General features: G+C 74.0%; 52 protein-coding genes (2 of these 52 cut by a window edge). 33 read left to right on the top strand and 19 right to left on the bottom strand.

Annotation, left to right across the window (positions count from 1 at the left end):
• Positions 1-509: the 5' portion of a dihydrofolate reductase family protein gene (locus ACF1ED_RS26415; RefSeq protein ID WP_391764475.1), read on the bottom strand. 64 nt of this gene lie to the left of the window's left edge; only the first 509 of its 573 coding nucleotides appear in the window; the start codon lies at positions 507-509; its stop codon lies off the left edge, out of view.
• Positions 510-687: 178 nt separating this feature from the next.
• On the opposite strand from ACF1ED_RS26415, the gene ACF1ED_RS26410 reads away from it, so the two are divergent.
• From ACF1ED_RS26410 to ACF1ED_RS26370, 9 genes are all read left to right on the top strand, one after another.
• Positions 688-1482, top strand: coding sequence for a TIGR03084 family metal-binding protein (locus ACF1ED_RS26410; protein WP_391764473.1), 795 nt, complete (start codon positions 688-690; stop codon positions 1480-1482).
• Between the two features lie 23 nt (positions 1483-1505).
• On the top strand, positions 1506-3197 hold the full coding sequence (locus ACF1ED_RS26405) for an acyclic terpene utilization AtuA family protein (protein WP_391764506.1): 1692 nt from the start codon (positions 1506-1508) through the stop codon (positions 3195-3197).
• A gap of 66 nt (positions 3198-3263) precedes the next feature.
• Positions 3264-4868, top strand: a complete 1605-nt coding sequence (locus ACF1ED_RS26400; protein ID WP_391764471.1) for an acyl-CoA carboxylase subunit beta — start codon at positions 3264-3266, stop codon at positions 4866-4868.
• A gap of 7 nt (positions 4869-4875) precedes the next feature.
• Positions 4876-6777: an acetyl/propionyl/methylcrotonyl-CoA carboxylase subunit alpha gene (locus ACF1ED_RS26395; RefSeq protein WP_391764469.1), complete on the top strand. Its 1902-nt coding sequence runs from the start codon at positions 4876-4878 to the stop codon at positions 6775-6777.
• Positions 6774-7907 carry an acyl-CoA dehydrogenase family protein gene (locus ACF1ED_RS26390; protein WP_391764467.1) on the top strand — a complete coding sequence of 378 codons (1134 nt, stop codon included), beginning with the start codon at positions 6774-6776 and terminating at the stop codon, positions 7905-7907. Before ACF1ED_RS26395 ends, ACF1ED_RS26390 begins: the two co-directional genes overlap by 4 nt.
• Before the next feature lie 148 nt (positions 7908-8055).
• Positions 8056-8694: an excalibur calcium-binding domain-containing protein gene (locus ACF1ED_RS26385; RefSeq protein WP_391764465.1), complete on the top strand. Its 639-nt coding sequence runs from the start codon at positions 8056-8058 to the stop codon at positions 8692-8694.
• A 141-nt stretch (positions 8695-8835) separates the two neighbouring features.
• Positions 8836-10410, top strand: a complete 1575-nt coding sequence (locus ACF1ED_RS26380; protein WP_391764463.1) for an AMP-binding protein — start codon at positions 8836-8838, stop codon at positions 10408-10410.
• A gap of 79 nt (positions 10411-10489) precedes the next feature.
• Positions 10490-11218: an enoyl-CoA hydratase family protein gene (locus ACF1ED_RS26375; protein ID WP_391764461.1), complete on the top strand. Its 729-nt coding sequence runs from the start codon at positions 10490-10492 to the stop codon at positions 11216-11218.
• The gene (locus tag ACF1ED_RS26370; RefSeq protein ID WP_391764459.1) at positions 11206-11823 is read left to right on the top strand and encodes a TetR/AcrR family transcriptional regulator; all 618 of its coding nucleotides are present in this window, start codon (positions 11206-11208) and stop codon (positions 11821-11823) included. Before ACF1ED_RS26375 ends, ACF1ED_RS26370 begins: the two co-directional genes overlap by 13 nt.
• Positions 11824-11941: 118 nt before the next feature.
• On the opposite strand, the gene ACF1ED_RS26365 is transcribed toward ACF1ED_RS26370, so the two are convergent.
• Together ACF1ED_RS26365 and ACF1ED_RS26360 are read right to left on the bottom strand one after the other, a co-directional pair.
• Positions 11942-12904, bottom strand: a complete 963-nt coding sequence (locus ACF1ED_RS26365; RefSeq protein ID WP_391764504.1) for a threonine/serine dehydratase — start codon at positions 12902-12904, stop codon at positions 11942-11944.
• A gap of 178 nt (positions 12905-13082) precedes the next feature.
• Positions 13083-14132, bottom strand: coding sequence for a M4 family metallopeptidase (locus ACF1ED_RS26360; RefSeq protein ID WP_391764457.1), 1050 nt, complete (start codon positions 14130-14132; stop codon positions 13083-13085).
• Between the two features lie 363 nt (positions 14133-14495).
• On the opposite strand from ACF1ED_RS26360, the gene ACF1ED_RS26355 reads away from it, so the two are divergent.
• Positions 14496-15572 (top strand): isopenicillin N synthase family dioxygenase, encoded by a 1077-nt coding sequence (locus tag ACF1ED_RS26355; RefSeq protein WP_391764455.1) that lies wholly within the window; start codon positions 14496-14498, stop codon positions 15570-15572.
• Here ACF1ED_RS26355 and ACF1ED_RS26350 read toward each other — a convergent pair.
• Positions 15551-16651, bottom strand: a complete 1101-nt coding sequence (locus tag ACF1ED_RS26350) for a citrate synthase 2 (RefSeq protein WP_351855148.1) — start codon at positions 16649-16651, stop codon at positions 15551-15553. The two genes, ACF1ED_RS26355 and ACF1ED_RS26350, sit on opposite strands and share 22 nt — an antisense overlap.
• 223 nt (positions 16652-16874) lie before the next feature.
• On the opposite strand from ACF1ED_RS26350, the gene pdxH reads away from it, so the two are divergent.
• Positions 16875-17501 carry a pyridoxamine 5'-phosphate oxidase gene (pdxH, locus tag ACF1ED_RS26345; RefSeq protein WP_391764502.1) on the top strand — a complete coding sequence of 209 codons (627 nt, stop codon included), beginning with the start codon at positions 16875-16877 and terminating at the stop codon, positions 17499-17501.
• Between the two features lie 318 nt (positions 17502-17819).
• Here the strand turns inward: pdxH and ACF1ED_RS26340 are convergent, their stop codons facing one another.
• Positions 17820-18581 (bottom strand): ABC transporter permease, encoded by a 762-nt coding sequence (locus ACF1ED_RS26340; protein ID WP_391764453.1) that lies wholly within the window; start codon positions 18579-18581, stop codon positions 17820-17822.
• Position 18582: 1 nt separating this feature from the next.
• Positions 18583-19521 carry an ATP-binding cassette domain-containing protein gene (locus ACF1ED_RS26335; protein ID WP_391764451.1) on the bottom strand — a complete coding sequence of 313 codons (939 nt, stop codon included), beginning with the start codon at positions 19519-19521 and terminating at the stop codon, positions 18583-18585.
• A 106-nt stretch (positions 19522-19627) separates the two neighbouring features.
• Here ACF1ED_RS26335 and ACF1ED_RS26330 point away from each other — a divergent pair, with 106 nt between their 5' ends.
• The 3 genes from ACF1ED_RS26330 to ACF1ED_RS26320 all read left to right on the top strand — a co-directional run bounded on the left by ACF1ED_RS26330 (position 19628) and on the right by ACF1ED_RS26320 (position 23079).
• Entirely contained in the window at positions 19628-20962 is a 1335-nt protein-coding gene (locus ACF1ED_RS26330; RefSeq protein WP_391764449.1) for a sensor histidine kinase, read from the top strand.
• A gap of 21 nt (positions 20963-20983) precedes the next feature.
• Positions 20984-21646 (top strand): response regulator, encoded by a 663-nt coding sequence (locus ACF1ED_RS26325; protein ID WP_391764447.1) that lies wholly within the window; start codon positions 20984-20986, stop codon positions 21644-21646.
• Between the two features lie 95 nt (positions 21647-21741).
• Positions 21742-23079: a PAS domain-containing protein gene (locus ACF1ED_RS26320; protein ID WP_391764445.1), complete on the top strand. Its 1338-nt coding sequence runs from the start codon at positions 21742-21744 to the stop codon at positions 23077-23079.
• Positions 23080-23158: 79 nt separating this feature from the next.
• On the opposite strand, the gene ACF1ED_RS26315 is transcribed toward ACF1ED_RS26320, so the two are convergent.
• Positions 23159-23914, bottom strand: coding sequence for an SIS domain-containing protein (locus ACF1ED_RS26315; RefSeq protein WP_391764443.1), 756 nt, complete (start codon positions 23912-23914; stop codon positions 23159-23161).
• A 184-nt stretch (positions 23915-24098) separates the two neighbouring features.
• On the opposite strand from ACF1ED_RS26315, the gene ACF1ED_RS26310 reads away from it, so the two are divergent.
• The gene (locus ACF1ED_RS26310; protein WP_030749462.1) at positions 24099-24788 is read left to right on the top strand and encodes a metal-dependent transcriptional regulator; all 690 of its coding nucleotides are present in this window, start codon (positions 24099-24101) and stop codon (positions 24786-24788) included.
• 167 nt (positions 24789-24955) lie between these two features.
• On the opposite strand, the gene ACF1ED_RS26305 is transcribed toward ACF1ED_RS26310, so the two are convergent.
• Positions 24956-25729 carry a hypothetical protein gene (locus tag ACF1ED_RS26305; protein WP_391764441.1) on the bottom strand — a complete coding sequence of 258 codons (774 nt, stop codon included), beginning with the start codon at positions 25727-25729 and terminating at the stop codon, positions 24956-24958.
• A gap of 510 nt (positions 25730-26239) precedes the next feature.
• Between ACF1ED_RS26305 and ACF1ED_RS26300 the strand changes: the two genes are divergently transcribed.
• The 3 genes from ACF1ED_RS26300 (at position 26240) to ACF1ED_RS26290 (ending at position 30126) form a co-directional block, all read left to right on the top strand.
• Positions 26240-27223 (top strand): alpha/beta fold hydrolase, encoded by a 984-nt coding sequence (locus tag ACF1ED_RS26300; RefSeq protein ID WP_391764439.1) that lies wholly within the window; start codon positions 26240-26242, stop codon positions 27221-27223.
• Between the two features lie 373 nt (positions 27224-27596).
• The gene (locus tag ACF1ED_RS26295; protein WP_391764437.1) at positions 27597-28817 is read left to right on the top strand and encodes an FG-GAP-like repeat-containing protein; all 1221 of its coding nucleotides are present in this window, start codon (positions 27597-27599) and stop codon (positions 28815-28817) included.
• A 76-nt stretch (positions 28818-28893) separates the two neighbouring features.
• Entirely contained in the window at positions 28894-30126 is a 1233-nt protein-coding gene (locus ACF1ED_RS26290; protein ID WP_391764435.1) for an FG-GAP-like repeat-containing protein, read from the top strand.
• 66 nt (positions 30127-30192) lie between these two features.
• On the opposite strand, the gene ACF1ED_RS26285 is transcribed toward ACF1ED_RS26290, so the two are convergent.
• Together ACF1ED_RS26285 and ACF1ED_RS26280 are read right to left on the bottom strand one after the other, a co-directional pair.
• Positions 30193-30369, bottom strand: coding sequence for a DUF397 domain-containing protein (locus ACF1ED_RS26285; protein ID WP_391764433.1), 177 nt, complete (start codon positions 30367-30369; stop codon positions 30193-30195).
• Entirely contained in the window at positions 30366-31184 is an 819-nt protein-coding gene (locus tag ACF1ED_RS26280) for a helix-turn-helix domain-containing protein (protein WP_391764431.1), read from the bottom strand. Before ACF1ED_RS26280 ends, ACF1ED_RS26285 begins: the two co-directional genes overlap by 4 nt.
• 82 nt (positions 31185-31266) lie before the next feature.
• Between ACF1ED_RS26280 and ACF1ED_RS26275 the strand changes: the two genes are divergently transcribed.
• From ACF1ED_RS26275 to ACF1ED_RS26265, 3 genes are all read left to right on the top strand, one after another.
• On the top strand, positions 31267-31677 hold the full coding sequence (locus tag ACF1ED_RS26275; protein WP_391764429.1) for a hypothetical protein: 411 nt from the start codon (positions 31267-31269) through the stop codon (positions 31675-31677).
• Positions 31678-31799: 122 nt separating this feature from the next.
• Complete coding sequence (locus ACF1ED_RS26270) at positions 31800-32960, top strand: hypothetical protein (RefSeq protein WP_391764427.1); 1161 nt, start codon at positions 31800-31802, stop codon at positions 32958-32960.
• A 41-nt stretch (positions 32961-33001) separates the two neighbouring features.
• A complete protein-coding gene (locus ACF1ED_RS26265; protein WP_391764425.1) occupies positions 33002-33436 on the top strand; it encodes a glutaredoxin domain-containing protein in 435 nt (144 codons plus the stop codon).
• Between the two features lie 36 nt (positions 33437-33472).
• Here the strand turns inward: ACF1ED_RS26265 and ACF1ED_RS26260 are convergent, their stop codons facing one another.
• Positions 33473-34915, bottom strand: a complete 1443-nt coding sequence (locus ACF1ED_RS26260; RefSeq protein ID WP_391764423.1) for a hypothetical protein — start codon at positions 34913-34915, stop codon at positions 33473-33475.
• Positions 34916-35048: 133 nt separating this feature from the next.
• Between ACF1ED_RS26260 and ACF1ED_RS26255 the strand changes: the two genes are divergently transcribed.
• Positions 35049-35426 (top strand): ADP-ribosylation/crystallin J1, encoded by a 378-nt coding sequence (locus ACF1ED_RS26255; RefSeq protein WP_391764421.1) that lies wholly within the window; start codon positions 35049-35051, stop codon positions 35424-35426.
• Positions 35427-35475: 49 nt separating this feature from the next.
• Here ACF1ED_RS26255 and ACF1ED_RS26250 read toward each other — a convergent pair whose 3' ends face one another.
• The 3 genes from ACF1ED_RS26250 to ACF1ED_RS26240 form a co-directional block, all read right to left on the bottom strand.
• Positions 35476-37023 carry a transporter gene (locus tag ACF1ED_RS26250; RefSeq protein ID WP_391764500.1) on the bottom strand — a complete coding sequence of 516 codons (1548 nt, stop codon included), beginning with the start codon at positions 37021-37023 and terminating at the stop codon, positions 35476-35478.
• Between the two features lie 74 nt (positions 37024-37097).
• Entirely contained in the window at positions 37098-37949 is an 852-nt protein-coding gene (locus ACF1ED_RS26245) for an ABC transporter ATP-binding protein (protein WP_391764419.1), read from the bottom strand.
• Positions 37950-38035: 86 nt separating this feature from the next.
• Positions 38036-38716: a bifunctional DNA primase/polymerase gene (locus tag ACF1ED_RS26240; protein ID WP_391764417.1), complete on the bottom strand. Its 681-nt coding sequence runs from the start codon at positions 38714-38716 to the stop codon at positions 38036-38038.
• Positions 38717-39016: 300 nt separating this feature from the next.
• On the opposite strand from ACF1ED_RS26240, the gene ACF1ED_RS26235 reads away from it, so the two are divergent.
• Positions 39017-40399, top strand: a complete 1383-nt coding sequence (locus tag ACF1ED_RS26235; protein WP_391764415.1) for a transcriptional regulator — start codon at positions 39017-39019, stop codon at positions 40397-40399.
• A 128-nt stretch (positions 40400-40527) separates the two neighbouring features.
• On the top strand, positions 40528-41970 hold the full coding sequence (locus tag ACF1ED_RS26230) for a hypothetical protein (protein WP_391764413.1): 1443 nt from the start codon (positions 40528-40530) through the stop codon (positions 41968-41970).
• A gap of 27 nt (positions 41971-41997) precedes the next feature.
• Here the strand turns inward: ACF1ED_RS26230 and ACF1ED_RS26225 are convergent, their stop codons facing one another.
• The gene (locus tag ACF1ED_RS26225) at positions 41998-43281 is read right to left on the bottom strand and encodes an ABC transporter substrate-binding protein (RefSeq protein ID WP_391764411.1); all 1284 of its coding nucleotides are present in this window, start codon (positions 43279-43281) and stop codon (positions 41998-42000) included.
• A gap of 143 nt (positions 43282-43424) precedes the next feature.
• Here ACF1ED_RS26225 and ACF1ED_RS26220 point away from each other — a divergent pair, with 143 nt between their 5' ends.
• Positions 43425-43928, top strand: a complete 504-nt coding sequence (locus ACF1ED_RS26220; protein WP_391764409.1) for a hypothetical protein — start codon at positions 43425-43427, stop codon at positions 43926-43928.
• A 70-nt stretch (positions 43929-43998) separates the two neighbouring features.
• A complete protein-coding gene (purU, locus tag ACF1ED_RS26215) occupies positions 43999-44850 on the top strand; it encodes a formyltetrahydrofolate deformylase (RefSeq protein WP_391764407.1) in 852 nt (283 codons plus the stop codon).
• Between the two features lie 33 nt (positions 44851-44883).
• Here the strand turns inward: purU and ACF1ED_RS26210 are convergent, their stop codons facing one another.
• Positions 44884-46095, bottom strand: a complete 1212-nt coding sequence (locus tag ACF1ED_RS26210; RefSeq protein WP_391764405.1) for a maleylpyruvate isomerase N-terminal domain-containing protein — start codon at positions 46093-46095, stop codon at positions 44884-44886.
• Positions 46092-46670: a sigma-70 family RNA polymerase sigma factor gene (locus tag ACF1ED_RS26205; RefSeq protein WP_391764403.1), complete on the bottom strand. Its 579-nt coding sequence runs from the start codon at positions 46668-46670 to the stop codon at positions 46092-46094. Before ACF1ED_RS26205 ends, ACF1ED_RS26210 begins: the two co-directional genes overlap by 4 nt.
• A 238-nt stretch (positions 46671-46908) precedes the next feature.
• Here ACF1ED_RS26205 and ACF1ED_RS26200 point away from each other — a divergent pair, with 238 nt between their 5' ends.
• On the top strand, positions 46909-47358 hold the full coding sequence (locus ACF1ED_RS26200; RefSeq protein WP_391764401.1) for an STAS domain-containing protein: 450 nt from the start codon (positions 46909-46911) through the stop codon (positions 47356-47358).
• On the opposite strand, the gene ACF1ED_RS26195 is transcribed toward ACF1ED_RS26200, so the two are convergent.
• Positions 47303-48856, bottom strand: coding sequence for a class I adenylate-forming enzyme family protein (locus tag ACF1ED_RS26195; protein ID WP_391764399.1), 1554 nt, complete (start codon positions 48854-48856; stop codon positions 47303-47305). The two genes, ACF1ED_RS26200 and ACF1ED_RS26195, sit on opposite strands and share 56 nt — an antisense overlap.
• Before the next feature lie 157 nt (positions 48857-49013).
• On the opposite strand from ACF1ED_RS26195, the gene ACF1ED_RS26190 reads away from it, so the two are divergent.
• The 4 genes from ACF1ED_RS26190 to ACF1ED_RS26175 all read left to right on the top strand — a co-directional run bounded on the left by ACF1ED_RS26190 (position 49014) and on the right by ACF1ED_RS26175 (position 53031).
• Complete coding sequence (locus ACF1ED_RS26190; RefSeq protein WP_391764397.1) at positions 49014-50204, top strand: amidohydrolase family protein; 1191 nt, start codon at positions 49014-49016, stop codon at positions 50202-50204.
• Positions 50204-51337 carry an acyl-CoA dehydrogenase family protein gene (locus tag ACF1ED_RS26185; protein ID WP_391764395.1) on the top strand — a complete coding sequence of 378 codons (1134 nt, stop codon included), beginning with the start codon at positions 50204-50206 and terminating at the stop codon, positions 51335-51337. The genes ACF1ED_RS26190 and ACF1ED_RS26185 overlap by 1 nt, the downstream gene beginning before the upstream one ends.
• 7 nt (positions 51338-51344) lie before the next feature.
• On the top strand, positions 51345-52223 hold the full coding sequence (locus ACF1ED_RS26180) for an acyl-CoA dehydrogenase family protein (protein ID WP_391764393.1): 879 nt from the start codon (positions 51345-51347) through the stop codon (positions 52221-52223).
• A gap of 370 nt (positions 52224-52593) precedes the next feature.
• The gene (locus ACF1ED_RS26175) at positions 52594-53031 is read left to right on the top strand and encodes an ATP-binding protein (protein ID WP_391764391.1); all 438 of its coding nucleotides are present in this window, start codon (positions 52594-52596) and stop codon (positions 53029-53031) included.
• Between the two features lie 166 nt (positions 53032-53197).
• Here the strand turns inward: ACF1ED_RS26175 and ACF1ED_RS26170 are convergent, their stop codons facing one another.
• Positions 53198-54124 carry a cyclase family protein gene (locus ACF1ED_RS26170; RefSeq protein ID WP_391764498.1) on the bottom strand — a complete coding sequence of 309 codons (927 nt, stop codon included), beginning with the start codon at positions 54122-54124 and terminating at the stop codon, positions 53198-53200.
• Between the two features lie 84 nt (positions 54125-54208).
• Between ACF1ED_RS26170 and ACF1ED_RS26165 the strand changes: the two genes are divergently transcribed.
• Both ACF1ED_RS26165 and ACF1ED_RS26160 read left to right on the top strand, forming a co-directional pair.
• Positions 54209-55123: an SDR family oxidoreductase gene (locus ACF1ED_RS26165; RefSeq protein ID WP_391764389.1), complete on the top strand. Its 915-nt coding sequence runs from the start codon at positions 54209-54211 to the stop codon at positions 55121-55123.
• Between the two features lie 30 nt (positions 55124-55153).
• Positions 55154-55537, top strand: partial view of a Zn-dependent alcohol dehydrogenase gene (locus ACF1ED_RS26160; RefSeq protein ID WP_391764387.1) — the 5' portion only. It continues 666 nt past the right edge of the window; only the first 384 of its 1050 coding nucleotides appear in the window; the start codon lies at positions 55154-55156; its stop codon lies off the right edge, out of view.

Here is a 55537-nt window from a genome sequence, read left to right as displayed (position 1 = left end):
TCCAGCTTCCGGGCGTCCTTGTCGGCGGTGCTGAAGAGGCGCTTGCCCGCGCCGAGGAGGAGCGGGAAGACCAGCAGGTGGTAGCGGTCGATCAGGCCCGCGTCGGAGAGGGCGCGGTTCAGGGTCGCGCTGCCGTGCACGATGATCGGGCCGCCCTCGGTCTCCTTGAGGGCGGCGACCCCGTCGAGGGTGCGCAGGATCGTGGTCGGGCCCCAGTCGGAGACCAGGTCGTCCTCGGTGAGCGTGGTGGAGACGACGTACTTCGGCATCTCCTTGTAGTCGGCGAAGTCCGCCATGCCGGGCCAGACGGGGCTGAACGCCTGGTAGCTGGTGCGGCCGAGGAGCATCGCGGTGGCCTCCCGCTGCTCGCGGCCCTTGATCTCGTACGCCTCGGGCAGGAACTCGATGTCCTTGAAGGTCCAGCCGGCGTTCCGGTAGCCCTCCTCGCCGCCGGGGGCCTCGACGACACCGTCGAGGGAGACGAAGGCGGAGCTGATGAGAGTGCGCATGTCGGTCCCTGGTTCCTCTGTGGCACGGGTGGTGTCGCTTTCATGATCTGAGACCGGGTCTCCGGCGCCAACTCATCGGTCCCGCCGAAGGTGCTTTTCAAGCAAGCGCGCTTGATTGTTTCTGCGATCGCTGCCATGCTCCGACTCCTCAGGCCCGTCCTCCCGAGGGGAGCGCACCGTGTCCGACCCCGCAGACGTCCTCGCCGACCTGCGTGCCGAAAGCGACGAACTCGACGCCCTGGTCGATGAGTTGAGCGAGGCGCAGTGGCGTCGGGGGACGCCCGCCGCAGGCTGGAGCGTCGCCCACCAGATCGCGCATCTCGCCTGGACCGACCGGGCCGCGCTGCTCGCGGTCACCGACGTGGACGCGTTCGCCACGGAGGTGGAGAAGGCGCTGGCCGCGCCCGATCGGTTCGTGGACGACGGGGCCGGGGAGGGGGCGGCGCTGCCGCCCGGCGAGCTGCTGGCCCGCTGGCGGGAGGGGCGGCAGCGGCTGGACGCGGCCCTGCGGCGGGTGCCGCCGGGCGGGAGGTTCCCCTGGTACGGGCCGCCGATGAGCGCCCCGGCGATGGCGACCGCCCGGCTGATGGAGACCTGGGCGCACGGGCAGGACGTGGCCGACGCCCTCGGGGTCGTACGGGAGCCGACCGCCCGGCTGCGGCACGTGGCCTGGATCGGGCACCGGGCCCGCGACTACGCCTACCTGGTGCGCGGCGAGCAGCCGCCGGCCGAGCCCTTCCGGGTGGAACTCGTCGCTCCCGGAGGCGAGTTGTGGGCGTACGGGCCCGAGGGCGCCGCCCAGCGGGTCACCGGGACCGCGCTCGACTTCTGCCTGCTCGTCACCCAGCGGGTCCACCGGGACGACACCGCGCTGCGGGCCGAGGGCGCGGACGCGGAGCGCTGGCTCGGCATCGCCCAGGCCTTCGCCGGGCCGGCCGGGGCGGGGCGCGCGCCGAAGGAGGGGACGCGGTGACGCCGCCCGGGACGGAGGACGCGGTGGCGCCGCTGCGGATCGGCAATGCCTCCGGCTTCTACGGGGACCGGTTCTCCGCCGTCCGCGAGATGCTGACGGACGGTCACGTCGACGTCCTCACCGGGGACTACCTCGCCGAGCTGACCATGCTGATCCTCGGCCGCGACCTCCTCAAGGACCCCTCCGGCGGATACGCGAAGACCTTCCTGCGGCAGATGGAGGAGGGGCTGGGGCTCGCCCACGAGCGCGGCACCCGGATCGTCGCCAACGCCGGCGGGCTCAACCCCGCGGGGCTCGCCGACGCCCTGCGGGCGCTGGCCGCGAAGCTCGGGCTGCCGACCCGGGTCGCGCACGTGGAGGGCGACGCGCTGCCGCCCGAGCCCGGCGTCCTGACGGCCAACGCCTACCTCGGCGGCGCCGGGATCGCCGCCTGCCTGGCCGCCGGCGCCGACGTCGTCGTCACCGGGCGGGTCACCGACGCGGCGCTCGTCACCGGACCCGCGCAGTGGCACTTCGGCTGGGGCCCGGAGGAGTACGACCGGCTGGCCGGGGCCGTCGTCGCCGGGCACGTCCTGGAGTGCGGCACCCAGGCCACCGGCGGCAACTACGCCTTCTTCCGGGAGCACGCCGAACGCGACCCGAAGGCCCTGCTGCGGCCCGGCTTCCCGCTCGCCGAGCTGTACGGGGACGGGTCGGCCGTCATCACCAAGCACCCCGGCACCGGCGGGTTCGTCGACGTCGGCACCGTCACCGCCCAGCTGCTGTACGAGACCTCCGGCGCCCGCTACGCCGGGCCCGACGCGACCGCCCGGCTCGACTCCGTGCGCCTCGCGCAGGACGGGCCGGACCGGGTGCGGATCGACGGGGTGCGGGGCGAGGCGCCGCCGCCCACGCTCAAGGCGGGCCGCTGCCGGCTCGGCGGCCACCGCAACGAGGTCGTCTTCGTCCTCACCGGTCTCGACGTCGACGCCAAGGCCGCGCTCGTCCGGGAGCAGGTCGGCGCCGCCCTCGCCGCCGCGCCGCCCGCCGAGGTCCGCTGGGAGCTGGCCCGCACCGACCGGGAGGACGCCGCCACCGAGGAGACCGCGAGCGCCCTGCTCCGGCTGGTCGTGCGCGACCAGGACCCCGAGCGGGTCGGCCGGACCCTGACGGGGGCGGCGATCGAGCTGGCCCTCGCCAGCTACCCCGGCTTCCACGTCACGGCCCCGCCCGGCAGGGGCGCCCCCTACGGGGTCTTCGAGACCGCGTACGTGCCCGTCGCCGACGTGCCGCACACGGCGGTGCTCCCCGACGGGGCCCGCGTCGCCGTTCCCGTACCGCCGGCGACCCGCGTCCTGGAACCCGTACCAGCGCCGGAGCTTCCGGCGCCGCCGCCCGCCGGTCCGGTGCGGCGCGTCCCCCTCGGACGGATCGCGGGCGCCCGCAGCGGGGACAAGGGCGGGGACGCCAACGTGGGGGTGTGGGTGCGGACGGACGCGGAGTGGCGGTGGCTCGCGCACGCGCTGACCGTCGGCGCCTTCCGCGAACTCCTGCCGGAGACCGCCGGTCTGGAGGTCACCCGGCACGTACTGCCCAACCTGCGGGCGCTGAACTTCACGATCGCCGGGATCCTCGGCGAGGGCGTCGCCTCCCAGGCGCGCTTCGATCCCCAGGCCAAGGCCCTCGGCGAATGGCTCCGCTCCCGGCACGTCGACGTACCGGAGGAGCTGCTGTGACCGTCCGCCCCGACCTCGCGGAGGAGCTGCCGTGACCGTCCGCCCCGACCTCCCGGAGGAACCGTCGTGACCGTCCTCGCCTCCGCCCTCGACACCGGCGGAACCGATTACGAGGCCCACCGGGCCGCCATGCTGGAGAAGCTCGCCGCCCTCGACGCCGAGCACGCCAAGGCCCTCGCGGGCGGCGGCGAGAAGTACACCGCCCGGCACCGCGCGCGCGGCAAGCTGCTGGCCCGGGAGCGGATCGAGCTGCTGGTCGACCCGGACTCGCCGTTCCTGGAGCTGTCGCCGCTCGCCGCCTGGGGGAGCTCGTACCCCGTAGGGGCGTCCCTGGTGACCGGCATCGGGGTCGTCGAGGGCGTCGAGTGCCTGATCACCGCCAACGACCCGACCGTGCGCGGCGGCGCCTCCAACCCGTGGACGCTGAAGAAGGCGCTGCGGGCCAACGAGATCGCGCACGCCAACCGGCTCCCGGTGATCTCGCTGGTCGAGTCCGGCGGTGCCGACCTGCCCTCCCAGAAGGAGATCTTCATCCCGGGCGGGGCGCTCTTCCGCGACCTCACCCGGCTCTCCGCCGCCGGGATCCCGACGGTCGCGGTCGTCTTCGGCAACTCGACGGCCGGCGGGGCGTACGTGCCCGGCATGTCCGACCACACGGTGATGATCGAGGACCGTTCGAAGGTCTTCCTGGGCGGCCCGCCGCTGGTGAAGATGGCGACGGGCGAGGAGAGCGACGACGAGTCGCTGGGCGGGGCGGCCATGCACGCCCGGGTGTCCGGGCTCGCCGACCACTACGCGGTGGACGAGGCGGACGCGATCCGGCAGGCCCGCCGGATCGTGGCGCGCCTCAACCACCGCAAGGCGCACCCGGATCCGGACCCGGTGACGGTCGAGCCGCCGAAGTACGACGCCGAGGAGCTGTTGGGGATCGTGCCCGGCGACCTCAAGACGCCGTTCGACCCGCGCGAGGTGATCGCCCGGCTCGTGGACGGCTCCGACTTCGACGAGTTCAAGCCGCTGTACGGCTCCTCGCTGGCGACCGGCTGGGCGCGGCTGCACGGCTATCCGGTGGGGATCCTCGCGAACGCGCAGGGGGTGCTGTTCTCCGCCGAGTCGCAGAAGGCCGCGCAGTTCATCCAGCTGGCGAACCAGCGGGACATCCCGCTGCTGTTCCTCCACAACACCACCGGCTACATGGTCGGGAAGGAGTACGAGCAGGGCGGCATCATCAAGCACGGCGCGATGATGATCAACGCGGTGTCGAACTCGAAGGTCCCGCACCTGTCCGTCCTCATGGGCGCGAGCTACGGCGCCGGCCACTACGGCATGTGCGGCCGGGCCTACGACCCGCGCTTCCTCTTCGCCTGGCCGAGCGCCAAGTCGGCCGTCATGGGGCCGCAGCAGCTCGCGGGCGTGCTGTCGATCGTGGCGCGGGCCTCGGCGGCGGCGAAGGGGCAGCCGTACGACGACGAGGCGGACGCCGGTCTGCGGGCGATGGTCGAGGCGCAGATCGAGTCCGAGTCGCTGCCCGCGTTCCTCTCCGGCCTGCTCTACGACGACGGGGTCATCGACCCCCGCGACACCCGCACGGTCCTCGGACTGTGCCTGTCCGCGATCCACACGGCACCGGTCGAGGGCGCGCGCGGCGGCTTCGGCGTCTTCCGAATGTGAGGCCCTGATGATTTCGACCGTACTGGTCGCGAACCGTGGTGAGATCGCCTGCCGCGTCTTCCGCACCTGCCGCGAGCTGGGCGTCTCCACCGTCGCCGTGTACGCCGACGCCGACGCGGACGCCCTGCACGTGCGGGAGGCGGACGCGGCGGTACGGCTGCCGGGGGCGGCGCCCTCGGAGACGTACCTGCGCGGGGACCTGATCGTCGCCGCCGCGCTCGCGGCGGGCGCGGACGCCGTGCACCCCGGCTACGGCTTCCTCTCCGAGAACGCGGACTTCGCGCGGGCGGTGACCGGGGCGGGGCTGCGGTGGATCGGCCCGCCGCCGGAGGCCATCGAGGCGATGGCGTCCAAGACCCGCGCCAAGGAGCTCCTGGGCATCGCCCCGCTCGACGGCGTCACCGCGGCCGACCTGCCGGTGCTGGTGAAGGCGGCGGCGGGCGGCGGCGGGCGCGGCATGCGGATCGTCCGCGAACTGGGCGAGCTGGAGGCGGCGCTGAAGGCGGCGTCCGCCGAGGCGGAGAGCGCCTTCGGGGACGGCGAGGTGTTCGTCGAGCCGTACGTGGAGGACGGACGGCACGTGGAGGTGCAGGTCCTCGCCGACGCGCACGGCACGGTGTGGGCGCTCGGCACCCGCGACTGCTCGCTCCAACGGCGGCACCAGAAGGTGATCGAGGAGGCCCCCGCGCCCGGGCTGCCGGCCGCGCTCGTCGAGGAGCTGTACGCGGCCTCGGTGGCGGCCTCGAAGGCCGTCGGCTACGTCGGGGCGGGCACGGTCGAGTTCCTGGTCGCCGGCGGGCGGGCGCACTTCCTGGAGATGAACACCCGGCTCCAGGTCGAGCACCCGGTGACCGAGGAGGTCCACGGCGTCGACCTCGTCGCCCTCCAGCTCGCCGTCGCCGAGGGCGCCCCGCTGCCCGCGCTCCGGCCGGAGGGGAGCGGCCACGCGGTCGAGGCCCGGCTCTACGCCGAGGACCCGGCCACGGGCTGGACCCCGCAGACGGGCGTGCTGCACCGCCTGGAGTTCCCCGAGGTGCCGGGCGTCCGCGTCGACACCGGCTACGCCTCCGGGGACACGGTGCCGGTGCACTACGACGCCATGCTCGCCAAGGTGGTCGCGCACGCGCCGACCCGCGCCGGGGCCGTCCGCAAGCTCGCCCGCGTCCTGGAGCGGGCCGTGATCCACGGGCCCGCCACCAACCGGGACCTCCTCGTCGCCTCGCTGCGGCACGAGGACTTCCAGGACGTGCGGCGGCTCGACACCGGCTTCTACGGGCGGCACCTCGACGCCCTCGCCCGCAGGCCGGCCGGCGGGGAGCACGCGGCCGTCGCCGCCGCCCTCGCCGACGCCTCCCGCAACTCGGGCCGCTTCGGCGGCGGTTGGCGCAACGTCCGCTCGCAGGACGAGACCCGGACGTACGAGGACGGCACCGAGGTCCGCTACCGGCCCCGGCGGGACGGCGGCTTCGAGGTCCTCGCCCCGGAGGGGGTGCGGGCGGTGGCCGCCGCGCCGGGCCGCGTACGGCTCGAAGCGGGCGGAGTCGTACGGGACTTCGAGGTCGCGGCGTACGGCGACGGCACCGTCCACGTCGGTCCCCACCGGCTCGTCCCCCGCCCCCGCTTCACCGACCCGCGCGAGCGGACCCTCCCCGGCTCCCTGCTCGCGCCCATGCCCGGCACCGTCGTCCGGCTCGCGGACGGCCTCGCCGTCGGCGACCGGGTCGAGGCCGGGCAGCCCCTGCTCTGGCTGGAGGCGATGAAGATGGAGCACCGCGTCACCGCTCCCGCCTCCGGCACGCTCACCGCGCTCCACGCCGCCCCCGGCCGCCAGGTCGAGGTCGGCGCCCTGCTCGCCGTCGTACAGACCGAAGACGTACAGGCCGAAGACCAGGAGGAAGACCCCGTATGAGCACCGACATCGAGCCCCAGGAGCACACCGAGCTCCGCGCCGCCGTCTCCGCGCTCGGCCGCCGCCACGGCCCCGGCTTCGACCGGGCCGCCCTGTGGGCGGAGGCGGGCAAGCTCGGCTACCTGGGCGTGAACCTGCCGGAGGAGTACGGCGGCGGGGGCGGCGGCATGGCCGAGCTGTCCATCGTCCTGGAGGAGGCCGGTGCCGCCGGGGCCCCGCTCCTGATGATGGTCGTCTCGCCCGCGATCTGCGGCACGGTCATCTCCCGCTTCGGCACGCAGGAGCAGAAGGCGGCCTGGCTGCCGGGGCTCGCCGACGGGTCGCGGACGATGGCCTTCGGCATCACCGAGCCCGACGCCGGGTCCAACTCCCACCGCATCACCACCACCGCCACCCGCACCGAGGACGGCTGGGTCCTCAACGGCCGGAAGGTCTTCGTCTCCGGCGTCGACATCGCCGACGCGACCCTGATCGTCGGCCGCACCTCCGACGCCCGCACCGGCAGTCTCAAGGCGTGCCTCTTCATCGTCCCGCGCGACACCCCCGGCTTCGGCCGCCGCCACATCGAGATGGAACTCGACGCGGACGAGAAGCAGTTCGAGCTGACCCTCGACGACGTCCACCTGCCGGCCGACGCCCTCGTCGGCGACGAGGACGCCGGTCTGCTCCAGCTCTTCGCGGGCCTCAACCCCGAGCGGATCATGACGGCGGCCTTCGCGATCGGCATGGGCCGCTTCGCCCTCGACCGCGCGGTCGCCTACGCCAAGGAGCGGCAGGTCTGGAAGGCGCCCATCGGCGCCCACCAGGCCATCGCCCACCCCCTCGCGCAGGCCCACGTCGAGCTCGAACTCGCCCGCCTGATGATGCGGAAGGCGGCGGCGCTGTACGACGCGGGCGACGACCTCGGCGCGGGCGAGGCCGCCAACATGGCGAAGTACGCGGCGGCGGAGGCGTGCGTGAAGGCGGTCGACACCGCCGTCCACACCCTCGGCGGCAACGGCCTCACCAAGGAGTTCGGCCTCGCCCGGCTGGTCACGGCCTCCCGGGTGGCCAGGATCGCGCCGGTCAGCCGGGAGATGATCCTGAACTTCGTGGCCACCCACACGCTCGGCCTGCCCAAGTCGTACTGAGCCGGGAGGAGCGGGCCGCCGGCGCGACGCGCGCCCCGGCGGCCCGTCTTCCGGATACCCGCCCCCGGTTGTGAAGGTCCTGTGTACGATCCACGGCCACGGCACCCCGCTCGGTGCCGTCGTCCCCTTCACGCCCTTGGAGCCGCGCGTGCACCCCCAGTCGAACCCCTACCAGTCCGCCCCGGCGTGGCAGCCCCCGCGCCGCTGGTGGCAGCACCCGGCCCTGATCATCGTGCTGCTCGTCCTCTTCCCGCCGGCCGGCATAGTCCTGGCCTGGCTGGGGCGGTGGACCAACCGCACCAAGACCGTGGCGACGGTCCTGTCCGCGCTCTGGTTCCTCCTCATCCTGGTGAGCGACCCGCAGGAGGACCCGGCGAAGGGCGACGACCCCAAGCCGGCGGTGACGGCGACCGCGACGACGCCCCCCGCCCCGGAGCCCACCACCGAGTCCCCGAGCCCGGCCCCCACCACCGAGTCCCCGACGCCGGAGCCGACCACCCAGGCGCCGACCACCGAGGCCCCCACCCCGACCCCGACGCCCACCCCCGAGCCGACGACCCGGGCACCGAAGCCGACCACCCAGGCGCCGAAGCCGAAGCCCGTCCAGACGACGCAGCCCCCGGAGACCGCCGAGCCGGACCCGGAGCCGACCGAGGACGCCGGTTCGAGCGTCTACTACGCCAACTGCACCGCCGTCCGCGCCGCCGGCGCCGCCCCCATCCACGCCGGCGACCCCGGCTACAGCCGCAAGCTCGACCGCGACGGCGACGGCGTCGCCTGCGAGTGAGCGCGCTCGGGATCGGCGCGCACCTCCGATAAACCAAGCACGCACGCTTGATTGTTTTACGGGGTGCTGACAGGGTCTCCCCAAGCAGTGCCCGCGACCGCGATCCTGGCGGCCACCTTCCACCTCTCCAGGGGGCCACGCATGGTGTTCCACAGCGCGTACGAGCCGGTTTCCACCCTGTCCCTCCCCATTCACGAGGCCGTGCTCGGGGGCGCCGCCGCCTTCGGGGACGCGCCCGCGCTGGTCGACGGGGCGGGGGAGCTGTCGCTGTCGTACGCGCAGGTGGACGCCTTTCACCGGCGGGTGGCGGCGGGCCTCGTGGAGGCGGGGGTGCGGAAGGGCGACGTGCTGGCGCTGCACAGCCCCAACACGGTGCTGTTCCCGGTCGCGTTCTACGCCGCCACCCGCGCGGGCGCCTCCGTCACGACCGTCCATCCGCTCGCCACGCCCGAGGAGTTCGCCAAGCAGCTGCGGGACTCGGCGGCGCGCTGGATCGTCACCGTCTCGCCGCTGCTGCCGGCCGCCCGGGCGGCCGCCGAACTCGCGGGCGGGATCGAGGAGATATTCGTCTGCGACGCGGCTCCCGAGGGGTCCGGGGCGCGCTCGCTCCAGGGCTTCCTCGGGTGCACGGCCCCCGAGCCCGCGCTCGACTTCGCGCCCGGCGAGGACATCGCCGCCCTCCCGTACTCCTCCGGCACGACCGGCGTCCCCAAGGGCGTGATGCTCACCCACGCCTCCATCGCCACCAACCTGGCGCAGCTGGACCCGTTCATCCCGATGGGGCCGGGTGACCGGATCCTCGCCGTCCTGCCCTTCTTCCACATCTACGGGCTCACCGCCCTCATGAACGCGCCGCTGCGCAAGGGCGCCACCGTCGTCGTGCTGCCGCGCTTCGAGCTGGACACCTTCCTCGGCGCGATCCAGAAGCACCGCATCAACGGCCTGTACGTGGCTCCGCCGATCGTCCTCGCGCTCGCGAAGCACCCGGCGGTCGCGGCGTACGACCTGTCCTCGCTGGAGTACATCGTCAGCGCCGCCGCCCCGCTCGACGCGGCGCTCGCCGAGGCGTGTTCGGCGCGGCTCGGGCTGCCGCCGGTGCGGCAGGCGTACGGCATGACCGAGCTGTCCCCGGGCACCCACGTCACCCCGCTCTCCGCCGCGAACCCGCCGCCCGGCACGGTCGGCAGGCTGCTGCCCTCCACCGAGATGCGGATCCTCTCCCTCGACGACCCGTCGAAGGACGCGGCCCCGGGGGAGGACGGCGAGATCGCCATCCGCGGACCGCAGGTGATGAAGGGGTACCTGGGGCGGCCGGACGCCACCGCCGCGATGATCGACGCCGACGGGTGGGTGCACACCGGTGACGTCGGGCGGGTCGACGAGGATGGCTGGCTGTACGTCGTCGACCGGGTGAAGGAGCTGATCAAGTACAAGGGCTTCCAGGTCGCCCCGGCCGAGCTGGAGGCGCTGCTCCTCACCCACGAGGGCGTCGCCGACGCCGCCGTCATCGGCGTGACGGACGCGGACGGGACGGAGGTGCCGAAGGCGTACGTGGTGCGCCAGCCGTCCGCGCCCGGCCTCACCGCCGAGGAGGTCATGGCCCACGTGGCCGCCCTGGTCTCCCCGTACAAGAAGGTCCGGGCCGTCGAGTTCATCGACGCGGTGCCCCGGGCCGCCTCCGGGAAGATCCTCCGCCGCGAGCTGCGCGGGAGCTGAGGGCGCGGCGCGGGCCGAAAGCCGGGAGCCGAAAGCCGGGAGCCGAGAGCCGAGACCAGAGAGAGTCGAGGGAACGCACATGAGCCTGATCGCCGTCACCGAGGAGCGGGGGGTCGTCACCCTCGCCCTCGACTCCCCGGACACCCGCAACGCCCTCTCGGCCGCGCTCGTCGGCGAACTCGCCGAGGCGCTGGCCGGGGCCGGGAAGGACCCGGCCGTGCGGGCGGTGGTGCTCACGCACACCGGGTCGACGTTCAGCGCGGGCGCGGACCTCAAGGCGCCGCCGAGTCCGTACGTCTTCGTCGACCTGCTCCGGCAGGTCGTGGAGCTGCCGAAGCCGGTCGTCGGGCACGTGGCGGCCGGCGGCCGGGTCCGCGCGGGCGGGCTCGGGCTGCTGGGGGCGTGCGACGTCGTGGTGGCGGGGGAGGGGGCGGACTTCGCGCTCACCGAGGTGCGGATCGGGGTGGCGCCGGCGGTGATCTCGCTGACCCTGCTGCCGAGGCTGGAGCCGCGCGCGGCGGCCCGGTACTACCTGACGGGTGAGCGGTTCGGCGTGCCGCAGGCGCGGGCGATGGGTCTCGTCACGGCCGGCGAGGAGGAGCTGGAGGCGGTCCTGGACGGGCTGCGGGCGGCCTCGCCGCAGGGGCTGCGGGAGTCGAAGAGGCTGGTCACCGCTAGAGTCCTGGAGACCTTCGAGCGCGACGCGGAGGAGCTGGTGCGGCGTTCGGCGACGCTCTTCGCCTCCGCCGAGGCGCGCGAGGGCATGACGGCCTTCCTCGAACGACGGGACCCCGAATGGCGGCTGTGACCGCGCACCGGCAGGACGGACCTCCGGTGCCCGACCGAGCCCCGAAGCAGGACCGGAGCCGGGTGACCCGGCAGCGGCTCCTGGAGGCCGCCGTGGCCTGTCTGGCCGAGTACGGCTGGGCGGGGTCCACGGTGGCGGTGGTCGCCGAGCGGGCGGGGGTGTCGCGGGGCGCCGCCCAGCACCACTTCCCGACCCGCGAGGACCTGTTCACGGCGGCGGTCGAGTACGTCGCGGAGGAGCGTTCGCAGGCGCTGCGGTCGCTGCCGACGGACGACCGGGCGCAGACGGTCGCCGCGCTCGTCGGCCTCTTCACCGGCCCTTTGTTCCGGGCCGCCCTCCAGCTGTGGGTGGCGGCCTCGAACGAGGACCAGCTCCGTGACCGGGTCGCCGAGCTGGAGGCCCGGGTGGGCCGGGAGTCGCACCGGATCGCCGTCGAACTGCTCGGTGCCGACGAGTCGCGCCCCGGCGTCCGCGAGACGGTCCAGGGCCTCCTGGACATGGCCCGCGGCCTCGGCCTGGCGACCCTGCTGTCGGACGACACGGCCCGCCGCGACCGCGTGGTCGCCCAGTGGGCCCGCCTGATCGACGAGGCCCTGACCTCCTGAGCCCCTGGTCCTCTGAGCCCCTGGCCTCCTGACCCCTTGGCCTCCTGAGCCCCTGACCCCGTAGGCCCCGACGGCCCAGGCCCCGACGCCCCAGGCCCAGCCCCCAGCCCTCGGCCCCCTAGGGCCGCAGGCCGAAGCGGTCGGCCCAGGCGGTGACGTCGGCGACCGTCGCGTTGCCTCCGCAGACGACGAGGCCGAGACGGGCGTCGGGGCCGACCCGGTCGAGGATCCGGCGGGCGGCGGGCAGGAGGCAGCCGGCGGCGGGCTCGGCCCAGACCTTGGCGTGTTCGGCCAGGTCGAGGGTGCCCTGGACGGCCTCCGCGTCGGTGACGGTGAGCACGTCCTCGACCAGGGCGGCGACGTGCGCGTGGGTGAGCGCCGAGACGGTGGGGGCGCTCAGCGTGGACACGACCGAGGAGAGCTCGACCGGCACCGGGCCGCCGGCGGCCAGGGCGGCCGTCATGGCGTGGGCGCCCTCGGTCTCGACGCCCCAGACCCGGACGCCGGGGCGGCGGGCGCGCAGGGCGGTGGCGACGCCGGCGATCAGACCGCCGCCGCCGATGCTGACGAGCACGTCGGTGAGCTCGCCCGCGTCCTCGGCGAGCTCCAGGCCGACGGTGCCCTGGGCGGCGACGACGAGCGGGTCGTCGAAGGGGTGGACGGCGGTGAGCCCGCCGGCCCGCAGCTCCTCCATGAGGGCGAACGCGCCGGGCATGGTGTCGGCGAGGCGGACCTCCGCGCCGGCGGCCTTCGCGGTGTCCACGGCGCGGGCCGGGGCGGAGCGGGGCATGACGACGGTCGCCCGCACCCCGAGGACCCCGGCCATGACGGCGAGCCCGATGCCGTGGTTGCCGCCGCTGACGGCGACGACCCCGGCGGCCCGCTCGGCCTCGTCGAGGGAGAGCAGCTTGGCGGCCGCTCCCCGGGCCTTGAACGAACCGGTGCGCTGGAGGAGTTCCAGCTTGACGGTGACGTCGGCGCCGAGGAGGGCGGTCAGTCCGGGACTGGGCAGGGTGGGGGTGCGGACGACGTGTCCGGTGAGGCTTGCGGCTGCGGCTTCGACGTCCGCGACGGTGATCAGCACGCCTTCCACTGTGCCGTACGCCTCCCCGGGAGGAACAGGTCCTCCGGGGAGGGACAGATCCTCCGGGGAGGAACAGGCGCTCCCCGGGGCAGGTCCTCCCGGGAAGGGGGCAAGTCCTCCCGGGAAGGGGCAGGTCCTCCCGGGGAGGAACAGGCGCTCCCCGGGGAGGGACGGGTCAGACGCCGGGGATCTCCCGGGCCCGGAAGGCGTCCCGTACGGCCGCCTCGGCGCCGGCGCCGTACATCCGGCGGGCGGTCTCGACGGTGGTGCGGGCGGCGGCCTCGAAGGAGGTGTCGGGGGCGAAGCCGAACTGGGCGTTGACGATGATCCGGTCGGCGGTGCGGGCGCCGAGGGCCCGTCGGACGTCGAAGAGGGCGCGGGACCAGATCTCGCCGTCGGCGTGGACCTCGCCCTCGCGGTCGGCGTAGGTCTTGGTGCCGTCGAGGCGGCGCAGGCAGTGCGGGGCGGCGCTGTAGCCGGTGGCGTCCCAGTCGGCGACGCACGCCTGGTCGGCCTTCATGGGCCAGCCGTACTTCTGGACGGCGTGGGTGCCGACGGCGACGGCGAGGTAGTCGCCGAAGGCCTCGCCGATGGAGCCGGCCTCGGTGGAGGTGCCGAAGCCGGGGACCTGGGCGTGGTGCACGGCGTGGCCGTACTCGTGGAGGATCACCTCGGCGTCCTCGGCGTCGTCCACGCCGCCCTTGCCGAAGCGGATCTCGGCCTTCTTGTCGGTGAAGAAGGAGTTGTCGGCGCCCCACTGGTTGAGGCGGACGGGCTGGACGCGGTCGTTGGCGCCGGGCAGTTCGGTGCCGAAGCCGAGGCCCTGGAGGTACTCCTGGCCCTCGTTGACCCAGAAGTACGCCATGACCTGCTCGAACTCGTCGTCGGAGCGGTCGTACGAGGCGGCCTGGGCGAGCTTCGCGGGGTTGCCGGTCTCGGAGCGGACGCTGACCCACTTGCCGGAGAGGCCGCCGCTCGCGTCGAGGTTGCGGAGGGTCGCGAGGGCGTAGGCGGAGGCGGGGACGTCGCCGGCCGCGTCCTTGTGGTCGGCGAGGGTCTGGTCGCCGGTGGCCTGGACCGGGTTGACCATGAAGACCCGGGCCTGGGGCGCGGTGGTGGTGGCGGTGGCGGCGGTGGCTCCGGGGGACGGGAGGAGCGCTCCGGCGGCGGCCAGGGTGAGGGCTGCGGCGGCCAGGAGGCGGCGGGGCGTGCGGCGGGCGGTCATGGACATCCTCCTGCGCGGGGACGCGGCGACGAGATGATTGGCATGCGCGTGACATGTGAGGCGGCGATCTTCGCGTACCGGACGCCCCGGCGGCCAGACCCCGGCCCCCGCGATCCGCTGTGACGCGGACCACAGGCGAACCGCGCCGCCCGCAGTACGCTGGTCCCATGCCTACGCTCGTTCGCCGCCGTCACGTGGACTTCGTCCGCGTCACGAGCATGAGCTGTCGCCGCGCCGCCTGACCCCAGGGGCACCACCTCTCCGCCCCGCGGGGTCCCTCCACCGACCCCTGTCGACCGGCACCCGCGGCCCCCGCCCCACCCCGGCGGCCGCCCCGGGACCCGTACACCCGCGGACGCATCCATGAGCCTCAGCGCACCCACCACCGCCCCCTCCGCCCCCTCCCTCTCGTACGCCTCGCAGCTCCCGATCGTCGACCTCTCCGCCGCGGACCGCGGCCCCGACGCCCGCCGGCTGCTCCACGCCCAGCTGCACTCCGCCGCCCACGACGTCGGCTTCTTCCAGCTCGTCGGGCACGGCGTGACCGAGGCCGAGACCCGGGCCCTCACCGACGCGACGCGCGCCTTCTTCGCCCTGCCCGAGGCGGACCGGCGCGCCGTCGACAACCTCAACTCCCCGCACTTCCGCGGCTACACCCGGGTCGGCGACGAGCGCACCCGGGGTGCCCGCGACTGGCGCGACCAGCTCGACATCGGCGCCGAGCGGCCCGCCCGCGTCCCCGCGCCCTGGGAGCCCCCGTACTGGTGGCTGGAGGGCCCCAACCAGTGGCCCGCGGCGCTGCCGCAGCTGAGGACGGCGGCCCTGCACTGGATCGACCGGCTGAGCGGGGTCGCGGAGCGCCTGCTCCACGAGCTGCTGGCCTCCATCGGCGCGCCCGCGGACTTCTACGACGACATCTTCGGCCCCCGCGCCCATCCGCAGCTCAAGCTGGTCCGCTACCCGGGCAGCAGCGGCGAGGGCGACGACCAGGGCGTGGGCGCCCACAAGGACTACGGCTTCCTCACCCTGCTCCTCCAGGACCAGGTGGGCGGGCTCCAGGTGCAGCGCGAGGACGGGAACTTCCACGACGTGCCGCCGCTGCCCGGGGCCTTCGTCGTCAACCTCGGTGAACTCCTCGAAGTCGCGACGAACGGCTATCTGCTCGCCACCAACCACCGGGTGGTCTCCCCGCCCGGCGCGACGGAGCGCTTCTCCGTCCCGTTCTTCTACAACCCGCGGCTCGACGCCCGGATCGCCCCGCTGGACTTCCCGTACGCCTCCGCGGCCCCCGGCATCACCACCGACCCGGCGAACCCGCTGTTCGCCGAGTACGGGAGGAACGCCCTGAAGGGCAAGCTCCGCGCCCACCCGTCGGTGGCGGCCCGCCACCACGCGGAGCTCCTGCCGCGACCGGAGGGTCAGCCGGCGATGTCGGCGTAGCCCTCGATCTCGCGCGGGTCCCGGCGGCCGGGACCCGTGTAGCGGGCCGAGGGGCGCACGAGGCGGCCGGTGCGCTTCTGCTCCAGGATGTGCGCCGACCAGCCGGCCGTGCGGGCGCAGCTGAACATCGACGTGAACATGTGCGCCGGGACCTCGGCGAAGTCCAGGACGATGGCGGCCCAGAACTCGACGTTCGTCGCGAGGATGCGGTCCGGACGGCGGTTGTGCAGCTCCTCCAGGGCGGCCTTCTCCAGCGCGGCGGCGACCTCGTAGCGCGGGGCGTCCAGCTCCTTCGCGGTGCGGCGGAGCACCCGGGCGCGCGGGTCCTCGGCGCGGTAGACGCGGTGGCCGAAGCCCATCAGGCGCTCGCCCTTGTCGAGGGCCTGCTTCACGTAGGCGGTGGCGTCGCCGGTCCGCTCGATCTCCTCGATCATGCCGAGGACGCGGGAGGGCGCGCCGCCGTGCAGCGGGCCGGACATGGCGCCGACGGCGCCGGAGAGGGCGGCGGCCACGTCGGCTCCGGTGGAGGCGATGACGCGGGCGGTGAAGGTGGAGGCGTTCATGCCGTGCTCGGCGGCCGAGGTCCAGTAGGCGTCGACGGCCTTGACGTGCTTCGGGTCCGGCTCGCCGCGCCAGCGGATCATGAAGCGCTCGACGACGGACTCGGCCTTGTCGATCTCGCTCTGCGGCACCATCGGCAGCCCCTGGCCGCGGGCCGACTGGGCGACGTAGGACAGGGCCATGACGGCGGCGCGGGCGAGGTCGTCGCGGGCCTGCTCGGCGGAGATGTCGAGGAGCGGTTTGAGGCCCCAGACCGGCGCGAGCATGGCGAGGGCGGACTGGACGTCGACCCGGATGTCGCCGGAGTGGACCGGGATCGGGAAGGGCTCGGCGGCCGGCAGGCCGGGGTTGAAGGCGCCGTCGACGAGCAGACCCCACACGTTGCCGAAGGAGACGTGGCCGACGAGGTCCTCGATGTCGACCCCGCGGTAGCGCAGCGCGCCGCCTTCCTTGTCGGGCTCGGCGATCTCGGTCTCGAACGCGACGACTCCTTCGAGGCCCGGTACGAAGTCGGACATCAGGCGGCTCCTTCTATCGATGATCGATCAACCGTCGGCGATGGCTGGAGGGACTCAACAGTCATCCAGCCGTTGAGTCTGTACGGTTCCGATGATGCGGGGAAGCGTGACATCCGGCACAGTGCGCCGAACCGGGGACGAAGGATTGGCGCCCCGCCGTGGCGGGCAGACTGGGGTGCTGCGGCAGGATGGCCCCGTGACCGACGCCCTGGACCCCGCCGACATGCGCGAGCAGTACCGCACCAAGGAACTGACCCCGGCCGACCTCGCCCCCGATCCGATCGGGCAGTTCGCGTCCTGGTTCAAGGAGACCGCCGCGAGCCCGGCGATCCACGAGCCCAACGCGATGGTCGTCTCCACCGCCACGCCCGACGGCCACCCCTCCGTCCGCACGGTCCTGCTCAAGCACTACGACGACGCGGGCTTCGTCTTCTTCACCAACTACGGATCCCGCAAGGGCACCGAGCTGACGGCCAACCCGCGGGTCGCGCTGCTCTTCCCCTGGCACCCGCTGGCCCGCCAGGTCATCGTCACCGGCCGGGCCGTCCGCACCGGGCGCGACGAGACCGCCGCCTACTTCCGCACCCGCCCGCACGGCTCCCAGCTGGGCGCCTGGGCCAGCGAGCAGTCCTCGGTGATCGCCTCGCGGGAGGAGCTGCTGGCCCGCTACGAGGAGCTGGCCGCCCGCTATCCCGGCTCCGAGCAGGTCCCGGTGCCGCCGGAGTGGGGCGGCTTCCGGGTCGTCCCGGAGACCGTCGAGTTCTGGCAGGGCCACGAGAACCGGCTCCACGACCGGCTGCGGTACGTCCGCGAGGGCGGGTCCTGGCGGGTGGAGCGCCTGGCGCCGTAGGCGCCGCCCGTGCTCCGGAAGGCCCGGAAAACGCAGACGACCCGTGGGCCTTTGGTCCCGTCCGCCTAGGTTCGGACGGGAGCCGGCCGGACTTGCCGGCGGCCCACGGGTCGGGTGACTGCTTGGGTTTCGGCAGCTGGCCTGCCGAGGTGCACATCGTGCGACGGCAGGCCTTAGCCCGCAGTCACCTCACGAGTCCGAAAAGAAATCATTTTTCCGGATCACCTCCTTTCGCGTGTGCCCACACCCTACGAACCTCCCGGGAGGGCCACAAGCGATTTAATCCGGAGGTTTTCACGGCGGTTCCTCCGCCGCTCCTCAGGCGTCCCGCCGCCGCAGCGACCACCACCCGGCGAGCAGCGTCGCCCCGGTCCACAGCGCGGTCACCCCGATCCCCGTCCAGGCGCCCAGCGCCCCCAGGGGCTCCTGGAAGAGGATCTGCTGGCCGGCGCGGTCCGGGAGCCAGGTCGCGGCGCCCTCGGAGACCCCGCCGACGACGAAGGACACGATGAGGATGAACGGGATCAGGATGCTCAGCACCGCCGTGGCGCTGCGCAGCAGGAAGGTCAGCCCCATCGAGAACAGCGTGATCAGCGCGAGGTAGAGCCCGGCGCCGAAGCAGGACCGCAGCGCACCCGGCTCGCCGATCCCGACGGCGTACTCGCCGAGGAAGGCGTTGGCGGTGAAGAACATGACGAACCCGGCCACCACGCCCACCGCGAGCGCACCCGCCCCCACCACCGCCGTCTTCGCCCCGTAGAGGAGGTTCCGGCGCGGCACGGCCGCCAGGGAGTTCCGCAGCGCCCCGTTCAGGAACTCGGAGGAGGCGGCGGTCGCGCCGAAGGAGATCGCGGCGATCTGCACGAAGTTCACCGGGTAGTAGAGCCAGAAGAGGCGGTCGATCTCGCCGGTCGCCGCCTCCGGCTGCCCGATGGCGGGGAAGACCGCCAGGGAGATCGCGAGCGCGGAGCCGAGGACGGTGAGCAGCGAGCCGAAGCTCGACCGGACCGACCGGACCTTGATCCACTCGGAGCGGAGCACGGCGGCGGGGGAGAGCGCGGCGGGGGAGAGCGCGGACACGTCAGACCTCCTGGGGGGTACGGGCGGTGAACTCGGCGGCGTCCGCCGTGAGGGCCAGGTACGCCTGCTCCAGCGAGGCGCGCTCGTCGGCCAGTTCGAAGACGGGGATGCCCTCGCGGGCGGTGACCGCGCCGATCTCCTCGGCGGAGGCGCCCTCCACCAGCCACCGGCCGTCCCGGTCGGCGGTGTCCCCGACCGTCCACCCCTTCGCGAGGAGCGTGGCCCGCAGCCGCAGCGGGTCACCGGTCCGCACCCGCACGCGCGCGTGGCTGTGGGCGTCGATGAACTCCCGCATCGGCACGTCCGCGAGGAGCCGCCCCCGGCCCAGCACCACCAGGTGGTCGGCGAAGGTCGCGGTCTCGTTCATGAGGTGGCTGGAGACCAGGACCGTGCGGCCCTCGGCGGCGAGCCGGCGCAGCAGCTCGCGGATCCAGACGATGCCCTCCGGGTCCAGGCCGTTGGCCGGCTCGTCCAGCATCAGCACCCCGGGGTCGCCCAGCAGCGCGGCGGCGATGCCGAGCCGCTGCCGCATGCCCAGCGAGTAGCCCTTGATCCGGCGGCGGGCGGCGGACTCCAGGCCCGTCTCCGCCAGCACCTCGTCGACCCGGCGGGCCGGCAGGCCGTTGCTCGCCGCGAGGAGGCGGAGGTGGTCGCGGGCGGTCCGGGACGGGTGCGCGGCCTGCGCGTCGAGGAGCGCGCCGACCGTGCGCAGCGGCTCGTCGAGCGTCACGTACGGGCGGCCGCCGATGGTGGCGGTGCCCGAGGTCGGCCGGTCGAGGCCGAGGACGAGCCGCATCGTGGTGGACTTCCCGGCCCCGTTCGGGCCCAGGAAGCCGGTGACGCGCCCCGGCTCGACACGGAACGTCAGCCCGTCCACGGCCCGGGCCGCGCGCCTGCCGCCGTACTCCTTGGTGAGGTTCTGGATGTCGATGCTGGTCATGGCTCCAGCCTGGCGAAGCGGCGCCGCCGGGCCATCCCCCGCGCGTGGAGACCGTCTCCCCCGTGCGGGGGAGCCGCGCGGGACCGCCCCTTGAGAGGATCGCCGAATGCCCGCACCGCCCCCGCCCCCGGCCCCCTCCCCGTCCCCGTCCCCCGCAGCGTCGTCCCCCTCCCCGTCCCCCCTCTCCTTCCTCCGGGCGCTCCCGCGCCCCCTGGTCCGGGCGGTCACGTACACCCGCTGGCTGCACCTGGTGATCGGCGCGGTCGTGCCGCTCGCCGGGGGGCTGGTCTACCCGGGCCTGTCCGACCCGGGCCCGCTGGACTGGCTGATCGCCGCCGTCCTCCCGGTCCCGCTGGTCGCGGCGGCCGCGCTGCTCCCGTCGGCCCGCCGCGCCGAGGGCCTCCAGGCGCGCCTGATGCTGTTTCCGGGGAAGCACGCGCGCGTGCGGGGCGGGGCCGGCGGCGACGGGGCCGGTGGCGGTGACGCGGCCGACGCCGGCGACGCGGCCGGCGGCATCTCGGCGAGCCCGTCGGCCTCCTGGACGGACCGGGGCAGGACGGCCCTGTGGCTGGTGTTCCGGATGGAGGCCGGTCTCGGGGTCTGGCTGCTGTCGGTCTGGCTGCTCCAGTGCGCGCTGGTGCTGTCGGGCGTCTCCGTCGAGGAGCCGGTGATGGGGTCGCTCACCCCGTCCGGGGGCGCGCGGGCGCTGGCCCCGCTGCCCCTCCTGGCGCTCCTCGCGCTGGCCGTCGCCGCCGGGCGGCTGGACACCCGGGTCGCCCGGCTCCTCCTCGGCCCGTCCGTGAAGGAGCGCATGGCGGCCCTGGAGGACCGCACGGAACGGCTCCTGGAGCGCAACAGGATCGCCCGCGAGCTGCACGACTCCCTGGGGCACGCCCTCACCCTGGCCGTCGTCCAGGCGGGCGCCGCGCGGGCGGCCGGCGACCCGGAGTTCACCGACCGGGCGCTCGCGACCATCGAGGAGACCGGCCGGGCCGCCCTGGAGGACCTGGAGCGGGTCCTGCTGCTGCTCCGCGAGACGGGCCGCCGCCCGGCCGGCGCGAGCCCCGGCCTCGACGAGGCGGCCCGCCTCCTCGACTCCGCCCGCTCCTCCGGCGCGCGCGTGGACGCCGAGATCACCGGCACCCTGGAGGACCTGCCGGGCCCCGTCTCCCGGGAGGCGTACCGCATGCTCCAGGAGGCCCTGACGAACGCGCTGCGGCACGCGGGCCCGGTCCCCGTCGGCGTCCGCGTCACGGCGGGGGACGCCCGCCTGCGCCTCCTCGTCACCAACCCCCTCCCCGAAGGCCGGCCCCCCGCCGTCCCCGGCTCGGGCAGCGGCCTGCGCGGCATCCGGGAACGGGCCGCGCTGCTCGGCGGCAGGGCCGAGTCAGGCGTGGAGGACGGCACTTGGCGGGTCGACGTGACCCTGCCCCTGCGCTGACCGGGCCTCTACGCTGACCGGATGCCGATCAAGATCCTCCTCGTGGACGACGAACCCCTCGTACGGGCCGGCCTGCGCGCCGTCCTGGAGGCCCAGCCGGACATCGAGGTGGTCGGCGAGGCCGCGGACGGCGCGGCCGTCGTCCCCCTCGTGCGCGGCCTCAGGCCCGACGTCGTGGCGATGGACGTCCGCATGCCCCTCATGGACGGCATCGAGGCGACCTCGGCGGTCCTCCGCACGGTCGACTCCCCGCCCAAGATCCTCGTCGTCACCACCTTCGAGAACGACGAGTACGTCTACGGCGCCCTGCGCGCCGGCGCCGACGGCTTCCTCCTCAAGCGCGCCCGCCCGGCCGAGATCGTCCACGCCGTCCGCCTCGTCGCGGAGGGCGACTCCCTCCTCTTCCCGGCGGCCGTACGCGAGCTGGCCGCGTCCTACGGCGCCGAACGCGGCGACACCGCGGCCCGCGAGGCCCTGAACCGCGCCGGCCTCACCGAACGCGAGGAGGACGTGCTGCGCCTGATGGCCCGCGGCCTGTCCAACGCCGAGATCGCGAACCGCCTCGTCGTGGGCACGGAGACCGTGAAGTCCCACGTCAGCGCGATCCTCGCGAAACTGGGCGCCAGGGACCGCACCCAGGCCGTGATCGCCGCCTACGAATCCGGCTTCGTCTCGCCCGCGTAGATTCCGGCGAAATCCGTTTCGCCGAACCCGGTGTGTTCTGGGTCACGTTCCAGTTGAATGGCCTGCATCAGGGGGGTTACCGGGGGGAGTACCAGGTGAGTGCCTTCACGGGGTCCGCGCGGGACACCGCTTCCGTGCCGGGGGAGGGCGGCGATCTGCTGGCCGCCCTGCTCGACGGCATGGACGCGGCGCTGTGCGCGCTGGACGCGGACGGGACGGTGACGCACTGGAACCGCGAGGCCGAGCGGATCCTTGGCTGGCCGGCGGCGGAGGCCGTCGGCCGGCGCGGGTTCGACGGCTGGGCGGCGCGCAGCGCCGACGCGGAGGAGACGCTCGCCCGCCTCATGGGGGCGATGCGGACGCCGGGCCGGCAGGTCCACGAGCTGGCGCTGCTCCGCAAGGACGGCGGCCGGGTGCTGGTGCGCAGCCAGTCGGCGGGGGTGCGGGGCGCCGACGGGCGGCCGGCGGGCGTGTACTGCGCCTTCAGCGAGGTGCACGTGCAGATAGACCTGGAGCGGTCGATCGCGCTCAGCGAGGCGCTGTTCGACGACGCCCCCTGGGGGGTCGTCCTGATCGACGCCGACCTGCGCCCGGCGGTCGTCAACGGCTACGCGGCCAAGGCGATCGGCACGGGCCGGACGACCCCGCTGGGCCGGCCCCTGGGCGACGTCGTCGCGGGGGGCGTGGAGGAGCTGGAGGGCGCGCTCCAGCACGTGCTGGCGGAGGGCGGCCCGCCCGCTCCGGCGGACCTGTGGGTGACGCTCGCGGCGGCCTCCGGGACGGGGGAGCGGCGGCGGTGCTGGCGCAGCGGTTTCGTGCGGCTGTCCTCGCCGATGACGGAGGAGCCGGTGCCGCTGGGCGTGGCCTGGCTGTTCCAGGACGTGACGGCGGAGCGGCTCGCGGCGCGGGAGGCGGACCGGACCCGTTTCCGCTGGAGCCAGCTGCACCGGGCGGGCGTGGCGGCGGCCGAGTACGCGGACCCGGCGGAGGCGGTGGCCGTGCTCCTGGACTTCGCGCTGGCGGGCTTCGCCGACCACGGGCTCGTGGACCGGGTGGCGGGCGACCGGCGGCTGACCCGCGCGGTGGCGTCCCCGGCGGGCACCCCGGACACGGACGGCCTCGGCGGCGGCTTCGACGGCGGTTTCCCGCAGCGGTACGGCCCCGAGCACCCGGCCCTCCAGGCGTGGGACCGGGCGGGCTCGGTGCGGGTGGACGCGGGCCGCGACGCGGCCTCCTGGGCGGCGGACCGGCACTGGCCCGCGGACACCGCGCACGCCCTGTGCACGGCCCTGCGCTCCCGGGGCCGTACCGTCGGCGTCCTCACCTTCCTCCGCACCGCCGCCCGGGGCGGCTTCGACCGCCAGGACGCGCTCTACGCGGAGACGGTCGCGGCCCGTGTGGCGGCGGCCCTGGACGCCCCGCCACTCGGCTGAGCACCGGCCCCGGGGCCGTACGGCGCCGGCACGCGTACTCGGTACGGGGGCGCGTGCCCGGAGCCGTACGCGCGCGTGCTCAGTGCTTGTAGAAGATCCGGTCCGCGTACTCGCCCATCACGCGGCCGTTCCACTCGTGCCCGCCGTCGACGTTCCCGGAGCGCAGCAGCGGCGGTTCGATGCCGCGCCGGACGAGCTCCTCGGCGGCGGCGGCCATGGTGGCCTGCATCAGGGCGCTGGTGACGACGGTGGAGGCGGGGGCGAAGGGCGCCTCGATGCCCTCGTGGGTCAGTTCCGCGTCGCCGACCGCGATCTTCGAGTCGAGGACGATGTCGCAGTGGTCCTTCAGGTACGTCCCCGAGACGTGCCGCGACTTCGTCTCGGTGCCGTACGCCACCGAGGTGACGCCGATGACGGTGAGGCCCAGCGCGCGGGCGTTCATGGCCATCTCGACCGGCAGGGCGTTGCGGCCGGAGAGGGAGATGATGAAGAGCACGTCGCCGGCGGTGGCGGGGGAGGAGTCGAGGACGGCCCCGGCGAGCCCGTCGACGCGCTCCAGGGCGGAGCCGAGCGTCGCCGGCATGACGTCGACGCCGACGACGCCGGGGACGACCAGCAGGTTCATCAGGGCGAGGCCGCCGGCCCGGTAGACGACGTCCTGGGCGGGCAGCGAGGAGTGCCCGGCGCCGAAGGCGAAGAGGCGGTTGCCGTTCGCGACGGCTTCGGCGACCGCCGTTCCGGCGGCGGCGATCTCGGCGGAGTCCCCGTCGCGCACCTCCTGCAGCAGACCGATCGCGGCGTCGAAGAACTGTCCGGCCAGCTTGCTCTCGCCCATGTGAGGAGGCTCCTTCTCGTCGAGGTCGCCGATCACGGTGCGGTCTGGACCATTGCTCTGTCAATACTGCCTCCGCCGTCCCGGTGTCCTCACTTCTCCCGGTCCGGGGCGGGGGCCGCCCGCTTGTCGGCCCGATGCGCAAGAATTGGCGCAGGGCCAGCGCACGACTCATCGAGGGGCACGAATGTCCGGACTGATCGACACCACGGAGATGTATCTCCGCACCATCCTGGAGCTCGAAGAGGAAGGTGTGGTCCCCATGCGCGCCCGGATCGCGGAGCGGCTCGACCAGAGCGGCCCGACGGTGAGCCAGACGGTCGCCCGCATGGAGCGGGACGGTCTGGTCGCCGTGGCGAGCGACCGCCACCTGGAGCTGACCGAGGAGGGCCGCCGTCTCGCGACGCGCGTGATGCGCAAGCACCGCCTCGCCGAGTGCCTGCTCGTCGACGTGATCGGCCTGGAGTGGGAGCAGGTCCACGCCGAGGCGTGCCGCTGGGAGCACGTGATGAGCGAGGCCGTGGAGCGCCGCGTCCTGGAGCTGCTGCGCCACCCGACGGAGTCGCCGTACGGCAACCCGATCCCGGGTCTGGAGGAGCTGGGCGAGAAGGCCGAGGCCGAGTCCTTCCTCGACGACTCGATGGTGTCGCTGGCGGACCTGGACGCGAGCGAGGGCAAGACGGTGGTCGTCCGCCGCATCGGCGAGCCGATCCAGACGGACGCCCAGCTCATGTACACGCTGCGGCGGGCCGGCGTGCAGCCCGGCTCGGTCGTCTCCGTGTCGGAGTCGGCCGGCGGCGTGCTCGTCGGCAGCAGCGGCGAGGCGGCGGAGCTGGACGCGGAGGTCGCGGCGCACGTCTTCGTCGCGAAGCGCTGACGTCGGGCGGAGCAGGGGCGGGGCCGGGCACGCGAGAGCGGCCCGGCCCCGCCCCGTGCGGGGCGGCTTCCCGTGCGGGGCGGCTTCCCGTGCGGGGCGGCTTCCCGTGCGGGGCGGCTTCCCGTGCGGGGCGGCTTCCCGTGCGGGGCGGCTTCCCCTACGGGCCGCTACACGTAGGGCGCGAGCGCGCCCCACAGGCCGAGTGCGAGGACGGTGGCGGCGGTCAGCAGGCCGAGGGCGTGCTTGACGACGGTCGCGTAGGCCGGCTCGGAGGCGGCGTGGCGCCGTGAGGGGGCCTCGGGGTCGTACACGACGTGGATCTCGTTCGTGGGCCGGCCGGAGCCGTAGGTGGTGTTCAGCTCGTTGCCGCTCGCGTCGGTGAACCTGTAGTAGCTCGCCCTCCTGCCGTTGGGGTGGTACACCCGCGTGGCCACGACGGTGATGCCCCGGCGGGCGAGCAGCACCCGGTCCCGGGCGCTGCTCACGGCGCCGAGCAGGCCGAAGCCGCCGAGGAACAGGCCGAGGACCGCGCCGAAGGCGGCCATGCCCATCTCCGGGCCGTGCGCGGCGCCGGTCCACCAGACGTACGCCACGTAGGCGCCCAGGAAGCCGAGGACGCCCAGCCAGACCGCCCACACGGGGATCGCGCCCCGGCCCTCCTCGGTGGTGAGGAGGGCGCTGCCGGCGGGGTCGCGGCTTTCGGGCAGGGCCTCGGTCACGGCGGCGCGGAACGCGGGCGCCGAGTACGCGTTGCCCTCGGGGAGCGGGCGGGTGACGCCGTCGGTCAGGACGAGGACGAGCGAGGCCGCGCCGCTCTGACGCACCTCTTCGACGGCGGCGAGCGGCACGGTCGTGATGACCCGGTCCTGCTCGATCGTGAGGTGACCCTCCCTCAGGATCGCGATGTGGTCGCCTTTGGCGAGGACTTGAGGACTGCGCATGACAGGGTCGACCGCCGGGACCCGGGAGGGGTTGTGGGAACGGCGGTCACGAATGGGCCACGGCTGGGCGACGGATCCGTCGCGCGCCCCGTTTTACGCCGGAATGGCCCCGCGCGTGCCCTCGGCGTGCCACGCTGGGACGAGCCGGGTGCGTCGTGTGACGCGCGGAAGGGTGGGGGCCGTGGGAGCGACAGGGGCCGTACGCCGACTGCCGCGCGTTCCGGGGGCGGTTCCTGACGGAGCGTCCGGGACGACAGAGGGCCCCGGCGCCTCGCGGCGCCGGGGCCTGTCCTCCCCTGTTCCGACCTGGAGCCCCGAGCTCCCTAGGTCGGTCCCGCCGGACCGTTTTCCCCGAGCGGTCCGCCTCCCGTTGAAGATCTCCCCTCGGCGGCGCGCGCCAATCCTTGAGGCCCGTCACTCGAACGAGGGGTGTTGGGTGGCAGAAGCGCATTTTCGAATGTGGGTTCGATAGTCTGGTGTGGTTCGACGGGAAAGAGGGGGTGCCAGACCATGGCGCGACGACTCGACGTCACCGGAGCCGACGGCATCCGGCTGGCGGCCTGGGACTTCACGGTGCGGGGCGCGGCCCCCGACGGGCCCGCGCCCGGGGCCCGCACGTCCCCGCGCCCGCCCGCCGTGAGCATCGCCCGCCAGCCCGCCGCGCCGGAGGACCGGGCCAGGCCCGCCGCCGCCCCCGCCCCGCCGTCGCCCGCCCCCGCGCGCTCGGACGCCCCGGTCTTACTGCTCCACGGCCTGATGGGCCACGCGGCCCACTGGGCCCCCGCCGCGCGCCTCCTCGCCACAGGCCGCCGCACGCTCGCGCTCGACCAGCGCGGCCACGGCGCGAGCGAGAAGCCGCCCGCCGGACCCTTCACCCGCGAGGCGTACGTGGCGGACGCGGCGGCCGTCATCGAGCGGCTCGGGCTCGCCCCCGTCACCCTCGTCGGCCACTCCATGGGCGCGCTGACCGCCTGGCAGCTGGCCGCCGAGCGCCCGGACCTGGTCCGCGCCCTCGTCATCTGCGACATGCGGGCCTCCGCGCTCGGCGCCGCCTCCCAGCGCGCCTGGCAGGACTGGTTCCGCAGCTGGCCGGCGCCCTTCCCGACGCTGGAGGCCGTGCACCGCTGGTTCGGCGCGGACGACGCGTGGGTGGAGACGCCCAACCCGGCGCGGGCCGCCTTCTTCGCCGAGGTGATGACCGAGCGCCCCGACGGCTGGCACCCGGTCTTCGACCCGGCCCAGATGCTCACCTCCCGCGAGACCTGGGTCCACGACGCCCACTGGGACTCCCTCGCCCAGGTCCGCTGCCCCACCCTCGTCGTCCGCGGCCTCGACGGCGAACTGGGCCGGGCCGAGGCCCAGGAGATGGTCCGCGTCCTCCCCCACGGGGTCTACGCGGAGATCCCCGACGCCGGGCACCTCCTCCACTACACCCACCCGGAAGCCTGGGCCGAGGCCGTGGACCCCTTCCTGACGGGCGTCCTGACCACCTGACACACCGGCCGCCGACGGCCACCCGGTCATCGACGGCCACCCGGCCATCGACCGGGACGAGACGGAGAGGCACTACGGCCTCCCCGGCAAGCGCGCCCCCTGAGCCCCGCCGGGCCCCCGACAGGCCCCCGACAGGCCCCCGTCGGGCCCCGTCTGGCCCGGCCGGTCCCCGCCGGCCCTCCGGCCAAGGCCCGCCCCTGCCGCGGGCTCCTGCCGGGTCCCGACAGCTCCCGCCGAGCCCCGCAGGGACCCCGCCCCGGCAACCTCCTCGCGCGCCCGCCGCCGGACGCGGTAGCGTCCCTCCCACGGCGCGTCGAGCGGTACGTCTCCGCGCCGCCCATCACGAGGGAACACAAGGGACACAAGGGAACGCATGCGCATATCTCTGCGCCGGCGCCTGGCCACCGCGGCCACGGCGCTCGGTCTCACCACGCTCGGCGTCCTCGGCGCGGGCGCGGCCCCCGCCCAGGCGGCACCCGCGGACTGCCCCGCGGGCTACTTCTGCGCCTGGAAGACGGACGACGCCACCGGCACCATGTACAAGACGAACGTGGACGCCCCCACGCTCGGCACCTGGGACAACCAGTTCCGCTCGGTCTCCAACCGCACCGGCAAGTTCGCCTGCCTCCACGACGAGCCGAACCACGGCTACGTCGGCGACGTCTGGTCCATCGCCCCCAACCCCTCGGGCACCGAGTGGGGCGGCCCCGGCAGCACCAGCGTCAGCTCCGTCCGCCTGGTCACCACCGAGCGCGAGTGCGGCGGCTACGAGCCGTACCCCTACTGGTACGCCAACCCGCAGGCCACCGCGCCCGCGTTCGGCGACCTGAACGGCGACAAGGCGGCCGACGTCCTGGTCCGCGACAAGGTCGGCCGCCTGTGGTTCCTCCCCGGCGACGGCAGCGGCACGCTCGTCGGCTCGGGCGGCTGGAACGCGATGAACGCCCTGACCCGTCACGGTGACTTCTCCGGTGACGGCAAGGAGGACGTGATCGCCCGCGAGGCGTCCACCGGCAAGCTGTGGCTGTACAAGGGCGCCGGCACCGGTTACGTCGGTTCGCGCGTGCTGATCGGTTCGGGTGGCTGGAACTCCATGAACCACCTCACCGCCTTCGGCGACCTGTCCGGCGACGGCCGCTCGGACCTCCTGGCGGTGGAGAAGTCCACCGGCAAGCTGTGGCTGTACCCCGGTACGGGCAGCGGCCTCGGCGCCCGCAAGCTCATCGGCTCCAGCGGCTGGAACTCGATGAACGCCCTCATCGGCTTCGGCGACATGACCAAGGACGGCAAGGCCGACCTCCTCACCCGCGAGCCCTCCACCGGCAAGCTGTGGCTGTACCCGGGCAAGACCGGCGGCCTCGCCACCCGCGTCCTCATCGGCGGCGGCTGGAACGTCATGGCCGGCTTCCTCGCGGTCGGTGACCACAGCGGCGACGGCTACACCGACATGGCCGCCATCACGAACAGCTCCTACTCGTCGAACCTGGGCCAGGGCCCGGGCAACCTGGTCCTCTACGACGGCCGCTCCACCAACGGCTTCCAGACGGGCGCCCTGGAGAGCGAGTCCTGGCACGGCCTGAACGGCCAGTTCTGACACGCCGCGTGAACGGAGTACCCGTGGGCGAGGGGCGGCAGCCGTCCCTCGCCCACGGGTGTGGGGAGGGGAAGAAATGCGCAAGACGATGAGACGTGCCCTGGCGTCCCTGCTGGGCCTGGCCACCCTGGGAGCCCTCGGCGTGGCGACGGCCGCACCCGCCCAAGCGGAGCCGAGCGACTGCCCGAAGGGCTACTTCTGTGCCTGGACGACGGCGCACGCCACGGGCACGATGCTGAAGACCACCAAGAGCATGCCGACGCTCGGCACGTGGGACAACAAGATCCAGTCGGTTTCCAACCGCACGAACCTGTACGCGTGCGGGTACGACGAGCCCGCCTACACGACGTCGTACTGGAGCGTCGGCACCGTGGCGCCCGACCCGGGCGGCACGGAGTGGGGCGGCTTCGGCTTGGGCTCGGTGAGCTCGATCAAGCTCGTCCCCACGTACCGCGAGTGCGACGGCCCCGCGTACCCGAGCTGGTACGCCTTCTCCGAGGCGTCGTCCCGGTCCGCCTTCGCCAACCTGGACGGCGACCTCCGGGCGGACCTCCTGGTCCGCGACATGGCCGGCCGCATGTGGTTCCTCCCCGGCGACGGCAGCGGCAAGCTGGTGGGCCCGGGCTGGAACGCGATGAACGCGCTGACCCGTCACGGTGACTTCTCCGGCGACGGCAAGGAGGACGTGATCGCCCGCGAGGCGTCCACCGGCAAGCTGTGGCTGTACAAGGGTTCCGGTACCGGTTACGTCGGTTCGCGCGTGCTGATCGGTTCGGGTGGCTGGAACTCCATGAACCACCTCACGGCCTTCGGCGACCTGTCCGGCGACGGCCGTACGGACCTCCTGGCGGTGGAGAAGTCCACGGGCAAGCTGTGGCTGTACCCCGGTACGGGCAGCGGCCTCGGCGCCCGCAAGCTCATCGGCTCCGGCGGCTGGAACGGCATGAACGCGCTGGTCGCCCCCGGTGACCTGAACGGCGACGGCAAGGCCGACCTCCTCGCCCGCGAGGCGTCGACCGGCAAGCTCTGGCGCTACCCGACCAAGCCCGGCGCCCTCGGCTCCCGGGTCCTCGTCGGCAGCGGCTGGAACGTGATGAAGGCGTTCGTCGGCATCGGCAACGTCGAGTACAGCGACCCCAACGACCTGCTGGCCATCACCGGCAGCGGCGCCTCGACGTCCCTCACGGACAGCAACTGCGAGGGAGCCGGCTGCATGATGGTCTACACGGGCAGGGGCACCGGCGGCCTGAACGCGGGCTTCCACCACGACAGCGACTACAACTGGGACGACATGAACGCCGTCTTCTAACGGCTCGCCCCACACCGCAGGGCCTCCGCCCCCACCGGGACGGAGGCCCTTTCGCATGCGCCGCGCCTACTTCACCCGGGCGATGAACTCGCCCCAGGCGGCGGGGGAGACGGAGAGGGAGGGGAGGGCGGTGTCCTTGGAGTCCCGCACGTGCACAAAGTGCACACAGGAGGCGACCTCGACGCAGTCACCGCCCTGTTCGCTGCTGTAGCTGCTCTTGAACCACTTGAGGTCGGTGCTCACAGTTCCCGTGCCATCTTCTCGATGAGTCGTGCGGTGTCCTCCGGGCTGAGCGCCTGGGCCCTCAGCTCGCTATAGCGAGCGGCAACGATTGCCACGTCCGGCTGTTCGGTCAGAAAGTACCGTCCGACCTGGCCTTCCACATAGATCAACCGACCACGGTTCTCGTTGGTCTCCAGCAGAGTGAAAGAGCCGCTCAGGCCGGCGTGGGTCCATCGGCCCTCAGGCATGACCTGGATGGTCACGTTACGGAGATTCGCCTGCTCACACACGTGCAGCAGATTCTTCCGAAGCACCTCAGGGCCCCCGAGGGGCTTGGCGAGAGCAGACTGCTCCAGTACGAAGGTCACCAAGGGAGCGGGCTTCCGGAAGAACAACTCCTGTCGCTTGATCCGGGCTGCGACGTGCACCTCTATGTCGTCGTCCTCCATGGGCGGGACTGCGCTGTGGAAGACGGCCCGCGCGTATTCATGGGTCTGGAGCAGCCCAGGGATCAAGTGGCAGTCGTACTTGTGAATGCCGACCGCCTTCTTCTCCTCCTCCAGGTAGTCCTCGAACCAGGCCGCGACGCCACTCGTGACGATTTCCTCCGCCAGCTTCAGCAGTGCACCTTGTGCACCCAGCAGCGGATCCACGATCGACACGAAGTCGCCCTTCGGATGGCGCAGCCCCCGCTCGATCATGGCCACCTGGGACTTGGAATACCCGGTTTCCTTGCCCACGGATTCCTGCGAGTACTTGGCCCGCTCGCGGTAGAACCGCAGCATCATCCCGAAGGTCTTCGCGGCTCCGGCGCCCTGCTTGTCGTCCTTGTTCACACCCCACCTCCCCGAGTGCACAGTCCTGCACAACACCACTGTGTCCGTGGCGACAGCAGACCACGCCCGCAAAGCTGGTCGCATGAATCTGAGCAAGTCGCTTGACATGACCCCCTCTTGGGTTCCGGGTGCCGGTCACGCCCTTCGTCTCGCGGGGGTGCACTTCGACGCGGTACGGATCGGCGGGTACCTCGGGGAGGAGGTCGCGTACGACCTCATGGCGTTCACGGGGTTCCAGGCGGGCCCGATCGTCCGGGAGGCGACGCGGGAGCGGAACGTCTACTTCTTGCTGGCGCCGGGGACGGCGTCCCGGTTCGCGTGGCCGGCGCCGACGCGGGCGCTGCACGGCGGCGGGCGGAGCGAGTCGTACGTCGGGATCCCCGCGTTCGGGGGGACGACGTGGCCGCTGGGCTGGAGGTCGCTCCCGACGGTCGAAGATCCGTTCGTGGAGGGAGAGTTGCTGCACCGGGCGGTGGAGTCTGCGCTACGGTGACGGGATCGTCACGCTCCGTAAAAGGAGCGGCCCCCGGCCGGTGCTCGAACACCCCCGGGGGCCTTCACTCCTAGTGGATACGAAGAGGTCCACCAGAAATGCTTCGGCATGCTATCGCGCCCTTGTCGGCGTACACGAAGGTCTCGCACAGTGTCGTCCGGAATCCGCGCCTGACCAGCGACGCGAAAATCCTCATCGTCTACCTCCAGGGTCTCCCGGAGAACGCGGCCACGGCGAAGCCGCTCGGCGAGCACGCCGTCGACCTGGGCATGAAGCCCCGGGCGTACCAGCGGGCGAAGAAATTGCTCATGGCGTGCGGGTATCTGCACGAATGGCGGTGGCAGGGCGGCCGGGGCCGCTGGATCACCGAGCAGCTCATCGCGAACGTCACCCTCACGGGTGACGAGGCGGGGGAGGTGCGGGAGGGCGGCCGGCCACCGACTGTGCCCTTTCCGACGGTCGGTGGACCGGGAACCCCGAGGATCGGCGGCTCCTCCAAAGATGAAGACCGGGAGAAGAACACCCCCCACCCACCCACCCAAGAGCCCCCGCGAAGCGAGCACCCGGCCGCGACCGAAGTCCCGGACGTGAGTGGGACATTGGCTCCGGCTCCGGCTCCGGCCCAGGCTCCGGCTCTGGCCCAGGACCAGGACCCGGCTCTGGCCCAGGCTCCGGCCCCGGCTCCGGGCCCCTCCCCCGCCCCCTCCCCCTCCACCCTCTCCCCCTCCACCCCCTCTCCGGCCCCCGCCCCGGGCTCCCAAGTAGCCCAGGCGGAACGGCTCCTGCTCTCGCTCCGTCACGAGCACCGGGACCTGCTGCTCGGTGTCCGGGAGGCGCGGAAGCTCGCCGTCCTGGCCGCGGAATGGCTCTGCCGTGGCGTCTCGCTCGGGGACCTCCGGCACGCCCTGACCTCTCATCTGCCCCGGCCCGGTGTCCGCTCGGCGGCCGGCTTCCTGCGGCACCGGCTGGTGGAGAAGCTTCCGCCGGAGCAGGGGGAGGCGTGGGCGTGGGAGGCCCCGGCGCCCGGGCCGCTCCTGGAGTGCGAGGGGCCGGGCGAGGCCCATGTCTTCCGGCCGGTCGCGGACGAGACCCGCTGCGGCCCCTGCCGCCGCGAGGCCGCCCGCGGGGCCGCCCGGGGAGACGGCCCGCGTGCCCGGGGTCCGGAGGACCGGCCCGCCCCCGCGGACTGGCGGGAGCGCGTGGCCGAGGCGTTCGCCGAACGTCCCGGGCTCGCGTGGGACGCGCTCGACCGCGCGGCGGAGCCCGGCCCGTCCGGTGGCTGAGGCGCCGGGCCCGGCACGGGGCGGCCCGCTAGCCTGGCAGGGTGATACGTGCCTGGCTGACGCCGATCCTGCTGGCCCTCGCGGGACTGCTCGTCGCGGGGAGTCGCGTGGCGGGCGGGAACCCGGTCACCGGCCTCGCCCTCCTGGCGCTCTTCCTCGTCCTGGCGGGGGCCAACTCCCCGCTGATCTTCCCGCGCTCGCTCACCTCGGCCGAGGCCCTGCGCCGCAGCGGGGCCGACGGGAGGCCGGTCGTCTACTGGCGGCCGGGCTGTACGTACTGCATGCGGCTCCGCGCCCGCCTCGGCGGCCGGGCCCGGGAGGCGTACTGGGTGAACATCTGGCGCGACCCGGAGGGCGCGGCGGCCGTCCGCGCCGTGAACGACGGCAACGAGACCGTGCCCACCGTCCTCCTGGCCGGCCGCCACCACACCAACCCGGACCCGGCCTGGCTCAGGTCCCGCCTCGGAGGCCCCTGACCCCGGCCGGGCGCCCCGGGCCCGCGCCGACGCCCGTCATCCCTCCCGGAGCGGCTCCCCGGGCTGCTGTCCCGGCTTCTCCCCGAGCGTCGCGCTCAGCTCCGCCGAGGCCGCCGCCACGTCCTCCACGAAGGAGTCCCGGCCCCCGGCGACCGCCGCCCGCGAGGCCACCTCCAGGGCGTCGCGCCACGGCCCGGCGAGCCCCGGCAGCAGGCCCGCCGCCGCGTCGCCCGCGCGGCGGACGATCGAGTCGCATATGAGGTGGGTCTCCAGCGCGACCCGCCACGCCTGCGCGACCCGCCCCTCCCGCAGCAGGAGCCCCGCCACGGCCGCCAGCAGCGCCGCCTTCGGGGCGAACGCGGAGCCCATCCGGACCCGCACCGACGACGAGTACGACTCGTGCGCCGTCAGCTCCACCCGCAGCCGCACCATCTCGCCCAGCGGCAGCGGCACGTCCCGCCCGTCCCGCAGCAGCTCCTCGCCCGCCGCGAGCGCCTCCGCCAGGGACGGCGGCAGCGGCTGCGCGGCCAGCTCCTCCTCCCGGGCCACCGATCCCGGTGCCAGCGCCTCGGCCCGGGCCAGCACCGGCCCGGCCTGCCGCTCCCGGCCGGCCAGCCGCAGGTGCAGCCCCTCGCGCGCCAGCGCCTGCCCGAGGCCGCCGAGCCCCGCCTCGGCCGCCTCCCGCACCACCAGGTCCACCGCGAGCGCCGTGTCCCAATTGCCGCGCGCGGCCTCCAGCAGGGACGCGGTCTCCCCGGCCGCGTCCGCCATGTACCCGGTCTCCTCCAGGTCGAGCCCGCCCCGCTGCCGCGTCAGGTCCTGGTAGCGGGCCAGCGACTGCCGGGCGCAGGCCAGCGCCTGGTCCGTGTCGCCGACCTTCAGCTGCACCGCCGCCGCCAGCGCCAGGACCCGCGCGAAGTCGGGGAGCAACGGATGCGGCGAGTCGTGGGCCCCGGCCGCCACATAGGCGCCGATCGCCCGGTCCACGTCCGCGAGCGCGGCCATCGGGTGCCCGGCCTCGGCGTGCGCCCGGGCCCGCCGTATCGTCGCGTCCGCCGCCAGCAGAGGCGCGTTCGGCAGGCCGCTCCCGTCGTAGGCGTCCACGCACGCGCCCAGGTCCGCGACCGCCGCTCCGGGCAGGCCGAGCGCGAGCTGGGTGGTGGCCCGGGAGTAGAGCAGCGCGCCCCGCATGTGCCACAGCTCGGGATCGTCCGGCCTCGCGCGGCACAGCTCGTCGAGGTACCGGGCCGCCCGGTCGAAGGAGTCGAGGGCCGCCCGGGCCCGGCTCGGCAGCACCTGATGCCGGACCCCCTGCTCGTACGCCTCCCGCGTCAGCCGTGTCAGCCGCTCCAGCTCGGCCGTCGTCAGCCGCACGACCGCCTCCGCCGCCTCCACGGCCCGCCCCGCCGACAGGCCGTCCACGGGAAGGCGGTCCCCGCCCTCCGCGCCCTTCTTCCTCCGCCGCCCGAACACCGCCATGCGAACCCCCCGGTCGTCGCCCGTTCCCCTCACCAGCATCATGGCCCCCGGGCCCCGCCCCCGACACCCCTGTGGACAACCGCCTGTGGAAAACTCCTGGCCGCCGTCCGTCCCGCCCGGATACGTTCCCGCCATGAACAGCCCCAGCCCCGGCACGAGCCCGGTGACCCGGCCGACGACGACCCTCTGGCGCCCCACCGGCCCCGAGGAGCTCGCCCTCGTCCGCGCGCTCGACTGGCGCGCCTGGCCGCCCCGGCTGCCCGAGCAGCCGATCTTCTACCCGGTGCTCAACGAGGACTACGCGATCCGCATCGCCCGCGACTGGAACGTGAAGCACAGCGGCTCCGGCCACGTCACCCGCTTCGAGGTCGACTCCGCCTTCCTCGCCCGCTACCCCGTCCAGCAGGCAGGCGGCCGCACGATTCTGGAGCTGTGGGTCCCCGCCGAGGAGCTGGACGAGTTCAACGCGCACATCGTCGGCCCGATCACCGTCACCCACACGTTCCGCTGAGAAAGGGGCCGTCCACGCGCGCGCGTGGACGGCCCCTTTCTCCCGTGCCTCAGCCCTTGCTGACCGCCGCCAGGATCTCCGGCAGCCGCTTCGCCATCCGGCCCGACATCAGCCGCAGCGCGCCCCAGGTCAGCAGGGCGCCGTAGGCCACCCCCAGGGGCAGCAGCAGCCACAGCAGGCCGTGGTGGTCGCTCACCCGCAGCCAGACCAGCAGGGCGATCAGCGGGGCGCACAGCAGCGGGCCCGCGAACATGCCGCCGAAGATCGCGGCGACCGCCATGCCGCCCTGGCCCGGTGCCACGTTGCGGTGCGAGTCCTGGGGGATCGCGTACGGGTACGTCACCGAGGCGAACACGCCCAGCGCCAGCATCGCGCCCAGCAGCGCGAACGCCAGGCCGAACACCTCCGGGAGCTGCGACCAGCCGCCGGCGACCAGCCCCGTCGCCACGGCGACGACCACCGTGAACGGCACCGTGATCGCGATCATCACGTACGCCCGGTCCCGCAGCTCCGCGTACGCCTCCGCCCGCGAGGAGATCGTCTGCGTCACCATCCAGAACGCCGAGGAGTCCTGCCCGAACTGGTTGAACATCTGCATGCCCAGCATGCCGGAGGCGAAGCAGGCCCAGTAGACCGAACCGGCCTCCTGGAAGGCGTTGAAGACCGGCACCAGCGCGCCGATCGCCAGCGCCGTCACCCACGACGCCTTCGTCTTCGGGTCGCGCCAGATGTAGCGGAAGCAACGTTCCATCACCGCGCCGGTACGGCCTCCGGGCAGCAGCCGCGCCAGCAGCCCGCGCCCCGCCGCCGGGTCCTTGACCGTGTCGGGAGCCGCGCCGATCGTCGAACCGTCCGGCTCGGTCATCAGCCGCACCAGGCTCCGGCGCCACCACCACAGCAGCACCACGACCGCCGCCACCGAGACCGCGAGCCGCGCCACGGCGAGCAGGAGGTCCCCGTCCGCCGCCGACCGCACCGCCGCCACCGCCGAGGCCGCCGGCAGCCAGCCCACCACCGAGGCGACCGTGTCGAGCACCGACAGGTCCTCCGCGCGGCCCAGCGCCTGGACGCCGAAGTTGACCGCCTGGAAGCCCAGCGCGATCACCAGACCGCTCAGCAGCGCCAGGTCGCGCCCCTTGCGGGAGGACAGCAGCCGCACGTTCGCCGTCGCGATGGCCCGCGACAGCGCCACGCACACCAGCAGCACCAGCGGCACCGCGAGCACCGCGAACACCGCCGCCGCGACGCCGTGCGCCACGGAGACGGCCGCCCCGAACGCCAGACAGAGCGTGAAGAGCGGGCCGGTGCCCACCAGGGAGGACACGAGCAGCGCCCGCACCAGCGGCTTCGGCCGCAGCGGCAGCATCACCAGCCGCGAGGGGTCCAGCGTCTCGTCCCCGCTCGGCAGGAACAGCGGCATCACCGCCCAGCCCAGGGCGAAGACCGCGACCGCGAGCACCGAGACCGCCCCGGCCGCCTCGTGCCCCCGCAGCAGCAGGAAACCCAGCACCATGAACGCGGCGATCAGCAGCACGATCACCAGGGAGGCGACGAAGGCGGCCCTGCGCCCGCCCGACTGCCGCAGCCCGTTGCGCATCAGCGACAGCTTCAGGCGGACGAAGACCGGGGTGAGCGCCACCGGAGCCGCGGCGGCATCCGTCGTCACCGCCGTCACCGGGTCTCGCCCTTGCCGCCCAGCCAGTCCAGCGAGTCCCCCGCCGCCGCCCGGTCATGGGCGCCCACCAGCTCCAGGAACGCCTCCTGGAGGGTCGCCGCCGAGCCCTTCACCTCCGCCAGCGGACCCTGCGCGCGGATCCGGCCCCCGGCCATCACCGCGACCCAGTCGCACAGCGACTCCACCAGCTCCATCACGTGGCTGGAGAAGACCACCGTCGCGCCGGAGGACGTGTACCGCTCCAGGACGCCCCGGATGGTCTGCGCCGACACCGGGTCGACGCCCTCGAAGGGCTCGTCCAGGAAGAGCACGTCCGGGTTGTGCAGCAGCGCCGCCGCCAGTCCGATCTTCTTCCGCATGCCGGTCGAGTAGTCGACCACCAGCTTGTGCTGCGAACCGGCCAGGTCCAGCACGTCCAGCAGCTGGGTGGCCCGCTTGTCGACCTCGGCGCCGGGCAGCCCCCGCAGCCGCCCGCTGTACGCCAGGAGTTCACGGCCCGAGAGCCGCTCGAAGAGCCGCAGCCCCTCCGGCAGGATGCCGATCCGGGCCTTCACCCGCGCCACCGACTCGGGGTCGTCCCACACGTCGTGGCCGGCCACCCGGATCCGGCCCGAGTCCGGCCGCAGCAGGCCGGTGATCATGGAGAGGGTGGTGGTCTTCCCGGCGCCGTTCGGCCCGACGAGACCGATGAACTTCCCCGCCGGCAGCACCAGATCGACCCCGTGCACCGCGATCTGCTGCCCGAATCTCTTCCACACCCCCTCCACCTGCACCGCGGGCGCCGCACCGGATGGTTCCGGTGCGGCGCCCGCGGTTTCGAACGCTCCGTCAAATGCCTGGTCAGGCATGGTAAGTCAACCCTTCGGTCGTCCCCGCGCGGCGCTGTTCGCGCCTTTCCGGCCACCCTAAGGGGCCGCCTCGGGGAAACCCCAGGTCACTGACGCCGGGACCGTGATACCGCCGCCTCGCGCCCGCACGCGTACGCGAGGGCGCTGATCAGCTCCTCCGCGTCCGGCAGCCAGCGGTTCGCCGGAGTGGGCCGCCGCGCCCACTGCACCGCGCCCCGGCCGCCGATCCGGGTCGGCGGCGCCGCCACGTAGTGCCCCTCCCCGCGCGTGGCGAGGTCGAGCGAGGCGGGGGTCCAGCCGAGCTTGCGGATCAGGTCCGGCACCTTGGCGGCGGCGCCGGGCAGCACGAAGAAGAACATCCGGCGGTCCGGGGCGCAGGTCACGGGACCCAGCGTCAGCTCCATCCGCTCCATGCGGGCGAGCGCGAGGAAACCGGCCGCCTCGGGCACCTCGATCGCGTCGAAGGTGCGCCCGGTGGGCAGGAGGATCGACGACTTCGGCTGCTTCGACCACATGCGCCGGGCGCCCACCCCGCTCCCGGTCGCCAGCGTCGCCCAGTCGGGCTTCACGGCGTGACCGCCCGGCAGCGGGCAGTCGGCCGCGCCGCAGGAGCAGCGCTCCCGGCCGTCGACGGCTTCCAGCCAGGTCCCCGGGAACACGTCCCAGTGCCGCTCTTCCGCATACCGCACGGCGCTGTCGAGCAACTGCTCCCCTCGCTGCTTGGGGATCTGCGCGGCTTCCGTCGTGACTCCGATGGTCTCATCCACGTCGAAGACAACTGCGCCCGTCACCTGGGGTTACGGGCGGGGCGGCGCCAGGAGTGAGGCATCGATCCTGCATGCGGGGCGCAAAGGTGCACGCGCGGGGGCGCGCGGGGGACCGGGGAGCGGGGGAGGGGTACCAAGGAGGGCGGGGACGGACGCGGGGCGGGGGCCGGGGGGCGTCGGAAGGCCCGGCAGTCGGTGAACGACGTGTCCGGTTTCGCGTGTTCACATCGGCATTGACCTGATATCCGCAGGGCAGTGATCAGTCCGTGTCCGTACCCGTCCCGTCTGGGGGTTCCACTCATGGCAGCCAGGCCACTCGTGCCACGACAGCCCAACGAACGGCTCCAGGCGCTCATCCAGGAGGCCGCCTGCTCCAACGCCGGCCTCGCCCGCAGGGTCAACATGGTCGGCGCGGAGCGCGGCCTCGACCTGCGGTACGACAAGACCTCGGTGGCGCGCTGGCTGCGCGGGCAGCAGCCGCGCGGCCGGGCGCCCGGTGTCATCGCGGAGGCGATCGGCCGCAAGATCGGCCGGACGGTGACGATCGACGAGGTGGGGATGGCCAACGGCCGGAACCTCGCGGCGGGCGTCGGCCTCCAGTTCGCGCCGACCGTGCCCGGCGCCATCGAGCAGGTCTGCGAGCTGTACCGCAGTGACGTGGGCCGCCGCGAGTTCCTGACCGGTTCCGCGGTCGCCGCCTCCGCGCTCGTCGAGCCCAGCAGGGACTGGCTGATCACCGGCGCGGACGCGCAGGTGGCGCGCGCGGCCGGGGCCCGGGTCGGCCGCTCCGACGTGGCGGCGGTGCGGGAGACGACGGCGGCGCTCGTCGACCTGGACCGGCGCTTCGGCAGCGGGCACGTCCGCCCGGTGGTGGTCCACTACCTCGACAGCGTGGTGTCCGGGATGCTGTCGGGCTCCTACCGGGAGGCGGTGGGCCGGGAGCTGTTCGGCGCGGTGGCCCGACTGACCGAGCTGGCCGGGTACATGGCCGTGGACACGGGCGAACCGGGGCTCGCCCAGCGGTACTACATCCAGGCGCTGCGGCTCGCGCAGGCGGCCGGGGACCGGGCCTACGGCGGCTACGTGCTGGCCGCGTCGATGAGCCACCTGGCGGCGGAGCTCGGGAACCCCCGGGAGATCGCCCAGTTGGCGCGCGCCGCGCAGGAGGGGACCCGGGGCGGGGTGCCGCCGCGGGCCGAGGCGATGTTCCTGGCGGCGGAGGCGCGCGGGCACGCGCTGCTGGGGGACGGCCGCGCCTTCGAGTCGGCGGCGGGGCGGGCCACGGGCGCGCTGGAGCGGGCCGATCCGGAGTCCGGCGACGACCCGGCCTGGATCGCCCACTTCGACGGGGCGTACCTGGCGGACGAACTGGCCCACTGCTACCGGGACCTGGGCCGGGCGGAGCACGCGGCCCGCGCGGCGGAGGAGTCGCTGGCCGGGCATCCGGAGGGGCGGGCGCGGCGGCGGGCGATCGGGTTCGCGCTGCTGGCGCACGCGCGCGTGCAGCAGCGGGAGATCGAGGAGGCGTGCCGCGCGGGCACGCGCGCGCTCGAACTCCTCGGCGGGCTGAGGTCGTCGCGCGGGGCGGAGTACCTGGAGGAGCTGAGGGACCGCCTGGAGCCCTTCGCGGGGGAGGCGGTGGTCCGGGAGTTCGAGGCGCGCCTGGAGGCGCGGGCGGCGTGAGCGGACGGTCCGCGGGCCCGCCGGGTTCCCCGCGAAGGGTGTTACCGGTCTCACACGTGTGTGCGGAGCGGCGGACGTACCCGGTAGCGTGAGCCGACGATTCCGTAGGTCCATCAGTAGGAGTCCCGGTGACGCAGAACGGACAGGGTCCGGAGCAGGGGGGCGCGCAGGCGTGGGGCGGTGCCTGGGGCCCCGCGGGCGGCCCGCCGCAGCCCGGCGGGCAGCCGCTGCCCCCCGCGCAGCCGCTGCCCCCCGAGGCGCCGGCCGCCGGTGATCTCCAGGCCACGCAGTACATAGCCCCGGTGCCGCCGCAGCCGCAGGGCGCGCCGGGCGGGATGCCGCCCGCCGGTCCGCCGCCCGGCTACGGCTACCCGCCGCCGGTGGCCGGTCACGGCGACATGCAGGCGACCCAGCACCTCGCGCCCGTGCCCGGGGGCGTCCCGCCGGTGGGACCGCCCGCCGGGTACGGCTACCCGCCGCCGGCCGCCGCCCCGGTCGCGGACATGCAGGCCACCCAGCACATCGCGCCCGTGCCGCCGCAGGGCGGCCCCGGCGGCGGCTCGCAGACGCAGTTCCTGGGGACGGGCCGGCTGCCGCAGCCGCCCGCGCCGGCCGGGGCCTCGGACGCCACCCAGTACATCGCGCCGGTGCCGGGCGGGCCGGTGCCGGGCGGTCCCGGGCCGACGCAGCCGCCCGCGGAGTTCGACAGCCTCTTCCGGGACGCGGCGCCCGCGCAGCCCGCGCCCCCGGCGTACCAGCAGCAGGCCCCGGCTCCGTACCAGCAGCACCCTCCGCAGCACCAGGCACCGCAGCACCAGGCGCCGCCGCCGCAGCAGTACGGCTATCCGGGCGGGGGCGGCGGCTACCAGGCGCCCGGCGGTCAGCAGGAGGCGTACTACTACGACGACGAGCCGGAGCCGCCGCGCCGGAAGTCGCCGGTCGCGCTGATCGCGGCCGTGGTGGTGGGCTGCGCGGTCGTCGGTCTCGGCGTGGGCGCCCTGCTCAGCGGCGGCGACGAGGAGAAGGACCCGAAGGCCGGGCAGAGCGTCGCGCCCAGCTCGCAGGCCCCGGCGCCGAGCGACGGCGCCTCCCAGGCGCCGGAGAAGAAGGACGACCCGGCCGAGCCGCAGGCGAAGGAGCTGGACAAGCTCCTGGCCACCAGCAACGACAGCCGGGACGCGGTGATCCGCTCGGTCGAGGCGATCAAGCAGTGCAAGAACCTCGACCAGGCGGCCGCCGACCTGCGCGGCGCGGCCGAGCAGCGCCGGAGCCTGGTGACCAGGCTCCAGACGCTCACCGTCGACAAGCTGCCGGACAACGGGGCGCTGACGGCGGCCCTCACGCGCGCGTGGCAGGCGTCCGCGGCGGCCGACGACCACTACGCGGGCTGGGCGGACCAGATGAAGGCCAAGAACGCCTGCAAGGGCGGCAAGGCCAAGTCGACCAACCGGCTCAAGGCGGCCAGCGACAAGAGCTCCGAGGCGACCACGGCCAAGAAGGAGGCGGCCGGGCTGTGGAACCCGACCGCCACGAAGTACGGACTGCCGAAGCGGTCCGCCACCCAGCTGTAGGGGGCGGACCGGCGGGACCGGGGCGCTTCAGCCCCGGTTGCTGACGGTGGGGCCGACGTCGACGAAGCCGGGCTTCTGGGCGACGAGCCGGCCCTTCCTGACCACCTGGAACGTCACCGCGTGGTTGACGATCCTGGGGAAGTCCGGGGCGCCGAGCAGGTCCTCGTACATCCAGCGCAGCGGCGGGGTGAGGCCGCCGGTGTCCACGCGGGCGCCCCGGTCGAGGGCCTCGGAGATGCGCGAGCCGGTGACCGTGTCGGTGTCGAGGGACTCGATCACCTCCTTGAGGACGGTGTAGGCGATCCAGGTGGTCTGCACGCCGGCGTCGTTCGGGTCGACCCGGTTGTCGGCGAAGGCGTGCTCCCGGATGACCTTCCGCATCGGCTCCCAGCTCTTGTCGTCCGCCTCCGGGTACCAGCCGGTGACGAAGGCGCCCTCGAAGGGGCTGCGGGCGCCGCCGGTGCGGTCGATGACGGGCTGGCCGACGCTGCCGAGGACGGAGGAGATCCGGACGGACTCCTTCCCGTCCCCGTCGTCCGCCTGGGCGCCGCCGGCGGAGTCCGGCAGCCGGCGGAAGGAGTCGAAGAAGGTCTGGGTCCGCTCGCCGAGCACGGCGGTGACGCAGCCGGAGTCCGTGCCCGCCTTGTCGCGGGCCCTGGCCGCCTGGGCGGTGTACTCGGTGGCGTCCTCGACGGCCCGGATGTCGACGGCGCCGCGCTTGCTCGAATTCTTCAGACCGGCGTCGAGGAGCTTGGGCAGCCGGTCGCCGGCGAGGGTGTCGGGGCGGACCAGGGAGACCTTGCGGCAGGACTCGGCGAGCTGCATGCCGTGTCCGGCGATGAGCGAGGCGAGACCGCCGTTGACGGGGTACGAGAGGGGGCTGGTGAACTCGTCCTCGGTGACGCCGTAGCCGCCGATGTACGGGATGCCGGCCGCTTCGAGCGGGGCCATGAAGGCGCGGCCGTTCTGGCTGTACGAACCGACGACCGCGACCGCCTTCTCGCGGACCGCGCGGCGGGCGCACGCGGCGGCGCCCGTCGGGGTGTTCTGTTCGTTGCAGGTGAGGACGCGCAGCTCGTGGCCGTCGACGCCGCCCTGGGAGTTCACCCAGCGGGCGTACGCCTGGGCCATGGCGGGCATGCCGGGCATGTTGGTCGCGCGGGTCTGGTCGGGGGCCCAGGTCATCACCGTGACGGGCTCCCTGGAGCCCCCCGTGGCACCAGGGAGCACGCCGCACCCGGTGAGGAGCGACGCGCCGGCCGCCGCGGCGGTGACGGACGCGAGGAGAGTGGACAGTCGCCTACCGGTCATGGACACGCACCATTCCGCTCCCGGGGTAACGCGGGAGTGTGCACCGTTCAACGGTCGGTGACACGGAGGTGAATTGCGGGGGTCGGGGCGCCTAAGGGGAGGGTGTGAGTCCGCTTGTCGGTGGCGAACCGTACGATCGAGCGATGTCCAGTACCGTCCCCGGTTCGGTTAACCCTTCCCGTCGCGGCCGTCGCTCCTCCACCATGGGCGGCATGCCGCTCAACGACATGCCGTGGTGGCGCTGGCGCACCAATGTGCGCTCGGCGCTGCACATGCTCTCCGATCCCGGATTCCACCGGTCCGTCTGGCTCGCGGGCCAGGAGGGGTACGGGGACGTCACCGACGCCGTCTACCGGCTCGTCGAGGACACCTGGCTCGACAGCTGGTCCGCCGAGAAGTACGTCGGCGCGATCTTCCGCGACTCCGCGGAGGCCCAGCTCGTCGACGTCGCCGTCCTGCGGGTGCTGCGCATCCTGCACCAGGTCGGCCCCGACGCGCCCTTCTCCGCCTACCAGGAGCACCCCGGCTGGCCCGAGGCCGTCCACGCGGCGCGCGAGGCGCACGTGCGCCTCGCGACGGCCGACGGGGACGACCCGGACGTCCCGCCGCGCTCCCTGGACGTCCTGCGGATCCTCACGCGCGCGTGAGGGCCCCCGGGGCGTTCCGGAGGACGGACGGCGGTACGGGCCGGGCGGCGCGGTGTGGCACGCTGTCGGGATGACCGACCAGTACGTCCTCACCATCTCGTGCCCGGACAAGCAGGGCATCGTGCACGCCGTGTCGAGCTACCTCTTCATCACCGGATGCAACATCGAGGACAGCCAGCAGTTCGGAGACCGTGACACCGGTCTCTTCTTCATGCGGGTCCACTTCTCGGCCGAGACGCCGGTGACCGTGGACAAGCTGCGGGCGAGCTTCGCGGCGGTGGGCGACTCCTTCCAGATGGACTGGCAGATCCACCGCGCCGACGAGCGCATGCGGGTCGTGCTGATGGTCTCGAAGTTCGGCCACTGCCTGAACGACCTGCTCTTCCGGTCCTCGATCGGGGCGCTGCCCGTCGAGATCGTCGCGGTCGTCTCCAACCACACGGACTTCGCGGAGCTCGTCGCCTCCTACGACCTGCCCTTCCGGCACATCCCGGTCACGAAGGAGACGAAGCCCGCGGCGGAGGCGGAGCTGCTGGCCCTCGTCGAGGAGCAGGACGTCGAGCTGGTCGTCCTCGCCCGCTACATGCAGGTCCTCTCCGACGACCTCTGCAAGCGGCTCTCCGGGCGGATCATCAACATCCACCACTCCTTCCTGCCGAGCTTCAAGGGCGCCAAGCCGTACCACCAGGCGCACGCGCGCGGCGTGAAGCTCATCGGGGCGACGGCGCACTACGTGACGGCGGACCTCGACGAGGGGCCGATCATCGAGCAGGAGGTCGAGCGGGTGGGGCACGAGGTGACGCCGGACGCGCTGGTGGCGATCGGCCGCGACGTGGAGTGCCAGGCGCTGGCCCGGGCCGTCAAGTGGCACGCCGAGCGCCGCATCCTCCTCAACGGCCGCCGCACCGTCGTCTTCGCCTGACCCCCTCCGGGCCGCCGCCGGACCGTACGGGGCCTACAGGCGGCTCAGGGAGGCGGCGGCCGAGAGGACGTCGTGGATGGCCTCGCGGTCGCCGTCCTGGCCGGCGGCGGCCTCCTCCGGGGAGATGTGGCCGGCCACCAGCTGGCAGAACTCGACGCCGTCCATGGCGACCTGGGCGACCGTGTGGTCGGGCGAGCCCAGCGCGGCGGGCGAGTCGAGCGCGATGTACCAGTGGCCCCCGCCCGCGCCCTCGACCTCCAGGTGCAGCGAACGCCCGGGCGCGCCCGCCGCGACGAGCCGGCGGGGCGGCGCCGCGCGGCCGGAACGGCGGCGGTGGGCGACGGCCGCCGGCAGGAGCCGGGCGGCGAGGTCGATCATGCCGTGCAGGTGCGGGCCGCTCGGCGGTTCGTACGGATAGGCCACCGCGTTCGCGATGTCGTCCGCGTGGACCCAGCACTCGAAGGCCCGCTCCAGCAGCGCGTCCTTGAGGGGCAGCGCGAAGTCGCCGTAGGTGACCGTCAGGTCCGAGACGCCGCGGCCCGCGAACGAGACGGTGCGGATCAGCGTGTGGCTCTGGTCCCGCCACGGCGCCCGCAGCGCCCGGTTCGGCGGCCGGTGCAGCGCCTCCCAGAACGCCTCCGTCCGCTCCGTCGGCGACAGTTCGGGCACGTCCGGGCCGAGCGGGTCGTCGAGCCCGAGCGCGCCCGAGACGAGGCCGTCGACGGCGAGGAGGTGGCCGATGACCCCGGCGACGGTGGACTTCCGCCGCACCAGGCGGTCCTCCTCGTACCACTTGAGGCGGACCGGCGCGTGCCACTCCGACTCGCCGATGTCGCGGAGCAGCGCGTCCAGGCGGGCGGTCTCCGCGTCGTACGGCGCGGCCCACGCGGGCACGGGGACGCGGGCCGGGCGGCGGCCCAGGCAGTTCTCCAGGACCCGCGAGCGCAGCAGCGGGTCGAGGTCCAGGTCCCGGTCCTCGTGCAGCAGGGTCACCGCGTCCCGCAGCCGCAGCGCCTCGTCCGCGCAGGGCGCGCACGCGGTCAGGTGCTCCTCGACCGCCCGGGTCTCCGCGGCCGAACACGCCGACAGTGCCCAGGCCCCGAGCAGGGACTTGAGCACCGTGTGGGAGAGGACCGGGACGGCGGTCCGGTCCGACAGGTCCGCGTGGTCGTCGGCGGCCTCCCGGGGGCCGGGTATCCAGGGGGCGCGTGCGGGGTCGTCGCCCTCGCCGTTCGCCCCCGTCACGGCGTCCGCCCGTAGGCGCCCGGCGGTCCGTCCGGCGGCCGGGTGTTCGCCGTGGACAGCAGCTGGAGGCCGAGCCGCAGCCGGCGCCGGGCCTCCTCGTGGCTGATGGACAGGTCGGCGGCGGTCTGGCGGTAGTCCCGCCGCTGGAAGTACGCCAGTTCGAGCGCCTTGCGGAGCGGGGCCGGCATGGAGGTGACGATGTAGTCGGCGCGGGCGGCGACGGTGGCCCGGCGCACCTTGGCCTCCAGCTCCTCCGCCGTGCCGACGCCGGTCTCCGCGTACGCCGTCGCCTCGGTCTGCCGCAGCCGGTGGACGGCCTGGCGCTGGGTGAGCCGGGCCACCCAGGAGCGGAGGTTCCCCTGCCGGGGGTCGTACGCGTCGGGGTTCTCCCAGATGGAGGCGAAGACCTCGCGGGTGATCTGGTCGGCGGCCTGGTCGTCGTCGAGGACCCGGTGGGCGAGGCTGTGCACCAGGGAGGCGTAGCGGTCGTAGAGCTCGCCGAGCGCGGCGGCCTCACCGCGGGCGAGCCGCTGCTGCATCCTGCGGTCCCAGCGCGGTGGTGTGTCGTTCGCCATCCGAGCCCTCCACCTTTCGCCTTCGCCGCTTCCGCCGCCGTGTCCCGCCTGCCGCCGTCCCCGTCCCGGCCCGTTCCGGTTCGTTCCGGCCCGTCCTCCTCCCCAAACTAGTGCGCGCGGCCGACAACGCACGCCTGTTTGCCGCAAGTGCGGCCTTCACACGGGAGTGGATGGTAAGGAAAGCGTCATACCCGGCTCGGAGGGTTTCGGCCAGGCCCCGGAGGGCAGGCGGCCGACTGTGACGACGATCGAGGCCGACGAGGACGACCGCGGTGGGTGGACGGTGCTGCGCCTGCGCGGCGAGCTGGACCTGGTGACGTCGCCGGAGATACGCAGGCGGGTCCACGACGCCGTCGCCGCGGGCCGGCACGACCTGGTCGTCGACCTGTCCGGGGTGCGGTTCTGCGATTCCAGCGGCATCGGCGTGCTCGTCGCCGCCCGCCGGCTGCTGCGCTCCTGCGACGGACGGCTGCGGCTGGTGCTGCCCGGGGCGGCGGAGGGCCAGGGCCATGTGACCCGGGTCTTCGCCGCGCTCGGCGTCACGCGCCTGTTCGAGGTGTACGCGGACGTGGCGACGGCCGTGGCGGGCGAGGCGCCCGCCGGGAGCCGGGAGGCGCCGGGCGGGCCGCCGGTCAGCCTGCCGGTTCCGCCGCCGCCGATCGCCCCGCTGCCCCGAACCGCTCCCTGAGCTTGTACTTGAGGACCTTCCGCAGCGTCTCGTTGCGCGGCAGGGCGTCCACCACCTCCAGCTGTTCCGGCAGCTTGTGGACGGAGAGCCCGGCCGCGCGCAGGAAGGCGGTGAGCTCCTCCAGGGTGAGCGGCGGGGCGCCCGCGGGCTGTTCGACGACCGCGCAGACCCGTTCGCCGCGTTCGGCGTCGGGGAGGCCGATGACGGCGGCGTCGCCGACGGCCGGGTGTTCGTGGAGGAGGTCCTCGATCTCCTTGGCCGAGATGTTCTCGCCCTTGCGGATGATGACGTCCTTCACCCGGCCGGTGAGGACGAGGTGGCCGCTCGGGGTCAGGTGGCCGAGGTCGCCGGTGACGAGGAAGCCGTCCTCGTCGAAGGCGGCGGCGGTCTGCGCGGGGTCGAGGTAGCCGCGGCAGACGGCTTCCCCGCGCAGCCGTATCTCGCCGTTCCCGGTGACGCGGATCTCCATGCCTGCGGGCGGCCGGCCCTCGGTGGTGGCGAGGTTCTCGGCGGTGTCCTCGGGGTCCCCCATGGTGATCATGGGGACCTCGGTCATGCCGTAGCCGTGGGTGAGCCGGCAGCCCAGCTCCTCGCGGACCGCGTGGTAGACCTCGGGGGGCTTGGGGGCGCCGCCGCCGGCGAGCAGCCGCAGGGTGGGGATGACGGGTTCGCCGGGGTTCTTGCGCTGCTCGGCGAGGAACATCGAGTAGAAGGCGGTGGAGCCGCCCGCGACGGTGACCCCGTGCCGGCGGTACTCGGCGAGGGAGGCGGGCAGCGCGAACTGTTCGAGCATCACGGCGGGGAAGCCGTACAGCAGCAGCATCACCGTGTAGTCGGGGCCGGCGATGTGCGCGTAGGGGAAGGCCATCGAGCCGACGTCCTCGGGGGTGAGGCGCAGCGCGTGGGCGAGGCAGGAGCCGCCGGCGAGCAGGGAGCGGTCGGTGTGCAGGACGCCCTTGGGGTCCGAGGTGGTGCCGGAGGTCCAGTAGATCCAGCGGACGTCGGTGCCGGAGGCGGGCGGCGGGGGCAGGACGGCGGGGTCGCCGTCGGGGAGGTCCTCGGAGGAGTACGCCTCGAAGACGCCGGGCGCGCCGAGCCGCCGGGCCATGGCGGTGTGGTCGTGGCCGCGCCAGACGCCCGGCACGGCGAAGTACTCGGCCCGGGACTCGCGGAGCGCGAAGCCGACCTCCTTGTCCCGGTAGAAGGGGATGACGGGGGTCTGTACGGCTCCGAGCCGGGCGAGCGCGAAGGAGAGCACCGCGGTTTCTAGGCGGGTCGGCAGCTGCCAGGCGACGACCGTGCCGGGGCGGACGCCCATGGCGTACAGCCCGGCGGCGCAGCGCTCGGCGCGCTCGCGCAGCCCGTCGAAGGTGAGGACGCGGTCCTCCTGGAGCAGCACGGGCCGGTCGGGGGTGAGGGCGGCGCGGCGCTCGACGAGCTCCCAGAGGGTGCGGGACTCGCCCAGCGCCAGGGCCTGCGCGGTCGCGGTCTCGGTCACCGGGGCCTCCATTCCTGGCTGTCGTCACCGGCACACGTACCTGATGCACCGTCAGATCGTGCGGAGAGCGTAGAGGTCCGGTGCTTGTCGGTCCAGACCCCCGGGGCTAGCCTGGCCTCATCAGGATCTGACGATCCATCAGAAACGTGGAGGGGTCATGACCGAACTGCCCCGCATCATCAGCGTCGACGATCACGTGATCGAGCCCGCCCACCTCTTCGAGACCTGGCTGCCGGCGAAGTACCGGGAGCGGGGTCCCAAGGCGCTCACGGCCGGGATCGGGGAGCTCGCCTACGTCGGGGGCAAGTACCAGATCACCATGGACCCCGACGGGCCCCCCACCGACTGGTGGATCTACGAGGACCTGCGGTTCCCGTACAAGCGGAACATCGCGGCCGTGGGCTTCGACCGGGACGAGATGACCCTGGAGGGGATCACCCGGGAGGAGATGCGGCGCGGCTGCTGGGACCCGAAGGCGCGGCTCGCCGACATGGACCTCAACCACGTCGAGGCGTCCCTCTGCTTCCCGACCTTCCCGCGCTTCTGCGGGCAGACCTTCGCCGAGGCGCACGACAAGGAGGTCGCCCTCGCGTGCGTGCGCGCGTACAACGACTGGATGGTCGAGGAGTGGTGCGGCGACAGCGGCGGCCGGCTCATCCCGCTGTGCATCATCCCGCTCTGGGACATCGACCTCGCCGTCGCCGAGATCCGCCGCAACGCCGCCCGGGGCGTCAAGGCCGTCACCTTCTCCGAGATCCCCACCCACCTCGGGCTGCCCTCCATCCACTCCGGCCACTGGGACCCGTTCTTCGCCGTCTGCCAGGAGACCGGCACCGTCGTGAACATGCACATCGGCTCCAGCAGCCAGATGCCGGCCGCCTCCCCCGACGCCCCGCCCGCCGTCCAGGCCAGCCTCAGCTTCAACAACGCGATGGCCTCGATGATGGACTTCCTCTTCTCCGGGGTCCTGGTGAAGTTCCCCCGCCTCAAGCTCGCCTACAGCGAGGGCCAGATGGGGTGGATCCCCTACGCCCTGGAGCGCGCCGACGACGTGTGGGAGGAGCACCGCGCCTGGGGCGGGGTCCGCGACCTCGTCCCCGAGCCGCCGTCCACCTACTACTACCGGCAGATCTTCTGCTGCTTCTTCCGCGACAAGCACGGCATCGCCTCGCTCGACGTCGTCGGCCGGGACAACGCCACCTTCGAGACCGACTACCCGCACGTCGACTCGACCTTCCCGCACACCAAGGAGGTCGCCCTCGACCACGTCCGGGGCCTCGACGACGAGACCGTCTACAAGCTGATGCGCGGCAACGCCATCCGCATGCTCGACCTGGGCATCGTCTGATGGACCTCTCCTGCACGGACGAGGAGGAGGAGTTCCGGGCCGGGCTGCGCGCATGGCTCGCCGCCGAACTGCCCCGGCTGCCCGACCGGCCCGACCCGCTCGACTGGCCGGGCCGCAGGGCCTACGACTGCGGCTGGCAGCGACGGCTCCACGACGCCGGGTACGGCCACGTCCACTGGGACGCCCCGCCCACCCAGCGGCTGATCTTCCTGGAGGAGACCGAACGGGCCGGCGCCCCCTACGTCGGCGCCAACTTCGTCGGCCTCCTGCACGCCGGCCCCACCATCGCCGCCGAGGGCACGCCGGAGCAGCGGGAGCGCTGGCTGGAGCCGGTGCTGCGCGGCGACGAGGTCTGGTGCCAGGGCTTCAGCGAGCCCGGCGCAGGCTCCGACCTGGCGTCGCTGCGCACCAGGGCCGTACGGGACGGGGACGCGTACGTCGTCACCGGGCAGAAGATCTGGACCTCGCACGCCGAGGTCGCCGACTGGTGCGAACTGCTCGTGCGGACGGGCACGGAGGGGCCCCGGCACAAGGGCATCAGCTGGCTCGCGCTCCCCATGGACGCGCCGGGCGTCACCGTCCGGCCGCTGCGGACCCTCGCCGGGACCACCGAGTTCGCCGAACTGTTCCTCGACGAGGTGCGGGTGCCGGTCGGGAACCGGGTCGGGGACGAGAACGACGGCTGGCGGGTCACCATGGTGACCCTCTCCTTCGAACGCGGCACCGCCTTCGTCGGCGAGGTCGTCGCCTGCCGCCGCCTCCTCGGCGAACTCGCCCGCACGGCCCGGGAGAACGGCCGCTGGGACGACCCGGAGCTGCGCCGCCGCCTCGGCAGGCTCGCCGCCTCCTTCCAGGCCCTGTGGCGGCTCACCCAGCGCAACGTCAGCGAGGCCCAGGCCACCGGCGGCGTCCCCGGCACCGGCGGCTCCGTCTTCAAGCTGCACTACTCGCACGCCCGCCAGGAGCTGTACGACACCGCCGCCGAGGTCCTCGGCCCCGACGCGCTCGACCTCGGCCGGGAGTGGAACCTCGACCGGCTCTCCTCCCTCTCGTACACGATCGCCGCGGGCACCAGCCAGATCCAGCGCAACATCGTCGCCGAGCGCATCCTCGGCCTGCCGAAGGGACGGTGACCCGGGCGTGGACTTCCGGTTGAGTCGGGACCAGGAGGACCTGAGGCGAGGCGTGCGGGAACTGCTCGCCGGGCGCTTCGGGCGGGAGGCGCTGCGGGCGGCCGTGGACGGCGCGGCGGACGGCGGCGGGGCCCTCGACCGGGGGCTGTGGAAGGAGCTCGGCGAGGCCGGGTTCTTCGCGCTGCGGCTGCCCGAGGAGCGGGGCGGCGTCGGACTCGGACTGCCGGAGGCGGTGCTCGTCTTCGAGGAGGCGGGGCGGGCGCTGGTGCCGGGCCCGCTCGTCGCCACGCACCTGGCGGCGGGGCCGGTCCCCGGCGCCGCGGAGGGGCGCGCGGTGGTGACCGGGGTCTCGTCCGAGGGGCTGGTCCCCTGGCTGGACGCCGCCGACGTGGTGCTCGGCCCCGCCGGGGACGCCGTACCCGTGCGGTCGGTGGATCCGCTCACGCCCCTGCACCGGGTGCCCGGCACCGGGGGCGCGGAGGTCCGCGAGGCGGCGCTGCTCACCGCCGCCGAGCAGGTGGGGACCGCCGCCTGGTGCACCGACGCCGCCGTGGAGCACGCGCGGCGGCGGGAGCAGTTCGGGCAGCCGATCGGGGGGTTCCAGGCGGTGAAGCACCTCTGCGCGGGGATGCTGGTGCGGACCGAGCTGGCGCGGGCCGCCGTGTGGGCCGCCGCCGTCACCGCCGACCCGGTGGAGATCGCCGGGGCGAAGCTCCTCGCGGACGAGGCGGCCGTGGCGAACGCGCGTGACTGCCTCCAGGTGCACGGCGGGATGGGGTTCACCTGGGAGGCGGACGTCCATCTGCACCTGAAACGGGCGTGGGTGCGGGCCGCGCTGGTGCTGCCGGGGGCGCGGGCGGCGGAGGAGGTGGCCGCCGCGCTCTGAACCGGGAGCGCTCTGAACCGGGAGCGCTCTGAACCGGGGACCACGGGCCCGAACTGGTGACGGAGCGTGTTCGAATTCCGGCGGCTCCGGACGGAACGTCGATATCGGGTTGTGTCCTTCGGGGGGTCGTCACGGGCCGGAGTCGACGTCCCGCTCCGGTACTCTCCGTGGGATGCGAGTGCTTGTGAGGCCGGGTCGCGCCCCGCGTTCGACTCCCCGCCGCGTGCGTCGCACAGTATGGACCATGCGTACTCCTTCGCGCTGGAATATGCCCGAAGCGCTTGTTGCGGTGACTGTACGTCAACCATGCTGTCCCGCAAGGGAATCACGTTCCGTAAAGGTGTGTCCGCCGGTTCGGATGGTGTGAACGGTGCAGGTGCTTCAGGTTCAGTTGGAGGTCGGGCCGGACCCGGCGGAGGTGGGGCGTGCGCGCAGGTGGGCCCGGAAACGGCTGGCCGGATCCGGGATAGGGGACGACGAGCCGCTGGCGGAGACGCTGGTGCTGCTCATCTCCGAACTCGTGACCAACGCGGTGGTCCACACCGGGTGTCCCGCCGTGCTGCGGATGCTCTTCGCCGCGGAGGGCGGGGTGCGGGTCGAGGTCGCCGATCGCAGCGACCGGCCGCCCCGGCCCCGGCACGCGGCCGGCGAGGACACCAACGGGCGCGGCCTGGAGCTGGTGGACGGTCTCGCCGACCGGTGGGGCTGGCAGCCCGAAGGGGCGGGGAAGAGCATCTGGTGCGAGGTCGACCGCACGCCCGCGGCGGCCGGGGAGGGCCTCGGCTCACCCGGACGGGTGCACTGTTGACGCTTCGTTCCGTTTTGCCCACCCTGGGGTGAGCGATTCGCGGCGAGGGGAGCCGAGGGCCGTGCGCCCTCGGCAGGTGCGGGTCGCGGCCGGGTGGCGGCGGTCCGCACCGTGCTCGGGGCGCGCGCGGGCGCGCCGCCACCCGCGGGGGCCGCCGGCCCGGACGTCAGAGGACCGCCACCGGTGCCACCGGCGTGCCCGTGCCGCCGACGAAGGGCTCCGGCATCGCGGAGAGGAAGAAGGCGTAACGGCCTTCTTGTGCACAGGCTGTGGACAACTCCTCCAGATTCCAGTTCTGGCCCTGGAGCATCCCCATCTCGACCAGGTCGAGCGCGTGGACGCCCAGCCACAGGTCCTCGATCTCCGGCGGGAAGATCTCGAAGGTGAGCGTGTCGTTGGCGACGGCCGCCACGTCCCGCGCGTGGAACCACTCCGGGGTGCGGATCGAGAGCCCGGGCGACGGGAAGGCGTACCCGTGCCGGTCCCCGGCCAGGTACAGCCGCATCTGCCCGGTGCGCACGAGGACGACGTCACCGGCCCGGACCTCCACCCGCCCGAACTCCGCCGCCTCGTCCAGGTCCTCCGGGGTCACCGCGTGGTCCCCGGGCAGCCGGTCCACGCCCTTCGCCGCCGCCACGTCGAGCAGCACCCCCCGGCCGACGACGTGCCGGGCCGTGTGGATGCCGCTGTAGGCGGCGCGGCCGTGCGGGGTGATGGTGCCGGCGGGGCGGCCGTTGTAGATGCGGCCCGAGTGCGAGGCGTGCGTGAGGGCGTCCCAGTGGGTGCCGGCCTGGAGGCCCAGGGTCACGGCGTCGTCGCTGGTGGCGACCGTGCCGGGGCCGAACAGCTCCTGGTTGACCTGCACCATCACGTGCAGCGGGTTGACCCGGCCCGGGATCATGCCGGTCTGCACGCCGTCCTGCCGCAGGTCCACGGCGAGGGGGACGCGGCGGCCGGTGCGTACGGCGGCGGCGGCCTCGCGGACCGCCCCCTCGGAGATCAGGTTGAGCGTGCCGATCTCGTCGTCCGCGCCCCAGCGGCCCCAGTTGTTCACGCGCTTGGCGATCTCGTGGAATGCGGCGGGGAGGGACATCGGGGCCTCCGGGGTCTTGTTTTCCGGCATCTGACGACCCATAGAATCTAACGGACCGTCAGAAACTGCGGGAAGGGGCCGGAGATGGGGAACTTCTTGGCGGGCAAGGTCGTCGCCGTGACCGGAGCGGGACGCGGCATCGGCCGCGCGGTCGCCCTCGCGTGCGCCGCCGAGGGGGCGAAGGTCGTCGTCAACGACTACGGCGTCTCCGTCGAGGGCGGCGAACCGACCTCGGAGATCGCGGCCGAGGTCGTGAAGGAGATCGAGGCGGCCGGCGGCACGGCCGTGGCCGTCGCCGACGACATCTCCACCATGGCGGGCGGACAGCGGCTCGTCGACGTGGCGGTGACCGCGTACGGACGGATCGACGGGGTCGTGTGCGTGGCGGGCATCCTGCGCGAGCGGATGCTCTTCAACATGACCGAGGAGGAGTGGGACCCGGTGGTCGCCACCCACCTCAAGGGCACCTTCACCGTCTTCCGCGCCGCCTCGGCGGTGATGCGCAAGCAGGGCTCCGGGGCGCTGATCGGCTTCACCAGCGGCAACCACCAGGGGTCCGTGGCCCAGGCCAACTACTCGGCGGCCAAGGGCGGGATCATCTCCCTCGTGCGCAGCGCGGCCCTCGGCCTGCACAAGTACGGGGTCACCGCGAACGCCGTCGCGCCCGTCGCCCGCACCCGGATGTCCGCGAACGTCCCCATGGAGCTCAAGGAGATCGGCGAACCGGAGGACGTCGCCGCCCTCGTCGTCTACCTGCTCAGCGACCGGGCCCGCGCCGACTCCGTCACCGGGCAGGTCTACACGATCGCCGGCCCCAAGATCGCGGTCTGGGCGCAGCCGCGGGAGCTGCGGGCCGGATACGCCGAGGGCGGCGCGTGGACGCCGGAGCGGATCGCGGACTTCCTGCCGGGGACGGTGGGGACGGACCCGATGCCGATGCTGGCGCGGCTTGAGGAGATGGCCCGTGCCGCCGCCGCGGGCGACCGGCCGAACCAGTAGATCCGGGCACGAGGAGAGGGAGGGGACGTCATGCGGGGTGTGGTGTTCGACGGGAAGAACGTCGAGGTCGTCGGGGACCTGGAGGTACGGGATCCCGGACCGGGGGAGGTGCTGGTCGGGATCCGGGCCGCGGGGCTCTGCCACAGCGACCTGTCCGTCATCGACGGGACCATCCCCTTCCCGCCGCCCGTCGTGCTCGGGCACGAGGGCGCCGGGGTCGTCGAAGCCGTGGGGGAGGGCGTCACGCACGTCGCCGCCGGCGATCACGTGGCGCTCTCCACGCTCGCGAACTGCGGCGCCTGCGCCGACTGCGACGCCGGCCGGCCCACCATGTGCCGCAAGGCCATCGGGAGGCCCGGCCGGCCGTTCTCGCGGCAGGGCAGGCCGCTCTTCCAGTTCGCCTCCAACTCCTCC

Origin of the sequence: Streptomyces sp. NPDC014656, from assembly GCF_043084305.1 — a bacterium.
GTDB lineage: Bacteria > Actinomycetota > Actinomycetes > Streptomycetales > Streptomycetaceae > Streptomyces.
The sequence above is the reverse complement of the archived record's forward strand: the minus strand, read 5'-3'. Positions and strand labels throughout refer to the sequence as shown.

What these genes read in the sequence shown, in the direction of transcription:
- ACF1ED_RS26305 (WP_391764441.1), bottom strand. Translation starts at nt 25,729, where the DNA reads ATGCGCAGTCCTCAAGTCCTCGCCAAAGGCGACCACATCGCGATCCTG.
- ACF1ED_RS26165 (WP_391764389.1), top strand. Translation starts at nt 54,209, where the DNA reads ATGGGGAACTTCTTGGCGGGCAAGGTCGTCGCCGTGACCGGAGCGGGA.
- ACF1ED_RS26375 (WP_391764461.1), top strand. Translation starts at nt 10,490, where the DNA reads ATGAGCCTGATCGCCGTCACCGAGGAGCGGGGGGTCGTCACCCTCGCC.
- ACF1ED_RS26275 (WP_391764429.1), top strand. Translation starts at nt 31,267, where the DNA reads ATGAATCTGAGCAAGTCGCTTGACATGACCCCCTCTTGGGTTCCGGGT.
- ACF1ED_RS26310 (WP_030749462.1), top strand. Translation starts at nt 24,099, where the DNA reads ATGTCCGGACTGATCGACACCACGGAGATGTATCTCCGCACCATCCTG.
- ACF1ED_RS26380 (WP_391764463.1), top strand. Translation starts at nt 8,836, where the DNA reads ATGGTGTTCCACAGCGCGTACGAGCCGGTTTCCACCCTGTCCCTCCCC.
- ACF1ED_RS26225 (WP_391764411.1), bottom strand. Translation starts at nt 43,281, where the DNA reads ATGACCGGTAGGCGACTGTCCACTCTCCTCGCGTCCGTCACCGCCGCG.
- ACF1ED_RS26360 (WP_391764457.1), bottom strand. Translation starts at nt 14,132, where the DNA reads ATGACCGCCCGCCGCACGCCCCGCCGCCTCCTGGCCGCCGCAGCCCTC.
- purU (WP_391764407.1), top strand. Translation starts at nt 43,999, where the DNA reads ATGACCGACCAGTACGTCCTCACCATCTCGTGCCCGGACAAGCAGGGC.
- ACF1ED_RS26255 (WP_391764421.1), top strand. Translation starts at nt 35,049, where the DNA reads ATGAACAGCCCCAGCCCCGGCACGAGCCCGGTGACCCGGCCGACGACG.
- ACF1ED_RS26325 (WP_391764447.1), top strand. Translation starts at nt 20,984, where the DNA reads ATGCCGATCAAGATCCTCCTCGTGGACGACGAACCCCTCGTACGGGCC.
- ACF1ED_RS26395 (WP_391764469.1), top strand. Translation starts at nt 4,876, where the DNA reads ATGATTTCGACCGTACTGGTCGCGAACCGTGGTGAGATCGCCTGCCGC.
- ACF1ED_RS26205 (WP_391764403.1), bottom strand. Translation starts at nt 46,670, where the DNA reads ATGGCGAACGACACACCACCGCGCTGGGACCGCAGGATGCAGCAGCGG.
- ACF1ED_RS26335 (WP_391764451.1), bottom strand. Translation starts at nt 19,521, where the DNA reads ATGACCAGCATCGACATCCAGAACCTCACCAAGGAGTACGGCGGCAGG.
- ACF1ED_RS26315 (WP_391764443.1), bottom strand. Translation starts at nt 23,914, where the DNA reads ATGGGCGAGAGCAAGCTGGCCGGACAGTTCTTCGACGCCGCGATCGGT.
- ACF1ED_RS26170 (WP_391764498.1), bottom strand. Translation starts at nt 54,124, where the DNA reads ATGTCCCTCCCCGCCGCATTCCACGAGATCGCCAAGCGCGTGAACAAC.
- ACF1ED_RS26260 (WP_391764423.1), bottom strand. Translation starts at nt 34,915, where the DNA reads ATGGCGGTGTTCGGGCGGCGGAGGAAGAAGGGCGCGGAGGGCGGGGAC.
- ACF1ED_RS26300 (WP_391764439.1), top strand. Translation starts at nt 26,240, where the DNA reads ATGGCGCGACGACTCGACGTCACCGGAGCCGACGGCATCCGGCTGGCG.
- ACF1ED_RS26250 (WP_391764500.1), bottom strand. Translation starts at nt 37,023, where the DNA reads ATGCGCAACGGGCTGCGGCAGTCGGGCGGGCGCAGGGCCGCCTTCGTC.
- ACF1ED_RS26330 (WP_391764449.1), top strand. Translation starts at nt 19,628, where the DNA reads ATGCCCGCACCGCCCCCGCCCCCGGCCCCCTCCCCGTCCCCGTCCCCC.
- ACF1ED_RS26185 (WP_391764395.1), top strand. Translation starts at nt 50,204, where the DNA reads ATGGACCTCTCCTGCACGGACGAGGAGGAGGAGTTCCGGGCCGGGCTG.
- ACF1ED_RS26390 (WP_391764467.1), top strand. Translation starts at nt 6,774, where the DNA reads ATGAGCACCGACATCGAGCCCCAGGAGCACACCGAGCTCCGCGCCGCC.
- ACF1ED_RS26355 (WP_391764455.1), top strand. Translation starts at nt 14,496, where the DNA reads ATGAGCCTCAGCGCACCCACCACCGCCCCCTCCGCCCCCTCCCTCTCG.
- ACF1ED_RS26295 (WP_391764437.1), top strand. Translation starts at nt 27,597, where the DNA reads ATGCGCATATCTCTGCGCCGGCGCCTGGCCACCGCGGCCACGGCGCTC.
- pdxH (WP_391764502.1), top strand. Translation starts at nt 16,875, where the DNA reads ATGCGCGAGCAGTACCGCACCAAGGAACTGACCCCGGCCGACCTCGCC.
- ACF1ED_RS26350 (WP_351855148.1), bottom strand. Translation starts at nt 16,651, where the DNA reads ATGTCCGACTTCGTACCGGGCCTCGAAGGAGTCGTCGCGTTCGAGACC.
- ACF1ED_RS26220 (WP_391764409.1), top strand. Translation starts at nt 43,425, where the DNA reads ATGTCCAGTACCGTCCCCGGTTCGGTTAACCCTTCCCGTCGCGGCCGT.
- ACF1ED_RS26245 (WP_391764419.1), bottom strand. Translation starts at nt 37,949, where the DNA reads ATGCCTGACCAGGCATTTGACGGAGCGTTCGAAACCGCGGGCGCCGCA.
- ACF1ED_RS26190 (WP_391764397.1), top strand. Translation starts at nt 49,014, where the DNA reads ATGACCGAACTGCCCCGCATCATCAGCGTCGACGATCACGTGATCGAG.
- ACF1ED_RS26370 (WP_391764459.1), top strand. Translation starts at nt 11,206, where the DNA reads ATGGCGGCTGTGACCGCGCACCGGCAGGACGGACCTCCGGTGCCCGAC.
- ACF1ED_RS26235 (WP_391764415.1), top strand. Translation starts at nt 39,017, where the DNA reads ATGGCAGCCAGGCCACTCGTGCCACGACAGCCCAACGAACGGCTCCAG.
- ACF1ED_RS26290 (WP_391764435.1), top strand. Translation starts at nt 28,894, where the DNA reads ATGCGCAAGACGATGAGACGTGCCCTGGCGTCCCTGCTGGGCCTGGCC.